Annotated in this window: 50 protein-coding genes, 1 tRNA gene and 2 pseudogenes; 24 read left to right on the forward strand and 29 right to left on the reverse strand. The window is 66.3% G+C overall.

Features of this window, described 5'->3' with window-relative positions:
* From JWP83_RS08865 to JWP83_RS08885, 5 genes and pseudogenes are all read right to left on the reverse strand, one after another.
* Window positions 1-89: pseudogene (locus JWP83_RS08865) on the reverse strand (oxidoreductase); the annotation flags it as partial.
* Window positions 90-123: 34 nt separating this feature from the next.
* Window positions 124-1,737: an ABC transporter ATP-binding protein gene (locus tag JWP83_RS08870; protein ID WP_297728812.1), complete on the reverse strand. Its 1,614-nt coding sequence runs from the start codon at window positions 1,735-1,737 to the stop codon at window positions 124-126.
* Window positions 1,734-2,609, reverse strand: coding sequence for an ABC transporter permease (locus JWP83_RS08875; RefSeq protein WP_297728817.1), 876 nt, complete (start codon window positions 2,607-2,609; stop codon window positions 1,734-1,736). Before JWP83_RS08875 ends, JWP83_RS08870 begins: the two co-directional genes overlap by 4 nt.
* The gene (locus JWP83_RS08880; protein ID WP_297728820.1) at window positions 2,602-3,528 is read right to left on the reverse strand and encodes an ABC transporter permease; all 927 of its coding nucleotides are present in this window, start codon (window positions 3,526-3,528) and stop codon (window positions 2,602-2,604) included. Before JWP83_RS08880 ends, JWP83_RS08875 begins: the two co-directional genes overlap by 8 nt.
* Before the next feature lies 1 nt (window position 3,529).
* Entirely contained in the window at window positions 3,530-5,134 is a 1,605-nt protein-coding gene (locus tag JWP83_RS08885) for an ABC transporter substrate-binding protein (protein WP_297728823.1), read from the reverse strand.
* A 302-nt stretch (window positions 5,135-5,436) separates the two neighbouring features.
* Between JWP83_RS08885 and JWP83_RS08890 the strand changes: the two genes are divergently transcribed.
* Complete coding sequence (locus JWP83_RS08890; RefSeq protein ID WP_297728827.1) at window positions 5,437-5,733, forward strand: hypothetical protein; 297 nt, start codon at window positions 5,437-5,439, stop codon at window positions 5,731-5,733.
* 11 nt (window positions 5,734-5,744) lie between these two features.
* On the opposite strand, the gene JWP83_RS08895 is transcribed toward JWP83_RS08890, so the two are convergent.
* Complete coding sequence (locus JWP83_RS08895) at window positions 5,745-6,308, reverse strand: DUF4232 domain-containing protein (protein WP_297728830.1); 564 nt, start codon at window positions 6,306-6,308, stop codon at window positions 5,745-5,747.
* Window positions 6,309-6,422: 114 nt separating this feature from the next.
* Here JWP83_RS08895 and acs point away from each other — a divergent pair, with 114 nt between their 5' ends.
* On the forward strand, window positions 6,423-8,381 hold the full coding sequence (acs, locus tag JWP83_RS08900) for an acetate--CoA ligase (RefSeq protein ID WP_297728833.1): 1,959 nt from the start codon (window positions 6,423-6,425) through the stop codon (window positions 8,379-8,381).
* Window positions 8,382-8,400: 19 nt separating this feature from the next.
* Here the strand turns inward: acs and JWP83_RS08905 are convergent, their stop codons facing one another.
* Window positions 8,401-9,096, reverse strand: a complete 696-nt coding sequence (locus tag JWP83_RS08905; protein ID WP_297728836.1) for a S1 family peptidase — start codon at window positions 9,094-9,096, stop codon at window positions 8,401-8,403.
* 314 nt (window positions 9,097-9,410) lie between these two features.
* On the opposite strand from JWP83_RS08905, the gene JWP83_RS08910 reads away from it, so the two are divergent.
* Both JWP83_RS08910 and JWP83_RS08915 read left to right on the forward strand, forming a co-directional pair.
* A complete protein-coding gene (locus tag JWP83_RS08910) occupies window positions 9,411-9,953 on the forward strand; it encodes a phage holin family protein (RefSeq protein WP_297728839.1) in 543 nt (180 codons plus the stop codon).
* Window positions 9,954-10,931, forward strand: a complete 978-nt coding sequence (locus JWP83_RS08915; protein ID WP_297728843.1) for an alpha/beta hydrolase — start codon at window positions 9,954-9,956, stop codon at window positions 10,929-10,931.
* On the opposite strand, the gene marP is transcribed toward JWP83_RS08915, so the two are convergent.
* Genes marP through nth form a run of 4 tightly spaced genes read right to left on the reverse strand, consistent with a single transcriptional unit; the run spans window position 10,924 to window position 14,291 of the window.
* Window positions 10,924-12,117: an acid resistance serine protease MarP gene (marP, locus tag JWP83_RS08920; protein WP_297728846.1), complete on the reverse strand. Its 1,194-nt coding sequence runs from the start codon at window positions 12,115-12,117 to the stop codon at window positions 10,924-10,926. The genes JWP83_RS08915 and marP overlap by 8 nt on opposite strands.
* Before the next feature lie 11 nt (window positions 12,118-12,128).
* Window positions 12,129-12,950 carry a CoA pyrophosphatase gene (locus JWP83_RS08925; protein ID WP_297728985.1) on the reverse strand — a complete coding sequence of 274 codons (822 nt, stop codon included), beginning with the start codon at window positions 12,948-12,950 and terminating at the stop codon, window positions 12,129-12,131.
* Between the two features lie 4 nt (window positions 12,951-12,954).
* Window positions 12,955-13,593 (reverse strand): TlpA disulfide reductase family protein, encoded by a 639-nt coding sequence (locus JWP83_RS08930; protein WP_297728849.1) that lies wholly within the window; start codon window positions 13,591-13,593, stop codon window positions 12,955-12,957.
* A gap of 17 nt (window positions 13,594-13,610) precedes the next feature.
* The gene (nth, locus tag JWP83_RS08935; protein ID WP_297728988.1) at window positions 13,611-14,291 is read right to left on the reverse strand and encodes an endonuclease III; all 681 of its coding nucleotides are present in this window, start codon (window positions 14,289-14,291) and stop codon (window positions 13,611-13,613) included.
* A gap of 161 nt (window positions 14,292-14,452) precedes the next feature.
* Here nth and JWP83_RS08940 point away from each other — a divergent pair, with 161 nt between their 5' ends.
* Both JWP83_RS08940 and crp read left to right on the forward strand, forming a co-directional pair.
* Window positions 14,453-14,845 (forward strand): hypothetical protein, encoded by a 393-nt coding sequence (locus tag JWP83_RS08940; protein ID WP_297728852.1) that lies wholly within the window; start codon window positions 14,453-14,455, stop codon window positions 14,843-14,845.
* A 99-nt stretch (window positions 14,846-14,944) separates the two neighbouring features.
* A complete protein-coding gene (gene crp / locus JWP83_RS08945; RefSeq protein ID WP_036465140.1) occupies window positions 14,945-15,619 on the forward strand; it encodes a cAMP-activated global transcriptional regulator CRP in 675 nt (224 codons plus the stop codon).
* Between the two features lie 52 nt (window positions 15,620-15,671).
* Here the strand turns inward: crp and JWP83_RS08950 are convergent, their stop codons facing one another.
* Genes JWP83_RS08950 through JWP83_RS08960 form a run of 3 tightly spaced genes read right to left on the reverse strand, consistent with a single transcriptional unit; the run spans window position 15,672 to window position 17,091 of the window.
* The gene (locus JWP83_RS08950) at window positions 15,672-16,466 is read right to left on the reverse strand and encodes an MBL fold metallo-hydrolase (RefSeq protein WP_297728890.1); all 795 of its coding nucleotides are present in this window, start codon (window positions 16,464-16,466) and stop codon (window positions 15,672-15,674) included.
* 5 nt (window positions 16,467-16,471) lie between these two features.
* Window positions 16,472-16,927, reverse strand: a complete 456-nt coding sequence (locus tag JWP83_RS08955; RefSeq protein ID WP_297728893.1) for a RidA family protein — start codon at window positions 16,925-16,927, stop codon at window positions 16,472-16,474.
* Window positions 16,928-16,929: 2 nt separating this feature from the next.
* A complete protein-coding gene (locus JWP83_RS08960; protein ID WP_007166633.1) occupies window positions 16,930-17,091 on the reverse strand; it encodes a DUF4177 domain-containing protein in 162 nt (53 codons plus the stop codon).
* A 77-nt stretch (window positions 17,092-17,168) separates the two neighbouring features.
* Here JWP83_RS08960 and JWP83_RS08965 point away from each other — a divergent pair, with 77 nt between their 5' ends.
* Together JWP83_RS08965 and JWP83_RS08970 are read left to right on the forward strand one after the other, a co-directional pair.
* On the forward strand, window positions 17,169-18,191 hold the full coding sequence (locus tag JWP83_RS08965) for an ArsA family ATPase (RefSeq protein ID WP_297728899.1): 1,023 nt from the start codon (window positions 17,169-17,171) through the stop codon (window positions 18,189-18,191).
* Entirely contained in the window at window positions 18,188-19,342 is a 1,155-nt protein-coding gene (locus JWP83_RS08970; protein ID WP_297728902.1) for an ArsA family ATPase, read from the forward strand. The genes JWP83_RS08965 and JWP83_RS08970 overlap by 4 nt, the downstream gene beginning before the upstream one ends.
* Before the next feature lie 358 nt (window positions 19,343-19,700).
* On the opposite strand, the gene JWP83_RS08975 is transcribed toward JWP83_RS08970, so the two are convergent.
* Window positions 19,701-20,051, reverse strand: coding sequence for a WhiB family transcriptional regulator (locus tag JWP83_RS08975; RefSeq protein WP_297728905.1), 351 nt, complete (start codon window positions 20,049-20,051; stop codon window positions 19,701-19,703).
* A 361-nt stretch (window positions 20,052-20,412) separates the two neighbouring features.
* Between JWP83_RS08975 and ponA2 the strand changes: the two genes are divergently transcribed.
* The 4 genes from ponA2 to JWP83_RS08995 all read left to right on the forward strand — a co-directional run bounded on the left by ponA2 (window position 20,413) and on the right by JWP83_RS08995 (window position 25,138).
* Window positions 20,413-22,839, forward strand: a complete 2,427-nt coding sequence (ponA2, locus tag JWP83_RS08980; protein WP_297728908.1) for a transglycosylase/D,D-transpeptidase PonA2 — start codon at window positions 20,413-20,415, stop codon at window positions 22,837-22,839.
* Window positions 22,840-22,933: 94 nt separating this feature from the next.
* Window positions 22,934-23,893: a metallophosphoesterase gene (locus tag JWP83_RS08985; protein WP_297728911.1), complete on the forward strand. Its 960-nt coding sequence runs from the start codon at window positions 22,934-22,936 to the stop codon at window positions 23,891-23,893.
* Window positions 23,890-25,011, forward strand: a complete 1,122-nt coding sequence (locus JWP83_RS08990) for a PLP-dependent cysteine synthase family protein (protein WP_297728914.1) — start codon at window positions 23,890-23,892, stop codon at window positions 25,009-25,011. Before JWP83_RS08985 ends, JWP83_RS08990 begins: the two co-directional genes overlap by 4 nt.
* Before the next feature lie 53 nt (window positions 25,012-25,064).
* Window positions 25,065-25,138: transfer RNA gene (locus JWP83_RS08995), tRNA-Pro, on the forward strand.
* Window positions 25,139-25,172: 34 nt separating this feature from the next.
* Here the strand turns inward: JWP83_RS08995 and JWP83_RS09000 are convergent.
* A complete protein-coding gene (locus JWP83_RS09000; RefSeq protein ID WP_297728918.1) occupies window positions 25,173-26,369 on the reverse strand; it encodes a site-specific integrase in 1,197 nt (398 codons plus the stop codon).
* Between the two features lie 2,294 nt (window positions 26,370-28,663).
* On the opposite strand from JWP83_RS09000, the gene JWP83_RS09005 reads away from it, so the two are divergent.
* The gene (locus tag JWP83_RS09005) at window positions 28,664-28,786 is read left to right on the forward strand and encodes a hypothetical protein (RefSeq protein WP_297728920.1); all 123 of its coding nucleotides are present in this window, start codon (window positions 28,664-28,666) and stop codon (window positions 28,784-28,786) included.
* Between the two features lie 791 nt (window positions 28,787-29,577).
* Here JWP83_RS09005 and JWP83_RS09010 read toward each other — a convergent pair.
* The gene (locus tag JWP83_RS09010) at window positions 29,578-32,754 is read right to left on the reverse strand and encodes an adenylate/guanylate cyclase domain-containing protein (protein WP_297728922.1); all 3,177 of its coding nucleotides are present in this window, start codon (window positions 32,752-32,754) and stop codon (window positions 29,578-29,580) included.
* Window positions 32,755-32,961: 207 nt separating this feature from the next.
* On the opposite strand from JWP83_RS09010, the gene JWP83_RS09015 reads away from it, so the two are divergent.
* Window positions 32,962-35,631 (forward strand): adenylate/guanylate cyclase domain-containing protein, encoded by a 2,670-nt coding sequence (locus JWP83_RS09015; RefSeq protein WP_297728924.1) that lies wholly within the window; start codon window positions 32,962-32,964, stop codon window positions 35,629-35,631.
* A 44-nt stretch (window positions 35,632-35,675) separates the two neighbouring features.
* Here JWP83_RS09015 and JWP83_RS09020 read toward each other — a convergent pair whose 3' ends face one another.
* From JWP83_RS09020 to JWP83_RS09040, 5 genes are all read right to left on the reverse strand, one after another.
* Window positions 35,676-36,281: a recombinase family protein gene (locus tag JWP83_RS09020; protein ID WP_297728927.1), complete on the reverse strand. Its 606-nt coding sequence runs from the start codon at window positions 36,279-36,281 to the stop codon at window positions 35,676-35,678.
* 518 nt (window positions 36,282-36,799) lie between these two features.
* A complete protein-coding gene (locus JWP83_RS09025) occupies window positions 36,800-37,420 on the reverse strand; it encodes a restriction endonuclease (RefSeq protein WP_297728930.1) in 621 nt (206 codons plus the stop codon).
* A 347-nt stretch (window positions 37,421-37,767) separates the two neighbouring features.
* Window positions 37,768-39,096 carry a cytochrome P450 gene (locus JWP83_RS09030; protein ID WP_297728991.1) on the reverse strand — a complete coding sequence of 443 codons (1,329 nt, stop codon included), beginning with the start codon at window positions 39,094-39,096 and terminating at the stop codon, window positions 37,768-37,770.
* Window positions 39,097-39,188: 92 nt separating this feature from the next.
* Window positions 39,189-39,485, reverse strand: coding sequence for a DUF4193 domain-containing protein (locus JWP83_RS09035; protein ID WP_297728933.1), 297 nt, complete (start codon window positions 39,483-39,485; stop codon window positions 39,189-39,191).
* A 155-nt stretch (window positions 39,486-39,640) separates the two neighbouring features.
* Window positions 39,641-39,916, reverse strand: coding sequence for a hypothetical protein (locus tag JWP83_RS09040; protein WP_297728936.1), 276 nt, complete (start codon window positions 39,914-39,916; stop codon window positions 39,641-39,643).
* 495 nt (window positions 39,917-40,411) lie between these two features.
* On the opposite strand from JWP83_RS09040, the gene JWP83_RS09045 reads away from it, so the two are divergent.
* Window positions 40,412-41,131, forward strand: coding sequence for an HAD family hydrolase (locus JWP83_RS09045; protein WP_297728993.1), 720 nt, complete (start codon window positions 40,412-40,414; stop codon window positions 41,129-41,131).
* Here JWP83_RS09045 and JWP83_RS09050 read toward each other — a convergent pair.
* Complete coding sequence (locus JWP83_RS09050) at window positions 41,099-41,605, reverse strand: DUF6328 family protein (RefSeq protein ID WP_297728939.1); 507 nt, start codon at window positions 41,603-41,605, stop codon at window positions 41,099-41,101. The genes JWP83_RS09045 and JWP83_RS09050 overlap by 33 nt on opposite strands.
* 116 nt (window positions 41,606-41,721) lie before the next feature.
* Between JWP83_RS09050 and JWP83_RS09055 the strand changes: the two genes are divergently transcribed.
* From JWP83_RS09055 to JWP83_RS09065, 3 genes are read left to right on the forward strand one after another with little or no spacing between them, the layout of a single operon-like run.
* On the forward strand, window positions 41,722-42,282 hold the full coding sequence (locus JWP83_RS09055; RefSeq protein WP_297728941.1) for a hypothetical protein: 561 nt from the start codon (window positions 41,722-41,724) through the stop codon (window positions 42,280-42,282).
* 29 nt (window positions 42,283-42,311) lie between these two features.
* A complete protein-coding gene (locus JWP83_RS09060; RefSeq protein ID WP_297728943.1) occupies window positions 42,312-43,628 on the forward strand; it encodes a peroxidase in 1,317 nt (438 codons plus the stop codon).
* Window positions 43,629-43,638: 10 nt separating this feature from the next.
* Window positions 43,639-44,655 carry a hypothetical protein gene (locus JWP83_RS09065; protein WP_297728946.1) on the forward strand — a complete coding sequence of 339 codons (1,017 nt, stop codon included), beginning with the start codon at window positions 43,639-43,641 and terminating at the stop codon, window positions 44,653-44,655.
* Between the two features lie 16 nt (window positions 44,656-44,671).
* Here JWP83_RS09065 and JWP83_RS09070 read toward each other — a convergent pair whose 3' ends face one another.
* Window positions 44,672-45,040 (reverse strand): STAS domain-containing protein, encoded by a 369-nt coding sequence (locus JWP83_RS09070; protein WP_297728949.1) that lies wholly within the window; start codon window positions 45,038-45,040, stop codon window positions 44,672-44,674.
* Between the two features lie 159 nt (window positions 45,041-45,199).
* On the opposite strand from JWP83_RS09070, the gene JWP83_RS09075 reads away from it, so the two are divergent.
* From JWP83_RS09075 to JWP83_RS09100, 6 genes are read left to right on the forward strand one after another with little or no spacing between them, the layout of a single operon-like run.
* Window positions 45,200-46,093 carry an STAS domain-containing protein gene (locus JWP83_RS09075; RefSeq protein WP_297728952.1) on the forward strand — a complete coding sequence of 298 codons (894 nt, stop codon included), beginning with the start codon at window positions 45,200-45,202 and terminating at the stop codon, window positions 46,091-46,093.
* 22 nt (window positions 46,094-46,115) lie between these two features.
* Window positions 46,116-46,505, forward strand: coding sequence for an STAS domain-containing protein (locus tag JWP83_RS09080; protein ID WP_297728955.1), 390 nt, complete (start codon window positions 46,116-46,118; stop codon window positions 46,503-46,505).
* Complete coding sequence (locus JWP83_RS09085; RefSeq protein WP_297728958.1) at window positions 46,495-46,905, forward strand: anti-sigma regulatory factor; 411 nt, start codon at window positions 46,495-46,497, stop codon at window positions 46,903-46,905. Before JWP83_RS09080 ends, JWP83_RS09085 begins: the two co-directional genes overlap by 11 nt.
* Complete coding sequence (locus tag JWP83_RS09090; RefSeq protein ID WP_297728961.1) at window positions 46,898-47,524, forward strand: SpoIIE family protein phosphatase; 627 nt, start codon at window positions 46,898-46,900, stop codon at window positions 47,522-47,524. The genes JWP83_RS09085 and JWP83_RS09090 overlap by 8 nt, the downstream gene beginning before the upstream one ends.
* On the forward strand, window positions 47,521-49,740 hold the full coding sequence (locus JWP83_RS09095; protein ID WP_297728965.1) for a SpoIIE family protein phosphatase: 2,220 nt from the start codon (window positions 47,521-47,523) through the stop codon (window positions 49,738-49,740). Before JWP83_RS09090 ends, JWP83_RS09095 begins: the two co-directional genes overlap by 4 nt.
* Before the next feature lie 44 nt (window positions 49,741-49,784).
* The gene (locus tag JWP83_RS09100) at window positions 49,785-50,804 is read left to right on the forward strand and encodes an iron-containing redox enzyme family protein (protein WP_297728968.1); all 1,020 of its coding nucleotides are present in this window, start codon (window positions 49,785-49,787) and stop codon (window positions 50,802-50,804) included.
* Here the strand turns inward: JWP83_RS09100 and JWP83_RS09105 are convergent.
* From JWP83_RS09105 to JWP83_RS31205, 5 genes and pseudogenes are all read right to left on the reverse strand, one after another.
* Window positions 50,801-51,007 (reverse strand): CDGSH iron-sulfur domain-containing protein, encoded by a 207-nt coding sequence (locus JWP83_RS09105; RefSeq protein WP_297728970.1) that lies wholly within the window; start codon window positions 51,005-51,007, stop codon window positions 50,801-50,803. The genes JWP83_RS09100 and JWP83_RS09105 overlap by 4 nt on opposite strands.
* Window positions 51,004-51,687 (reverse strand): HemK2/MTQ2 family protein methyltransferase, encoded by a 684-nt coding sequence (locus JWP83_RS09110; RefSeq protein ID WP_297728973.1) that lies wholly within the window; start codon window positions 51,685-51,687, stop codon window positions 51,004-51,006. Before JWP83_RS09110 ends, JWP83_RS09105 begins: the two co-directional genes overlap by 4 nt.
* A gap of 110 nt (window positions 51,688-51,797) precedes the next feature.
* The gene (locus JWP83_RS09115; RefSeq protein ID WP_297728976.1) at window positions 51,798-52,352 is read right to left on the reverse strand and encodes a type 1 glutamine amidotransferase domain-containing protein; all 555 of its coding nucleotides are present in this window, start codon (window positions 52,350-52,352) and stop codon (window positions 51,798-51,800) included.
* Window positions 52,342-52,686: an SRPBCC family protein gene (locus JWP83_RS31200; RefSeq protein WP_367185605.1), complete on the reverse strand. Its 345-nt coding sequence runs from the start codon at window positions 52,684-52,686 to the stop codon at window positions 52,342-52,344. Before JWP83_RS31200 ends, JWP83_RS09115 begins: the two co-directional genes overlap by 11 nt.
* 47 nt (window positions 52,687-52,733) lie before the next feature.
* A pseudogene (locus tag JWP83_RS31205) lies at window positions 52,734-52,796 on the reverse strand (hypothetical protein); the annotation flags it as partial.
* Window positions 52,797-52,896 lie beyond the last annotated feature (100 nt).

A 52,896-nucleotide genomic window follows, 5' to 3' on the forward strand; every position in this document is an offset into this window, starting at 1 on the left:
TGGGCGCGGCCCAGCGCGTCGCGGGCCCGGTCGCTGGCCTCGGCGACGCCGGGGAGTTCCAGCAGCGGGGCCAGCGGGTCAGCCGTCACAGCTTGCCAACCTATCGGGGAGGCGCGAATGGGCTCAAAATGGGCTGGGAATGGCCTCCAGCAACCGACGGGTGTACTCGTGGCGCGGCCGGGTGAACAGCTCCTCGGTGGGCGCCCGCTCGACCACCCGGCCGGCTCGCATCACCAGGACGTCGTCGGCGATCTGCCGGATCACCGCGAGGTCGTGGCTGATGAACAGGTAGGTCAGGCCCATTTCGGCCTGCAGCTCGGCCAGCAGGTCCAGTATCTGCGCCTGCACGAGCACGTCGAGCGCCGAGACCGCCTCGTCGCACACCAGTATGTCGGGCCGCAGCGCCAGCGCCCGGGCGATCGCCACCCGTTGCCGTTGACCGCCCGACAGCTCGCGGGGCAGTCGCCGCAACACCGACGACGGCAGCGCGACGTGGTCGACAAGCTCGCGCACCGACCGCTCGCGCTGCTTGCGGTCGCCGACGCGGTGGACCCGCAGCGGCTCCTCGATGGCGCGAAAGACCGAATACATGGGATCTAAACTGCTGTAAGGGTTCTGGAACACCGGCTGCATGCGCCGCCGAAACGCCAACGCCGCCTCCCGGTCCAACGCGTCGTCGATTCGGGTGCTGTCGAAAACGACGGTGCCCGAGGTGGGTTTCAGCAGACCCAGCACCATCCGCGCCAGCGTTGATTTTCCCGACCCCGACTCGCCCGCGATCGCCAGGGTGCTCCCCCGGCGCAGCCGAAACGACACGGCGTCGACGGCGCAAAACTCCTCGCGCCGCCACGGCGCCCCGCGCGCCTCCCGGTAGACCTTGGTCAGTTCGGAGGCGACGAGGACGTCCTCGGGGGGTTCGTCCGGGGGGCGCCTCCGGGTTCGGGACGGGCTCGATGTCAGCGACGGGGCCGCGGCCACCAGTCGTCGGGTGTATTCGTGTTGTGGGTCCTGCAGGATGGCTTGCGCGTCACCGGATTCCACCACCGCACCGCGATGGACGACGATCACGGACTCGGCCCGTTCGGCGGCCAACGCCAGGTCGTGAGTGATCAGGAGCAGCGCGGTCCCGAGTTCGGCCGTGAGGCCCTGCAGATGGTCGAGCACCTGCCGTTGCACGGTGACGTCGAGCGCGGAGGTCGGCTCGTCGGCGATGAGCAGCTTGGGCCGTCCCGCCAACCCGATGGCGATCAGCGCGCGTTGGCACATGCCGCCGGAAAGCTGATGCGGGTAGCGGCCGGCCTGTTTGACCGGATCCGGCATGCCCGCCTCGGCCAGCAACTCGACGGCGCGTCGCCGCGCCTCGCGAGTACCGGTGTTCGCCCGCAACGCTTCCCGGACCTGAAAGCCCACTTTCCACACTGGGTTGAGGTTGGTCATCGGATCCTGCGGCACGTAGCCGATGGCGCGTCCCCTGATCGATCGCAGCAGCCGGCGGTCGGCGCGGGTGATGTCGCGTCCGTCGAAAACGATGCGGCCGGCGGAGATTCGGCCGCCGGGCGGAAGCAACCCGAGGATGGCGGCGGCAGTCGTGGACTTCCCCGATCCCGATTCGCCGACCACCGCGACGGTCTGACCGCGCAGCACGGTCAGGTCCACGCCGCACACCGCGGGGGCGTGCGCGCCGAACCTGACTTCCAGGCCCTCGACCGACAGCAGCGGCGCGTCTTGCGTGCTCATGCGCGCCACGCCCGCGACGCCGGGTCCAGGGCGTCGCGCAGAGCGTCACCCATCATCATGAACGCGAGCACCGTAATCGCCAGTGCGCCAGCCGGATAGAACAGGATGGGCGAGCCCGACCGCAACCGGCTCTGCGCCAGGTTGATATCGCCGCCCCACGACACCACCGAAGCCGGCAGGCCGACGCCGAGGTACGACAACGATGCCTCGGTGACGATGAACACCCCGAAGGCGATGGTGGACACCGCGAAAACCGGGCCCAGCGCGTTGGGCAATACATGTCGTACCAGGATCTGAAATTCCCTCAGCCCCAGGGCCTTCGCCGCGAGGACATAGTCGCTGACTCGCACCTCGATCACCGCGCCGCGAGCGACCCTGGCCACCTGCGGCCAGCCGAACAAGGCCAGGATGGCGACCACCGTCCACACCCGGCGGTGGTGCATGACGCCCATGATCACGACGGCGGCCAGCAGCAGGGGCAACCCGAAGATCACGTCGGTGATGCGCGAGACCACGGCGTCGGTCCAGCCGCCGTAGAAGCCGGCCAGCGAGCCCAGCACCCCGCCGACGACGAACACGAGCAGGGTGGCCCCCAGACCCACGGTGACCGAGGCCCGCGCTCCGTAGACGGTCCGCGCGTAGATGTCGTGGCCCTGCAGATCGGTTCCGAACCAATGAGCGGCCGACGGGGGCAGCAGGCTCTGGCCGGGATCGGCGTAGGTGGGATCGATTCCGGTGAACAGCCCCGGAAACAACGCGACGACAACGATGAACGCGATCAGCGCGGCGGCGACGACGAACTTCGGACGCCGGCGCAGGTTGCGCCAGGTGTCGCGCCAAAAGCCGTGACGATCGGGAATGCGCTCAGCCATAACGGATCCGGGGGTCGAGGGCGGCGTAGAGCAAGTCCACCACCAGGTTGGCGACCAGATAGATCACCACCAGCACCGTCACTATCGAGACGACGGTCGGCGCCTCCTGCCGGGTGACGGCCTGATACAACACGCCGCCGACACCGTGAATGTTGAAGATGCCTTCGGTCACGATGGCTCCGCCCATCAGCGACCCGAGGTCGGCGCCGAGGAACGTCACCACCGGTATCAGCGAGTTGCGCAGGATGTGCACCGTCACGACTCGCCGTCGCGACAGCCCTTTGGCGGTCGCGGTGCGGACATAGTCGGCGTGCGCGTTGGCGGACACCGCGGATCGGGTCAGCCGCACCACGTAGGCGAACGACACCGAACCCAAAACGATTCCGGGCAGCAACAATCGCCCGAACGTCGCCCTCTCCCCCACCGTGACGGGCGCGATCCCCAGCCGGACGCCGAACACGAACTGCGCCAAAAAGCCCAGGACGAATATCGGGATCGCGATGATGACGAGGCTGGTGATCAGCACCGCGGAATCGAAGATTCCGCCCTGGCGCAGCCCGGTGATCACACCGATGCCGATTCCCAGCACCGTTTCCACCGCCACCGCGATCAGCGCCAGCCGCAGCGTGACCGGAAAGGCATGGGCCAGAACGGCACTGACCGGCAGCCCGGAATAGGAGCGCCCCAGGTCGCCGTGCAGGATGCCACCCAGGTAGCGCAGGTACTGCAGGATGAACGGATCGTCGAGGTGGTAACGGGCGCGCAGCGCTGCGGCCACCGCGGGGGTCAGGGGACGGTCGCCGGCCATCGCCGCGACCGGATCGCCCGGCAAGAGGAAGACCATACCGTCGATCAGCAGCGTGGCGCCGAAAAAGACCGGCACCATGATGGCGACCCGGCGGGCGATGTACCAACCCATCTCAGCGCTTCACGATGTTCTCGTAGTCGGGCAGGCCGTTCCAGGTGACCCGGACGTTCTTGACCTCCGTCGACCACCCCACCACCCCGATGTCGTCCCAGAGCGGGACAACGGGCATGTCGTGGAACAGGATTCGTTGCGACGCGTTGGCCAGGTCGTCCGACTGCCGAAGGGTGGGCGCGGCCTCGGCGGCCGCCAGCGCCGAGTCGAATTCGGGGTTGGCGTAGCCGACGTCGTTGGAACCGGCGCCGGTGGCGAAGAGCGGGGCGAGGAATTCGATCATTGACGGGTAGTCCCCCTGCCACGCGGCGCGGAACGCGGTCGCGATGGTGTGGTTGGTGATCTGGGTGCGAAATCCGGCGAAGGTCGGCTGCGGTGCCCCGACCGCGTCGATGCCCAGCACGTTCTTGATGCTGTTGGCCACCGCGTCCACCCATTCCTGGTTTCCGGCGTCGGCGTTGTAGGCGATGGCGTACTGGCCACTCCACGCCGAGATCGCGTTGGCCTGCGCCCAGAGTTGCCGCGCGCGATCCGGATCGAAGTTCAGCACGTCGTTGCCCGGTAGGTTCGGGTCGAATCCCGGCAACGACCGCGCGGTGAAGTCGCGCGACGGGGTGCGTGTTCCCATGAAGATCCGCTGACAGATCTGCTCGCGGTTCACTGCGGCCGACAGCGCAAGCCGGCGCAAGCGGCCTTCCTCGCCGCCGAAGTGCGGCAGCCGCAGCGGGGTGTCGAGGCTGTGCTTGACGGCCACCGGGCCGCTCGTGACGTTGCCTCCCAGGTCGCGCTTGTACACCGGCAGCGCGCTCGGCGGAATCGTGTCCAGGACATCGAGATTGCCCGACAACAGGTCGGCGTAGGCGGTGTCGAGATTGGCGTAGAACTCGAACCTCAGCCCCTTGTTGTGGGGCTTGCGGTTGCCGTGGTAGTCGGGGTTGGGCCGCAGATCGATCTTGACGTTGTGCTCCCAGGCGGGCCCGTCCGGGCTGTCGGAAAGCTCATACGGCCCGTTGCCAAAAGGGTTGCGGCCAAACGCCGCGACGTCCCGAAACGCGCCGGCCGGAAGCGGATAGAAGGCGCTGTGGCCCAGCCGGAGAACGAAGTCGATGGTCGGCGCCTTGAGCCGCACGGTGAACTCGAGATCACTGACCACATGCAACCCGGACATGGTGGTGCGCTTTGAATCAGCAGCGGAAACCTCGTCGAACCCGTCGATCGGGCTGAAAAAGCTTTGTTGCAGTTGGGCATTTGTGCTCAAGGCTCCATAGTTCCACGCGTCGACGAACGAGTGAGCCGTCACCGGCGAGCCGTCGGTGAACTTCCAACCGGGCTTGAGGACGATGCGGTAGTCGACGTTGTCGGGGGTCTCGATCGACTGGGCGACCTCGTTGGCTGGGTTTCCGGCGGCGTCGTAGGACACCAGGCCGGCGAAGAGCCGGTCGATGATCCGGCCGCCATTGCTGTCGTTGGTGCTGGTCGGCACCAGCGGGTAGGGCGGTTCCCCGCCGTTTACCAGCACCAGATCGGGGCTCAAGACGCCGCCGCCACAGCCGGCCGCCAGCATTCCGGCTGCAAGAACGGCCAGCGCGGCAAGCATCCGACGCATGTCAGCGACCCTAAGGCCTGCGGCGCCGCCCGCCGAACGGGGCGCGCGCCGCGACTAGGACGGCGACGTGACCTCGCACGAAGTCGGCGTTCAGGTTGGATATCGGGCGGCGATGTTCGGCATTCCGGCGATCGGCTGGGTCTGTCTGATAGCCGGGTTACGCGCCCGCAACCGAGCGCTCCCCGTCAGCACCGGTTCCGCGTACCGCCGGCGCCGCCGATGGCGTATCCACTGCAGCCGCGACCCGCAAAGTGGGCCACCACGCTCATCATCGTCGGTGAGCACTGCTGACCCTGGGCGCGTTGGGAATCGCCGGAAATCTCGCGCGCCCACGCAACGCGAGCCCGTTCGACACTGACAAGTCGATGCGGGTGGGCCAGCGCATCGAACAAAATGCCTTTCTCGCAAGGTCTTTCAAATCAAGGCCGGACAACGACTGCGCCAACCCGACGAATACCTATGAACTGGCCTTCAAAGTTGGTCCCTCGACGACCTGCCCGGACGGCGGCACGGACAAAACACGATGCCCGCCCGCCGACAGGACCATCGCTTACCCGACCCGGGAGCGCGTCTACTGCCTGGCACGAACCGATTCCTGATCAGAGCGCGATCAGCCCGCGGTGACGGGATGGACCTCCAGCCGGCAGGCGTCGATGGTGGCCGGCACGGTGAACACCTGCACGATGTCGGGAGGGCTGACGACCAGGTCGGTGTAGCCGGGGCAGGGGTTGCCGGCGGCGTCGACGGCCATGCCCTCCACCCCCTCCACAATGGCCTGCGCCTGCGTCGACAGCGACACCGTGACGGTCGGCGGAACTTCGACGCCGGAGGGCAGCCCACCCATGTACCCGCGCGGCGTCCGCTGGGCGTGAATGGGCGGCCCGCCGGTCCCCGAGTCGACGCCCGGATAACCGGTGAGCGTGCACGGGTCGGCGCCACCCGCGAGGGCGAACAGCAGCGTGACGCTGCGGTGGCCGACCGCGCCCTGAGTCGGGGAAGCGCTGACGGCGATCTGTTCCGACCAGCATGGCGTCGGCTGGTCGACGATGTCGGCCGGCTCCGCCCACGCCGAGGGGCCCTGCATCCCCAGGATCATCGTCGCCGCGTAAGTCGTTGCGGCCGCGGCGAAGTTGCGGGCTAATCGGCGCGCGCGCCGCCCATGCGGTCCCGGCACATCGGTGATTATCCGGCATGGGGCCGCGTTTGACCCCGGATTGGGCAGCGGCTTTTCACCTCGAAGGTCTAGGCTCACTGACGGTTGACGAGCCTCGACGCTAGGAGGAATCCAGTGACCGCCACCCACACCGAGGGCCCGACGTCGTATCCGCCGCCGGCGCAGTTCGCCGAGCAGGCCAACGCGGGTGAGGAGCTGTACCGCGAGGCCGAGCAGGACCGGCTGGCGTTTTGGGACAAGCAGGCCAAGCGCCTCTCTTGGTCGACGCCGTTCACCGAGATCCTGGACTGGTCGGAGGCACCCTTCGCCAAGTGGTTCGCCGACGGCAAGCTCAACGTCGCCTACAACTGCGTGGACCGCCACGTGCAGGCCGGCCTCGGGGATCGGGTCGCCATCCACTGGGAGGGCGAACCGGGCGACAGCCGCAGCCTGACCTATGCCGATCTACAGACCGAGGTGTGCAAGGCGGCCAACGCGCTGACCGACCTCGGTCTGGTCGCCGGCGACCGGGTCGCCATTTACATGCCGTTGATCCCCGAGGCCGTCATCGCGATGCTCGCCTGCGCGCGCCTGGGCATCATGCACAGCGTCGTGTTCGCCGGTTTCACCGCCAAGGCACTCCGCGCGCGGATCGCCGACGCCCAGGCCAAGCTGCTGATCACCACCGACGGGCAGTTCCGCCGCGGCAAGCCGGTGCCGCTGAAGGACGCGGCCGACGAGGCCATAGCGCCGGGCCCCGACGGCGCCAGCTCCGTCGAGCGCGTTCTGGTGGTGCGGCGCACGGGAATTGACGTGTCCTGGAACGATGATCGCGACCTGTGGTGGCACGAAGCGGTCGACTCGGCGTCGCCCGAACACACCCCGGAGCCTTTCGACGCCGAGCAGCCGCTGTTCCTGCTGTACACCTCGGGCACCACCGGCAAGCCCAAGGGCATCGTCCACACCAGCGGCGGCTATCTGACCCAGTGCTCCTACACGCACTACTACGTCTTCGACGTCAAGCCCGAAAGCGACGTCTTCTGGTGCACGGCCGACATCGGCTGGGTCACCGGGCACACCTATGGTGTCTACGGTCCGCTGTCCAACGGGGTGACCGAGGTTCTCTACGAGGGCACGCCCGACTCGCCCACCCAGCACCGGCATTTCGAGATCATCGAAAAGTACGGCGTGACAATCTATTACACCGCACCCACGCTCATCCGCACGTTCATGAAGTGGGGCCGCGAGATTCCCGACGCGCACGACCTGTCCAGCCTGCGACTGCTGGGGTCGGTCGGCGAACCGATCAATCCCGAGGCGTGGCGCTGGTACCGCAAGGTGATCGGCGCCGACAGCCTCCCGGTCGTCGACACCTGGTGGCAGACCGAAACGGGCGCCGCGATGATCACCCCGCTGCCGGGAGTCGCCGCGGCCAAACCGGGTTCGGCGATGAGGCCGTTGCCGGGCATCTCGGCCAAAATCGTCGACGACCACGGCGATCAGATCCCGCCGGGCAACGACAAGGGCGAGCACGTCAGCGGCTACTTGGTCCTGGACCGGCCGTGGCCGTCCATGCTGCGCGGCATCTGGGGCGATCCGGAACGCTATGTCGAGACCTACTGGTCCAGGTTCGGCGAGCAGGGCTGGTACTTCGCCGGCGACAGCGCCTATTACGACGCCGACGGCGCCATCTGGGTGGTGGGCCGCATCGACGACGTGATGAACGTTTCGGGGCACCGGCTTTCGACCGCCGAGGTGGAATCGGCGCTGGTCGGCCATATCGCGGTGGCCGAGGCGGCCGTGGTCGGCATGACGGACGAAACCACCGGCCAGGCCATCTGCGCGTTCGTCGTCTTGTGCGCCGACTTCGAGGTGCACGACGGGATCGTGGACGAGCTGCGCGTGGAGGTGGCCCGGGAGATTTCGCCCATCGCCAAGCCCCGCGAGGTCCATGTGGTGCCCGAGCTGCCCAAGACCCGCAGCGGCAAGATCATGCGCCGGCTGCTGCGCGACGTCGCCGAAAACCGCGAGCTGGGCGACACGTCGACGCTGCTGGACCCCGGCGTGTTCGACGCGATCAGGGGTGGGAAGTAGGTCACTGTAGTTCGGGCGCTCACGCCGGCAGCGGCACGAATCCCGCACCCGGCCGGTGCTTGGCGTTGATGTCGGCGAGGTCGGCGTTGATCGACATCACCACCGCCGGGGTGTGCAGCGGGATGTACTTGATGATGCACGTCGGCAGGTTGTCGCTGAACGCCCCGTGAATCATGCCGACCAGCAGGTTGTTGACGGTCACCGGCGCCCCGGAGTCACCCGGTTGGCCGCACACCTGCATGACGATGGTGCCCGGGTCCTGGCCCGGCCCCCAGGTGACACCGCACGAATTGCCGGTCGTGCGGCCCTGCTTGCAGGCAATCTGGCCGAAGGCCGGATCCGGACCGATGCCGCTGATCACAAAGCCGTTGTAGTCGGCCACCGGCGCCACCTTGGCCGGATCGAATTTGATCACCGCGTAGTCGAGGACGTCGTTGCCCGAGACCATGACGCCCAGCGGGCCCCTGTTCTGGGCGGCCTCGGCTGCGACCTGCGCGCCCGGACTGCCACAGTGCGCCGAGGTGAAGCCGATCATCTCGCCGGCGGCATCGGTGCCGATCGTCGTCAGGGTGCACATCGTGTCCCCGTTGATGACGATGCCGGCCCCGCCACCCATCGGGACCCTGTCGTCGGCGGTTGCGTTGGCGGGGACGCTCATAAGTGTCACCAGTACGGCCACCATCGCCGCTTTATAGCAACGACAGGCCGTCTGCAAAGCAACACCCCCATTGAGCGGTCCGACATCCCGAGCGGCTTGGTCAGTCTAGTCGGCTAGGGTGGCGGATTCGCTCAGGTCGGATAGGTCCGATAGCCCAGCCGCGGCCCCTGCGATATTCCTTTCCCGCTCAAGGGGATCCATCACCCGACATCCGCGGCGGCGGCGGCTTGGCCGTCCGGACGCCGAACTCCGCGGTCCCGCGTCGCCCCCGCCGAGACCGGCGCCGGGCTTCGACTGGCGTTCAGCTGGCCTCGTCTGGCACCGCACCGCATGGCAACATAAACCGCGACGAGAGAACGAGAGGACGGTCCGTGAGCAAAGACGATCGCAATAACGGTGTGCCCAGCACGCTGACCACGATTCCGTTGGCCGACCCGCACGCCAGGCCCGCTGAGCCGTCGATCGGTGAGCTGATCAAAGACGCCACAGCTCAGATGTCCACGCTGGTGCGCGCCGAGGTCGAACTGGCCCGCGCGGAGATCACCCGGGACGTCAAGAAGGGCCTCACCGGCAGCGTCTATTTCATCGCCGCCCTGGTGGTGCTGTTCTACTCCACGTTCTTCTTCTTTTTCTTCCTCGCCGAGCTGCTCGACAACTGGCTGTGGCGCTGGGTGGCGTTCCTGATCGTGTTCGGGATCATGGTGGTCGTCGGCGCCCTCCTCGGGTTACTGGGTTTCTTGAAGGTCCGCCGCATCCGGGGGCCACGGCAGACGATCGAATCGGTCAAGGAGACACGCACCGCGCTCACCCCCGGTCACGACAAGCCCGTCACCGGCGCGAAACAGCTCACCGAGCCCGGCGGCCGGCACACAAGGCCCGACGACGGCACCCCCACCGATCCCTCGGGCTGGTAGATGCCCGCACCAGATCCGTCGGTCACCCGCATCGACGGGCCGTGGCGGCACCTGGACGTGCACGCCAACGGCATCCGGTTCCACGTCGTCGAAGCCCTGCCCGACGGACAAGGTGGCGCCGTTCCGCCCGCAGAGCCCGCTACCGCGCGGCCGCTGGTGATGCTGCTGCACGGTTTTGGATCGTTCTGGTGGTCCTGGCGGCATCAGCTGCGCGGGCTGACCGGAGCGCGCCTGGTCGCGGTCGACCTGCGCGGCTACGGCGGCAGCGACAAGCCGCCCCGCGGCTACGACGGCTGGACGCTCGCCGGCGACACCGCCGGGCTCATCCGTGCGCTCGGGCACTCGTCGGCGACGCTGGTCGGCCACGCCGACGGCGGGCTGGCCTGCTGGGCCACCGCGCTGCTGCATTCACGGCTGGTGCGCGCCATCGCGCTGATCAGCTCGCCGCACCCGGCGGCGTTGCGGCGATCCACGTTGACGCGCCGCGATCAGGGTTACGCGCTGCTGCCGACGTTGCTGCAATACCAGCTGCCCATCTGGCCCGAGCGCCTGCTGACCCGGGACAACGCCGCGGAGATCGAGCGCCTCGTCCGCAGCCGAAGTTGCGCCAAATGGGTTGCGTCCGAGGACTTTTCGCAGACCATCGGTTACCTGCGGACGGCCATCCAGATACCGGCTGCCGCGCACTCCGCGCTGGAATACCAGCGCTGGGCGGTGCGCAGCCAGCTGCGCGGGGAAGGCCGGCGGTTCATGAGGTCGATATGCCAGCAGCTCGGCACGCCGTTACTACACCTGCGCGGTGACGCCGATCCCTACGTGCTTGCCGACCCGGTCGACCACACCCAGCGCTACGCCCCACAGGGCCGCTACATATCCATCACCGGCGCAGGGCATTTCAGCCACGAAGAGGCGCCGGAGGAAATCAACCGGCACCTGATGAAATTCTTCGAGCAGGTGCACGGGCCACGGATCAGCTGACGCAGGACCCGGTCGCGACCTGCTGGGTGGCACCGATCTTGGAGAGCTGACCGGCCACCTCGTCGGCGGTCAGCACGAAGCCGGTCTCGGGGTCGTCGACGGCAGCGCCGAACACGACACCGAGCACGTGACCGCTGAGGTCGATCAACGGACCACCCGAATTGCCTTGCTCCACACTGGCTCTGATGGTGTACACGTCGCGGGTGACCGGCGTCGGATCCCGATAGATGTCGGGACCGCTGAGCCTGATGGCCTCGCGAATCCTGGCAGGAGTCGCGGTGAAGTTGCCGCCGCCCGGATAACCCAGCACTACAACGCTTTCGCCGCTTTTCGCCTCGGCCTGGGCGAAGGCCAACGGCGGCGGCGGCAGGTTCGGGACGGCGAGGATCGCGATGTCGACCGACGGATCGTAGGACACCACCGTCGCATCAAAGGGGTTGCCGCTCGCGTAGACCTGGACGCTGTTGGACCCGGCGACCACGTGCGCATTGGTCATCACCCGATCGGGCGCGACCACAAATCCGCTGCCCTCCAACACCTTTTGGCAGCTCGGCGCCAGGCTGCGCACCTTGACGACGCTCGGCGCGGTGGCCGTCACCGCCGGGTTGTTGGCCAGGGCGGGGTCCGGGGACGCGACCGGAATCACCGGGGTGCGGCTGAACGGCTCCAGGACCTGAGGCAGGCCCGAGGTGTTCAACAGCGCCGACAATCGCTTGGGCACCGTCTTCAGCCAGGGCGGCGCGACCTCGTTGACTTGCGCGAGCACCCGCGAGCCCCGGACCGCGGCGGCGAGTTCGGGCTGGTCCTTGGACTGGGTCAGCGGTGTGGCCAGCAGCCACGCCGCGGTCAGCACCACCACCAGCTGGACGCCCACGCCGATGACTGAGTCGACGGATCGGATTGTGCGGCTGCGGATTGCGCCGCGAACGGCCCGTCCCAGCACCACGCCGGCGACCTCACCGACGACGACCAGCGCGAGGATCAGGAACAGCGCGGTGAAAAGTTTGGCGCGGGGCGCGGCGATGTGGCTGACAATGTGGGGGGCCAGCAGCACTCCGGCGATGGCCCCGAGCAGCACGCCGACAAACGACAACAGGGAACCCAGCGCCCCCGAACGCCAGCCGGAGATGGCCGCGATGAAGGCGACCGCCAGGACGGCGATGTCCAGCCACTGCGACGGGCTCATCGAGTTCATGTTCATCGGCGGGGCCCGCCCTCGTCGCCGACCAGCACCATCGCCTCGTCCAGCTCGCGCACGTCGTCGGTGTCCCAGGGCTGGGCCCAGCCGGCGACATCGAGCATGGCCGAGATCACCTGGCCGGTGAATCCCCAGACCAGCATTTCGTTCAGCAGAAACGCCGGGCCGGCCCAACGGCGCCCGAGGTTGCCCCGGTAGACCATCAGCCGGTTGTCCGGATTGATGAAGGCGCGTAACGGAACTCGCGCCACGATCGCCGTTTCGGCCTCGTTGACCACCGACACCGGGCCGGGGTCGGGCGAGTACGCCAACACGGGGACGACGTGGAACTGTGACGGCGCGATGAACGTCCGTTCCATCGTGGCCAGCGGATGCAGCCGGCCGATGTCGATTCCGGTTTCTTCGTGCGCCTCGCGCAGTGCGGTGGCCACCGGACCGTCGTCGGCGGGATCGGAGGCACCGCCGGGAAAGGCCGCCTGGCCGGCGTGGTGGCGCAAGGTCGAGGCGCGCACGGTGACCAGCAGGTCGGCATCGTCGGGGATGCCCCCGTCGGTCGGTGCGGATTCCGGACCCGAGAACAACACCAGAACGGCGGCTTCGCGGCCGTCACCGCGCAAGGACGCCAGCGATGACGCGGCCTTGGTGGTCACCATCGCGAGCAGGTCGGCCGGCAGCCGGAGCCGATACGCGTCGGGGATCTGCTCGACGTTGTCGACCAGCGGACGCAACCAGGGCGGTGACACGTCGGGTATCAGCGGAACGGTCCACCGCGAGCGGGAGGTGCCCCCAGAACTCACGGCGCCTCCCTCGGTCCAGTCAATCTGCCTATCCGGCGTCGTTTCCGACCGCAGCCGCGATCTCGTCGGCACTGGCGAAAGGCCGCGGCAGTATCTGCGCAACGCTACCGTCCGGCCGGAGGACGACCGTCGCAGGCATCACATTTACCACACGCAGCGCGGCCGCGACCCGACGACGGCCGTCCTGCAGGGTCGGCAGCCGAACACCCAACTCCGCCAACCGCAGTAACGCCGCCGCCTCGTTCTCGTCTTGGTGGACCGTCACCACCAACACGTCCGACCCGACCCGTCGCTGATACTCGGCCATCGCGGGAAGTTCGGCCGCGCACGGCGCGCACCAATACGCCCAGAGATTAAGGACTACCCGGTGTCCGGCCAGCGCGCGGGCGACGTCGACGGGCGAACCATCGGCAGCGCACTCCACCGTCACATCGCGCAGCGCCGCGGGGCCTGCGCCCCCGCCCCCGGCAGGGCAGGGTGGCAGGTCGGCGCGCTCGCGGGGACTCGCCAGCGCGGCCGGTGTGTCAGCGTCCCGGTGCTCCCGCGAGGCGGGAGTCTGGGTCGTCGCGGGCGGCGCGGAACTGTCGCGCAATTGGGCCACCAACGCCGCCACCAACGCCACCACCACCGCCAGGATCGCGATGGTCCACCGCGTCGTCCGGGTCAACGTCTCCCGCCCCGGTATTAGAGCCCCGCCAGGGCCAGCAGGTGCTCGGTTTCCGGGCCCTGGACGAGCGGCGCGGCGAGCATCGGTTCTGTCGGACCGAGTCCGAAGGACGGGCAGTCCTTGGCAAGGATGCAGGCGCCGCACGCCGGTTTGCGCGCGTGGCACACGCGGCGGCCGTGGAAGATGACCCGGTGGCTCAACATGGTCCACTCCCGGCGCTCGATCAGTTCGCCCACCGCGTGCTCGATCTTGACCGGGTCCTTCTCAGCGGTCCAACGCCACCGGTGCATCAACCGCGAGAAATGGGTGTCGACGGTGATTCCCGGGATGTCGAAGGCGTTGCCGAGTATGACGTTGGCGGTCTTGCGGCCCACCCCGGGCAGGGTGACCAGCTCGGCCATGGTCGACGGCACCTCGCCGTCGAACCGTTCGACGAGGGCCTGCCCCAGCCCGATGAGCGAGGCCGCCTTGTTGCGGAAGAAGCCAGTGGGACGGATGAGGTTTTCCAGTTCGGCCCGATCAGCTTGCGCAAAATCCAGCGCGGAGCGGTATCGCTTAAACAACGCCGGCGTCGTCAAGTTGACCCGCTTGTCGGTGCTCTGCGCCGAAAGGATGGTGGCCACCGTCAGCTCCAGCGGCGTCGTGAAATCCAATTCGCAATGGGCGTGTGGAAACGCTTGCGCCAGTGCACGATTCATCCGGCGAGCCCGTCGCACCAACCCGACTCGGGTCTCTTTGGACCAGCGATCGGTGACTACACCGTCGGGCACGGCCGGCGTTGACTTCGAGCGCCCGGATGCCTTTGCCGCAGTCACCTACGACAGAGTACTGATTTCGTGATCTCGCTGAGACCTAAGCCATGTTTACTCTCCTTGTGTCATGGTTGCTGGTGGCGTGCGTTCCCGGGCTGTTGATGCTCGCGACGCTCGGTCTGGGGCGGCTGGAAAAGGAGCTCGCCCACGACACCGTTTCGGCGACCGATGTCGACGACTTCCTCGAGCATGCGGAGGCCATCGATGTGCATACGCTGGCCCGTGAAGGCATGCCCGAGGCGCTGGATTACCTGCATCGGCGCCAAGCCCTGCGGCTGGCCGATTCGCCGCCGGCGCTCCCGCAAACCGGACGTCACGCCAAGCCGGTGTTTGCCACCGACTTTGGTGACCGCGACGAGGCCGGACTACCGACGCGCACGCGGGCCCATTCGCACGTCAATCCGCAATTTAGGGGGACTAGACACGTCGATCGTGTGTAGCGTGGCACGTTGGACACAATTGGCCAGCCTCTAGACTTACGTCACACGAGCAGGGTTGGCCTGCCCGCATCACATTATTGGAAAGCTGAAGAGGCAACGGTGGACGAGATCCTGGCAAGGGCAGGAATCTTCCAAGGGGTTGAGCCCGGCGCGGTCACCGCGCTGACCAAGCAATTGCAACCCGTCGACTTCCCGCGGGGACACACGGTTTTCGCCGAGGGGGAACCGGGCGATCGGCTGTACATCATCGTCTCGGGAAAGGTCAAAATCGGCCGGCGTTCGCCGGACGGCCGCGAGAATCTGCTGACGATCATGGGCCCGTCGGACATGTTCGGCGAATTGTCGATTTTCGACCCGGGCCCACGGACTTCCAGCGCGACCACCATCACCGAAGTTCGAGCGGTGTCCATGGACCGCGACGCGCTGCGGGCGTGGATCGCTGACCGTCCGGAAATCGCCGAACAGCTACTGCGGGTTCTTGCCCGACGGCTGCGGCGGACCAACAACAACCTGGCCGATCTCATCTTCACCGACGTGCCCGGCCGGGTGGCCAAGCAGCTGCTGCAGCTGGCCCAGCGTTTCGGCACCCAGGAAGGTGGCGCGATGCGGGTCACCCACGACCTGACCCAAGAGGAGATCGCCCAACTGGTGGGCGCTTCCCGGGAGACGGTCAACAAGGCGCTGGCCGATTTCGCCCACCGCGGCTGGATCCGTCTGGAGGGCAAAAGCGTGCTGATCTCGGACTCCGAGAGGCTCGCCCGCCGAGCTCGTTGAGCGCCGAGCCTGTAATTTTGCAGGCCCCTACTCGCACTTCTCCTGCAAGATTTCAGTCTCGGCGCAGGTAGTCCAGTTGCGCCTGAACCGACCATTCGGCCGCGTCCCAGAGCTTCTCGTTGACATCGACATAGACGTATTCGACTATCTGGCGGACGGTGGCGTCGTTGCCAAGGTCCCACAGCGCCGCGCGCACCTGCTCCAGACGTTCGTGCCGGTGGGTCAGGTAGCCCGAAGCGACGGTTTCCAGGTCGGCCAACTGCGGACCGTGTCCGGGCAGCACCGTGCGCCGGCCCAAACCGCGTAGCCGCCGCAGCGATTCCAGGTAGTCGGCCAGGCTGCCGTCCTCCTTGTCGATGACGGTGGTGCCGCGGCCCAGCACGGTGTCCGCGGTCAGCACGGCATCGTCGAGCAGGAACGACAGCGAGTCGGCAGTATGGCCGGGGGTCGCCATCACCTTGATCTTGAGGCCGGCCGCATCGATCACCTCGCCGTCGGTCAGCTCACCGCCGAGGCCGCGCAGAAACCCGCTGCCCGCGGACCGGACCGTCGCCCCGGTCAGGTCGACCAGCTTGTCGATGCCGTCGGTGTGGTCGCCGTGGCGGTGGCTGATCAGCACCAGCGCGACGCGGCCCAGCGCGGCAATCCGGGCGATGTGCTCGCCGTCGTCGGGGCCGGGATCCACCACGACCAGCTCGTCGCTGCGCGGGCCGCGCAGCACCCATGTGTTGGTGCCCTCCAGCGTCAGCAGCCCGGGGTTGTCGGCCAACAGCACCGACGCGGTGTCGGTGACCGCCCGCAACCGGCCGTATGCGGGATGGGTCAGCGACTCATCGGTCTCGGTCACGGCCGTCAGCCGACCTCCACGATCAGCTCCACTTCCACCGGCGCGTCCAGTGGCAGCTCGGATACGCCGACCGCCGAACGCGCGTGGGTGCCTGCGTCGCCGAACACCTCGGCGAGTAGGTCGGAGGCCCCGTTGATGACGCTTGGCTGGCCATTGAACCCCGGAGCGGATGCCACGAAGCCGACGACCTTGACCACCCGGGCGACGGCGTCGATGCCCACCAGCGAATGCACCGCCGCCAGCGCGTTGAGCGCGCAGATCCTCGCCATCACCTTGCCGTCCTCGGGGCTGACCTCGGCGCCGACCTTGCCGGTCCGCCGGAGCTGTCCGGCCTCCATCGGCAGCTGGCCCGAGGTGTAGACCAGGCTGCCGGTCCGCACCGCGGGGACGTAAGAGGCCAGCGGCGCAACCACCTCCGGAAGCGTGACGCCGAGCTGCCCGAGCCGGGCGGAAGCGCTCATTTCTACTTGGGGCGCTTCAAATACGCGACGTGCTGCTCCCCGGTGGGCCCGGGCAGTACGGAAACCAGCTCCCAGCCGTCGGCACCCCACTGGTCGAGGATCTGTTTGGTGGCGTGCGTCAGCAGCGGGACCGTGACGTATTCCCATGCGGTGGGTTGGCTCATGACGCGAGCTTATCGGTCGGCTTTCAACGGCTCTGGCCAGCCCAAGGGCCGTGCGGGCCGCGGGCTAGCATGCGAAGGTGGCATCAACTTCCAGCGGCAGTAGTTCCGTCGGTTGGCCCGCGCGCTTGTCAAAGGCCCGCTTGCATTTCGTGACCGGCAAAGGTGGGACGGGTAAGTCGACGGTCGCGGCCGCGCTGGCACTGACGCTGGCGGCGGGCGGCCGCAAGGTCCTCCTCATCGAAGTCGAAGGCCGCCAAGGGATTGCGCAACTTTTCGACGTCCCGCCGCTGCCCTATCAGGAGCTCAAGATCGCCACCGCCGAGCGCGGCGGGCAGGTCAACGCACTGGCGATCGACATTGAGGCCGCCTTCCTGGAATACCTGGACATGTTCTATAACCTCGGCATCGCGGGCCGGGCGATGCGCCGCATCGGTGCCATCGAGTTCGCGACGACCATCGCGCCCGGCCTGCGCGACGTGCTGCTCACCGGCAAGATCAAGGAGTCGGTGGTCCGCCAGAACAAGGGGGCCAAGGACCCGGTCTACGACGCGGTGGTCGTCGACGCGCCACCGACGGGTCGCATCGCGCGCTTCCTCGACGTCACCAAAGCGGTGTCCGACCTGGCCAAGGGCGGGCCGGTCCACTCGCAATCCGAGGGTGTGGTGAAGTTGCTGCACTCCGATCAGACCGCCATCCATTTGGTCACGCTGCTGGAGGCGCTGCCGGTGCAGGAAACACTGGAGGCCATCGAGGAGCTCGCGGAGATGGAACTGCCGATCGGCAGCGTGATCGTGAACCGCAACATCCCGTCGCTCCTGGAGCCGCGCGATCTGGCGAAGGCCGCCGAAGGGGATGTCGACGCGGACTCGGTGCGGGCCGGCTTGGAGATGGCCGGAATTCAGCTCAGCGACACCGACTTCGCGGGCCTGCTGACCGAAACCATTCAGCATGCGACCCGGATCACCGCCCGCGCCGAGACGGCGCAGCAGCTCGACGCGTTGAAGGTCCCGCGGCTGGAACTACCGGCGATTTCCGACGGTGTCGACCTCGGCAGTCTGTATGAGCTTTCGGAAACACTTGCGCAGCAGGGGGTTCGATGAGCGTCACGCCGAACACCCTTGATCTGGCCGCAATCCTGGCCGACAGATCCAACCGGGTGGTCGTGTGCTGCGGTGCCGGCGGGGTGGGCAAAACGACCACCGCGGCCGCGATGGCGATGCGTGCCGCCGAATACGGCCGCACCGTATGCGTTTTGACGATCGACCCGGCCAAGCGCCTGGCGCAGGCGCTTGGGGTCAACGACCTCGGCAACACGCCGCAGCGGGTGCCGTTGGCGCCCGAAGTCTCTGGCGAGCTGCACGCGATGATGCTCGATATGCGCCGGACGTTCGACGAAATGGTGGTCCAATACTCCGGACCCGGTCGGGCGCAGGCCATTTTGGACAACCAGTTCTATCAGACCGTCGCGACCTCGCTGGCCGGCACGCAAGAGTACATGGCGATGGAGAAGCTGGGTCAATTGCTCGCCCAGGACCGCTGGGACCTGGTGGTGGTGGACACTCCCCCGTCGCGCAACGCGCTGGACTTCCTGGATGCGCCGAAGCGACTGGGCAGCTTTATGGATAGCCGATTGTGGCGGCTGCTGCTCGCGCCCGGCCGGGGCATTGGCCGATTGGTCACCGGCGCAATGAGTTTGGCGATGAAGGCGCTGTCGACGGTGCTCGGTTCCCAGATGCTGGGCGACGCGGCGGCGTTCGTGCAGTCGCTGGACGCCACGTTCGGCGGTTTCCGCGAGAAGGCCGACCGCACCTACGCGCTGTTGAAGAGGCGCGGCACACAGTTCGTCGTGGTGTCGGCCGCCGAACCCGACGCGTTGCGCGAGGCGGCCTTCTTCGTCGACCGGCTGTCGCAGGAAGGGATGCCGCTCGCGGGGCTCCTGTTGAACCGCACTCACCCGACGCTGTGCTCCCTGCCGGTCGAGCGGGCGGTCGACGGCAGCAAGACGCTGGAGGCCTCCGATTCCGAGGCCGCGGCGCTGGCTGCCGCCGTGCTGAGAATCCATGCAGACCGGGCGCAAACCGCCAAGCGGGAAGTCAGACTGCTCTCCCGCTTCACCGGAGCCCACCCGCACGTGCCGGTCATCGGGGTTCCGTCGCTGCCGTTCGATGTTTCGGACCTGGATGCGCTTTGCGCGCTCGCCGATCAGATCACCGCCGTCGGCGACGAGGCGGCCCGCGCCGCGGGGCGCTGAGAAGCCGGCGAATCCGAATCCCGTCGGCGACGACGCGGCCCGCGCCGCGGGCCGCTGAGAAGCCGGCGGACGCCTCGCCGCCGAGCGACTCATAGTATTGAGCACACGCCAGTTAGGGCCGCCCAGAAGCTATTTGACGCGAGCCACTTCTGTCGGGCAGCGGCCGATTCGTTGCTGCCGAATTCCTATTGGGCACAAGCCAGCTCGTATTCGACATGAGTCAGTTACCTATCGAACACAGTATAATTAGACTGGGCCGTTAGGGGCGTAACGGAAACGTAATCATGAAAACGGATATTTTCAAGACCGTCAGAATGCTTGCCCGGCCGTAGCCGAACGGGTGCCTAATACCCCGGAGTCACCCGACGCTGCGGCCGCGGCGCTTTTCGAAATAGTCCGACCAGGAGACGACCTCGGGATGCTGCCTGAGCAGGGCCCTGCGCTGGCGCTCGGTCATGCCGCCCCACACCCCGAACTCGACCTTGTTGTCCAACGCGTCCGTCCCGCACTCCTGCATCACCGGGCAGTGACGGCAGATCACCGCCGCCTTACGTTGGGCGGCCCCCCGAACGAACAGTTCATCGGGGTCAGTGGTCCGACACAGTGCTTTCGAGACCCACGTGATCCGTTCTTCGGCGTCAACGCTGTGCAGTACCCCTTGTGCAGCCGCAATGTTTGTTCTACGCGCGGCCGGCCGTGAACCTGACACGAGCTGTTCCCTTCCTTCCGGCCGCTCGTCGCGACCGCCCTCCTCGGGTGCAGACCCCTGCTGCGATCTACGCCACACCATGCACATCGGTGTTATCTGAATCTCACCGTCTGTCTAAGTTAGGTGGTCAGGTAGCAATTGCGCAACAGTCTCATAACGCTTTTTTTGGGACGAGCGTGCAGTCTTGTCGAAAAGGATAAGCCCAACCGGCGCACCGCGCACTTCAACTTGATGGCTGACCAGTGACGGAGGCGATAATTTTCTGCCAACGTCGATCGTAAGTTCGCTGGTCACGGTATGGGAGCGGCTTGCTCAATCTCATGGCGTAGCGGGTGACCCGGGGGCGGCTACCCTAGTACGCATGTCAGACCGCCCCCCGGCCGTTCTCACGGTTCTCAAGCTCATGGGGTGCTGTATCTTGGCCAGCGTCGTCGCCACAGCCCTGATGTTTCCGCTCGCGGGCGGCATCGGGCTGGTGTCCAATCGGGCCTCTGAGGTCGTCGCCAACGGGTCCGCCCAGCTGACGCAGGGCGAGGTGCCGGCGGTCTCGACGATGGTCGACAAGAAGGGCAACGTCATCGCGTGGCTGTACTCGCAGCGCCGCTTCGAGGTGCCCACCGACAAGATCGCCAACACCATGAAGCTGGCGATCGTCTCGATTGAGGACAAGCGCTTCGCCGACCACAACGGAGTGGACTGGAAGGGCACCCTGACCGGGCTGGCCGGCTACGCGTCCGGCGACGTCGACACGCGCGGCGGCTCGACCATCGAACAGCAGTACATCAAGAACTATCAGCTGCTGGTGACCGCGAAGACCGATGCCGAGAAACGCGCGGCCGTGGAAACCACCCCGGCGCGCAAGCTTCGTGAGATCCGGATGGCGCTCACGCTGGACAAAACCTTCACCAAGCCCGAGATCTTGACCCGCTACCTGAACCTGGTCTCGTTCGGTAACAACTCGTTCGGGGTGCAGGACGCGGCGCAGACCTACTTCGGCATCAACGCGTCCGACCTGAACTGGCAGCAGGCGGCGCTGCTGGCGGGCATGGTGCAGTCGACCAGCGCCCTCAACCCGTACACCAACCCCGACGGCGCCCTGGCCCGGCGGAACTTGGTCCTCGACACCATGATCGAGAACCTGCCCCAGGAGGCCGAAGCCTTGCGCGCCGCCAAGGCCACGCCGCTGGGCGTACTGCCCCAGCCCAACGAGCTGCCCCGCGGCTGCATCGCGGCCGGCGACCGCGCCTTCTTCTGCGACTACGTGCAGGAGTACCTGTCGCGCGCGGGAATCAGTAAGGAACAGGTGGCCCAGGGCGGCTACCTGATCCGCACCACGCTGGACCCCGACGTGCAGATCCCGGTCAAGGCCGCCATCGACAAGTTCGCCAGCCCGACCCTGCCGGGCATTTCGAGCGTGATGAGCGTGATCGAGCCGGGCAAGACCTCCCACCATGTGATGGCGATGGCCAGCAACCGCACCTACGGCCTGAACCTCGACGCCGGCGAAACGATGCGACCGCAACCGTTCTCCCTGGTCGGCGACGGCGCGGGGTCCGTCTTCAAGATCTTCACCACGGCCGCCGCGCTAGACATGGGCATGGGCACCAACGCCACACTCGACGCGCCGCCCAGGTTCCAGGCCAAGGGCATGGGAAGCGGCGGGGCCAAGGGCTGCCCGAAGGACACCTGGTGCGTCGTCAACGCGGGTAACTACCGGGGCTCGATGAACGTGACCGACGCGCTGGCCACCTCGCCCAACACCGCGTTCGCCAAGCTGATCCAGCAGGTCGGTGTCACCCGCACCGTGGATATGGCGATCAAACTCGGGCTGCGGTCCTACGCCGATCCCGGCACCGCGCGCGACTATAACCGCGACAGCAACGAGAGCCTGGCCGACTTCGTCAAACGCCAGAACATCGGTTCGTTCACCCTCGGCCCGATCGAGGTGAACGCGCTGGAGTTGTCCAATGTCGCGGCCACCCTGGCCTCCGGCGGTGTGTGGTGTCCGCCGAACCCGATCGACAAGCTGATCGACCGCAACGGCAATGAGGTCTCCGTGACCACCGAGACCTGCGATCAGGTGGTCCCCGAGGGTTTGGCCAACACCATGGCCAACGCGATGAGCAAGGACGCGCTCGGCAGCGGCACGGCGGCCGGTTCGGCCGGCGCGGCCGGTTGGGACCTGCCGGTGTCGGGTAAGACCGGCACCACCGAAGCCCACCGCTCGTCCGGCTTCGTAGGTTTCACGAGCCACTACGCGGCCGCCAACTACATCTACGACGACTCGCCCAATCCGACCGATTTGTGCTCCGCCCCGCTGCGCCACTGCGGCGAGGGAGACCTGTACGGCGGTAACGAGCCGGCGCGCACCTGGTTCACCGCGATGAAACCGATCGCCACCAGCTTCGGACCGGTGCAACTGCCGCCGACCGACCCTCGCTACGTCGAAGGCTCCCCCGGTTCCCGGGTGCCGGCCGTCACCGGACTGGACGTCGACGCGGCCCGCCAGCGCATCAAAGAGGCGGGATTCCCGGTCGCCGACCAAACCAACTCCGTCAACAGCAGCGCAAAGCTGGGCGAGGTGGTCGGAACATCGCCCGCCGGCCAGACGATTCCGGGGTCGATCATCACGATCCAGGTCAGCAACGGCATCCCGCCGGCGCCGCCTCCGCCGCCCGACGGTGGACCACCAGTAGTTGGATCGCAGGTGGTCGAGATTCCCGGTCTGCCGCCGATCACGATTCCGCTCCTGGCGCCACCGCCACCGCCCGGAGCGCCGCCTCCATAGGCGGCGCGGCACACCGGATCTCTTCCGGATCTCTTTCCGGCACTGTGGCGCAAGCTATACGCGGCGAGACCGCAACCGGCAGTAGGCTGCCTGCATGGCTGATGTTTTGCCCGTGCTGATGCGCACCGGCGCCGTCGCGCTCGGCTCGACCCTGGCCGGCATCGGTTATGCCTCGCTCGTCGAGCGCAATGCGTTCGTCCTGCGCGAGATAACCATGCCCGTCCTGACACCGGGCTCCACGCCGCTGCGGGTGCTGCATATCAGCGATCTCCACATGCTGCCGACGCAGCGCCGCAAACAGGCCTGGCTGCGCGAGCTGGCCGCCTGGGAGCCGGACCTGGTCGTCAACACCGGCGACAACCTGGCGCACCCCAAGGCGGTGCCCGCGGTGGTGCAGACGCTGGGCGACCTGCTGTCGCGACCGGGTGTCTTCGTCTTCGGCAGCAACGACTACTTCGGGCCGCGGGTGAAGAACCCGCTGAACTACCTGACCAACCCGTCGCACCGGGTGCGCGGCGAGCCGCTGCCCTGGCAGGACCTGCGAGCTGCGTTCACCGAGCGCGGCTGGCTCGACCTCACCCACACCCGCCGCGAGTTCGAGGTGGCCGGCCTGCACATCGCCGCCGCGGGCGTGGACGACCCGCACATCGACCGGGACCGTTACGACGCGATCGCGGGCCCGGCCGGCCCGGCCGCGAACCTGAAGCTCGGTTTGACGCACTCCCCGGAGCCGCGCGTCCTGGATCGCTTCGCCGCCGACGGCTACCAGCTGGTGATGGCCGGGCACACCCACGGCGGGCAGCTGTGTCTGCCGTTCTACGGCGCCCTGGTCACCAACTGCGGCCTGGACCGCTCCCGGGCCAAGGGGCCGTCGCGTTGGGGAGCGAACACACAGTTGCATGTCTCCGCCGGAATAGGCACCTCACCCTTCGCGCCCGTGCGATTCTGCTGCCGGCCCGAGGCGACCCTGCTGACGCTGATCGCCGCCCCGATGGGCGACCGCGATTCCACCCACGACCTGAGCCGTTCGCAGCCAACCGCTTCGGTGCGGTGAGCGACCGGACCCGGATCGCGGTCCGCACCCTGTCGCGCAGCTGGACGGACAATGCGATCCGGCTGATCCAGGCCGACGCCCGGCGCAGCGCCGACACCCACCTGCTGCGGTACCCCCTGCCGTCGGCCTGGGGTGGGGACGGCCCAGGTGCCCAAGTCGCGCTGTACCTCAAGGACGAGAGCACGCATATCACCGGCAGCCTCAAGCACCGGCTCGCGCGCTCGTTGTTCCTGTACGCGCTGTGCAACGGGTGGATCGGCGAAGGCACCACGGTCGTCGAGGCATCGTCGGGTTCGACGGCGGTGTCGGAGGCCTACTTCGCGGAGCTGCTGGGGCTGCCGTTCGTCGCCGTGATGCCGGCGTCGACCAGCGCCGCCAAGGTCGCGCTGATCGAATCACAAGGCGGCCGTTGCCATTTCGTGACGGACTCGAGCCAGGTGTACGCCGAGGCCGAGCGCGTCGCCCAGGAGACCGGCGGGCATTACCTGGACCAGTTCACCAACGCCGAACGCGCCACCGACTGGCGCGGCAACAACAACATCGCCGAGTCGATCTACGAGCAGCTGCGCGACGAGAAGTTCCCCATCCCGGAGTGGATCGTGGTCGGCGCGGGCACCGGCGGGACCAGCGCGACGATCGGCCGTTACATCCGCTACCGACGGCACGCGACCCGGTTGTGCGTCGTCGACACGGAGAACTCCGCGTTCTTTCCCGCCTTCGCCGAGGACCGCTACGACGTCGTGATGTCCACCTCCTCACGGATCGAGGGCATCGGCCGGCCGCGGGTCGAGCCGTCGTTTCTGCCCGGCGTCGTCGACCGCATGGTCGCCGTCCCCGACGCCGCGTCGATCGCCGCCGCGCGCCACGTCAGCGCCGTCCTGGGACGCCGGGTGGGGCCGTCGACCGGCACCAACCTGTGGGGCGCGTTCGGCCTGCTCGCCGAGATAATTTCCGACGGCCGCGGCGGGTCGGTGGTCACCCTGCTCGCCGACAGCGGCGACCGCTACGCCGACACGTATTTCAGCGACGAGTGGGTCAGCGCGCAGGGGCTCGATCCGGCGGGTGCCGCCGAGTCCCTGGTCGAATTCGAACGCAGCTGCACGTGGTCCGGCCAATAGCCAGCGGTTTGGCGAGTCGACGGGCCGGTGCGATACGCTGTCGTGGCTTCAAGCGGGGTGTGGCGCAGCTTGGTAGCGCGCTTCGTTCGGGACGAAGAGGCCGTGGGTTCGAATCCCGCCACCCCGACTCAAAGAGCCTGGTAACAGGCTTACAGAAGGTGCTAGGCAGTTTGCTGCAGCGTACCGGGTACGTTTTCTCCGTCAGTTTCACTGTCGCTGTTGGCAGTTGATGGCTGCAGCGCCGCCGTGCGGTGCTGGTCCAGCACATCAGCCAACGCATCTAGGTCTGAGTCGAATAGGTCAGCGTACGTTCGCAACGTGAGACTTGGGTCTTCGTGGCCAAGCATCCTTGCAATCGCAAGGACATTGCCGCCCGCCGACACCGCCAAGCTCGCGGCCGTGTGTCTCAGGTCGTTCGGTGTCACCTTCGGGAAGTCTTTTAGAGAGTCCCGGGCCACGTTGAACACACGGGGTCGCCAGTGAGACACCCGGAGCGGGCCACCGCTTGACGCCGAGAAAACCAAGTCCTCGCGTCGCTTGCCAAGCATGCGCTGGCTCAACTCGTCCGCTAGAAACGCCGGGAAGGGGACCGAGCGGCGCTCGTGGTCTTTGGGTGACTTCCAGTCCAGGCGGCCATCAGCCTCGGCCACCGCTGACTTGATTTGAAGACGACGGCGAAGCATGTCAACAGACTCAACCGTGAGAGCCGCAAGTTCTCCCCAACGCAGGCCGGTGTAGGCCAGCAGGCGTACCACCAAGCCGTCGACTTCACCGGCGGCCATAGCTAGCTGCTCGACCTGGCGGTGAGTGAGGTACGGCCTTGCCCTGTGCTGCCGTCTGGGAGCGTTGATGCCGTCGCACGGGTTGCGGACTAACCGCCCGTCGTCCACTGCGTCCTTGAGAACCATCCGGAGAATGCCAAGGGCGTTCTCGATAGTCGGCACCCCAGTTCCCGCGTCGACCAGGTCGGCTACCCCCCACGCCTTGACATCCGGCGGGGCCACCTTCGTCACCTGCAGCTCACCCCACTTGTCGGAAACGTGCGCCCGCCACGTGTGTTGCCTTGTAGCTCTTGTGGTCTCGGCGATGTCCGCCTTTCGGACCCATTGCGAAAACTGCTGCGCCACAGTCCAGATACCCGTCACGGGGGGCGCAATGTCTGCTCCGCTACGGGTAATCTGGTCGAGCCACCCCTTGGCGTCGGCCTTGTACTTGAACCGCCGGGTGCGCTCTTTGCCGTTGCTGTCGACGTAGCATGCTCGCCACTGATTCCCCTTGCCATGCAGCTCGGTCCGCTTACCGGAGCGGCTGACCCACAGGTTCTCAACCCCTTGGCGCTGTCCTCGTTGTTGACCCATGGCTCGGATCATAAGGTGCGCGTGCGGACGTGGAACGGGAATTTTGGCATGTGCCGAAGGCCGGAGATTATTCTGAAGTGCGTGAAACGGGACGTGATTCACTTTGGGTGCAGGAGTTGAAAGCAGCTGACTCCCAACAGCTGTAGCGATATACGGAGGAACATGTCCCGCACAACAAGACCAGACGACGAACTTCTCAGCATCAAGGACGCCACCAAGCTCACTGGGCATAGCGTCGCCACCTACCGCTGGTACCGAGCCAACGGCATCGGACCAAAAAGCTGGAAATGCGGACGCTACGTCCGGTACTGGCGTTCAGACGTTCTTGCATGGATGGCCGTACAGGAGACGGCAACTGCCAAAGGCGGTGTGCTGTGCACGAACTCGCACACATCCCGGCACCATCCGAAGCGACATGGGTGGATGAGTGGAACTTCTTCCAAGGAAGCTGCTCTATTGAGTGGCACCAGCATGGGCGAGCGGTCATCCGACGCCACAGGCGGCTTGCTAAGAGTCATCGGGGACAGCGGTGTACTCGTACTCAAGGACTTCACCTCGATCCTCTCCCTGCCGCCTAGCGCACCCCCCTCGGTTCTCGCCGCGCTGCGGGAGATCTACGACGGCCATTGGACGCGCACACTGGGCGCTGACGGGGGTCGCAGTCTCGAGTGGTACGGAAGAATCGCGCTGATTGGCGCAGTGACAACGGCATGGGACAGCGCACATACCGCCGTCTCAGCGATGGGTGATCGCTTCGTTCTACTCCGGCTCGATTCGTCGCACAACAGAATCGCAGGAGGGCGGCAAGCTGTTGCAAACACGGGCAGCGAGATCGAGATGAGACGAGAGCTAGGCGCAGCCGTCAAGGTTGTCCTAGATGGCGTCGACACGAAGGCGATCTGCCTAGATCACCACGAGGGTGAGGCCCTGCTAGCTGCCGCCGATCTGGTCACACTCGTCCGTACTGCTGTCGAACGTGACCGGCAAGGCAACGTTACGTATGCCCACGTGCTGAGATGCCGACACGATTCGTCAAGCAACTCACACAGATCGTGCGCGGTGCTGTAGCAATCGGGATGGACCGGGCCGACGCAATGCGTCTCGCGATCCGCTGCGCCCGTGACTCGATGCCACCACTACGGCTAGAGATCCTAAAGGACTTGACGGCCCATCCGGATTCGACGCCGGGCGACGTGCGCAAGCGGCTCGACAAGCCGGACAACACGATTGACCGCGAGCTGCAAGCGTTGCACATCCTGAAGTTGGTCACTCTCAGCGAGAAGCCCTACAGCAACAGAAGCGGAGACGAGCGTACCCGCTGGCACTACTCACTTAGAGACGGAACTAAAGCCACGACAGTGTTTCCAGAAATGTATCTACCCCCCTCCCCCAAGAGGGGGCGCGGGGGTCTACATATATCTCTGGAAAGGGTGCCGCGTCGAGTGTGGCCCGATGAAGATCGGCGGCCCGATGAATCAGCTACGCCCACTACACCACTCAACACAGACAGTCGACACGCTTCGCTGCGGTGTCGCGGCGTGCGTCCCGCCGGGACGTAAACCAGAGTCCCCAACTAGGAGAAAGAAGTAGCTCATGACCACCAACACCAACACCGACTCGGCTACTCTCAACGAGCTGCTCGACGATCTCCTCTGGCTGTACTCCCGAAACCAGACCCATGCCGGCGGTCTGGAAACCGCTGTGCACGCAATGATCGCCGAGTACACCGCCAACCCTGATCACTACAGCGATGGTCGCCTATCGGTGCGGAGTACATCCCGGATTACGCGCCGAACGTCATCGTTTGGGGGCCGTTTCCTCCGCCGCATCGCCGCACCGCCGAGACGGATACATCGTCGAGGACAACAACGTTCGACAGGGACATCATGGTCGACGTTCTCGGCTTGTGCACAGCGTTGCACAAGGAAGCCACGGGCCGGTAGCCGTACCAGGGACGACGGCGCCAACTAAGCATCGATTCCCGGCGCTGTGCTGGCCGCCTGACAGACGAAACCCCCGACTCCGTATGGGGTTTGGCCATACTTCATGTCTGGATCTGTGGGAACCATGGCAGATTCGGTGCCCATTTCCTGCGAGCAGGTAGTGGAGGATTGCGGCTGGCCCCAATGCCTGCGCGTGGCGGGCAAGCCATCCTGGCGGTATTCCGGTGGTCCGCGAGCTGGCGTTTGCTCACACAATCACCCCAACCTTGGGCCACCGGAACAACCCTCTGGTGGCCCGTTTTCTGACGCCATCCTCGTCGCGACGGGCCACCGGAGAACCCAAGGAGAAGCATGCTCGACAAAATTATCGACCGGTGGTCCAGGTGGCGATACTTCCGGTGGGAAGTCCGCATCGCGGACGAGTGGGAGCGTCGCTTAGCGGCGCAAAAGCTGCGCGACGACACCCGATGCTGATACTAAGCGCCACCGTGATTTTCGGTCTGGCGGTCGCTCGCTACAAGCTGAAGGGCTTGCACAACGACGAGGGGCTGCGGGATAAGCCGGTAGCGGACGACCAGCCTGGCGATGATTAGCGTTAGGAGCTAAGTTGGAAGATCTTCAGGCGCTCCTGGCGCAGCTACGGCAGGCCCGAGAGTGTGGTGACTGGCTCTCGGCGGCTCTCATCGAACACGAATTGAACTGTCTGCTGGACTCAGGTAGCGACTAGCCGCGCTCCGTAAACCGTTGTGCAGTTGTGCCATCCCGCCGCCGTGGCACAACTGGTACAACTGGGGCTTGAAATTGCAAATGTAAGTCTCGACCGGATTTCCGCCGGGGAGAGAGGCGCTGATTTGCCTGGGGTGTCCGGCGCGTTCGGCGCGGAGGGTCCCCCCACCCAACCACGGCAGCGCGTTGACCTGCGGCGATGGCATCAACCTGGTAACAACCAGCCTGCGATAGCTGACCGGTCACTGTCGGAGAACGGCGACCGTCCGCCCTGGCTCGCGAGGCTTCTCTTGACGGACTACGCGTCGGCGCAGGTGAGCCACGTTCGCTAGACGGGGTCTACTGTGGCCCGTCGCCCCTGCGCTGTGCCAGTGCTGGCGCGTGGCACAACTGGCACAGCGGCACGCGCCGAGACTCGTTGCGGCCGAGGGCATATCGCGTCTCAGCGGTTCCGTGTCGTGTTGAGCATCATTGGGCACCACTGGAGCGGGCTTAGTGGCTCAGCGTGGCTCCCGGCGGCCCGCAATGGCCGACCGCCGTCATGGCATCGCCTCGGCCCAGGCGATATGCCCTTCGTAGCCAAGTGTTCTCGCCATGCCGCGGTAGCGATCCCGGTATTCGCGATAGCGGGCACCGTCACCGTGAGCCCGCGCCAGTAGAGCACGGAGTCGCAGCAGCCAGATGTCACGCATCACTAGACCCTCTTCGGCAGGCGCGGCCAGGAATCGCTCGACCGCGGCTTCCGCTTCAGCCACGTCACTCTCGGCCCCGCGTTCGAGCAGTGTCTCCACCAGAACACCCGTCGCAGGAACGCCCCAGACCAGCAGCCGTCCCTCGCGGAACAGATCGTCGACCGCAGCGCGCATGAGCGGTATGGCGTCATCGCGATCTCCACGCCGAGCCCGCTCACGCGCCACGTACACCTCGACGAGCGGCAAATCGCACAGCAGGTATCCGCGGCGCAGGAACACGTCGCCGACCTCGGCCAGGAGCGTCTGTCCGCGGTCACGCTCCGCATCCGTGTGGCGGTGCACCAACGCAACGCCCAGCGCCATCCGAGCCAAGGCCACCGCGACGTCATCACTGGATCGTTCCGCGATCTGTAACGCATCCTCGATCTCGCGCACCGCGGAATCGTCAGGACTCAGAACGCCAGAGGATACCCCTACGAAGTAGACGTAGCCGACGACCCCAGCGTAGGTCAGGGGGTCGGCGCTGCACGCCATCGCCAGGCCGTGCCGCTGGTCGTCGCGCCATCCCGGACGACCCAGGCAATAACCGGCAACAGCCCGCTGCATAAGGGCGACCGCTAACGGAGACCCGAAAATGAAGTTGCCCTTTGAGGGGTCACCGTCGGCCAGGTCGATGACCGCCTGTGACCAGCGCAGCACGTCGCACCATTCGGCGCTCTCAGCCTTGGCGTAGATCGGCGCGAAGGAGAGCCCCACCGTCAAGGTCGGATCGCCGACCGAGTCGATGAGGGCCATGGCCTCGGATGCCAGCTGCGACGCGTCGCGCATCCGAGCCTGATACAGGTGATCCATCACCAGCCCCGCCATGGCGATGGCCAGTGACGCCTTGTCCCCGGCGGCGGTGCACAACTTCCGCAATTCATCGAACTGGGCACCGGCAACGTTCATATGGACTCGCCAGGCGTTCGCGCACAACATGGTGCGCGGGGCGATGCGCATCGCTGTTCGGTTCGAGTCATCGGCGGGTACTGCGTCGGCGATCCGTATGGCACGCTCCCAGCTCAGTCGCGCCGCGGCGATGTCACGGTTGGTCGCCCAGGTTGCGGCCCGCATCTGCCAGCCGTAGGCGGCGCGCAGGTCACCGGCGGCCTCCAGATGCTCGGCGATCAAGGCGGCGTTCTCATCAGCCGCTGCCTGGTCTCGTGATTCGATGGCGGTCGCGACGCGCCGATGCAGCTCGGCGCGATCCGACTTGAGCTGGGATTCGTAGGCCACCGTGCGGATCAGCGGGTGGTGAAACACGTACTCCGGTTGCCGGGTGAAGCGGACCTGATCGATGAGCTGAGCGGCCAGCAGATCATCAACGACAGCTTCAACCCCCAGCGCGGTCAACAGGTCGAGGGTGAATCGCGCGCCGAGCACCGCCGCTGCGCTCAGCGTGCGCTTGGCTTTTGCGTCGAGTCGGTCGATGCGCGCAGCGATAGTCGCCTGCAAGGTGGCAGGCACGCTCACCTCGCCAACCTCCGCCGCCGACACGTAGCCGCCGCGCTCCCCGCGCAGCACACCGCGCCCAGCCAGTTCGCGCACCATCTCCTCGGCGAAGAACGGATTACCAGCCGCCCTCTCGGCGATCTTCTGGCCCAGCACACCAACCGAGGGGTCCGGACCGAGCAGCCCCGCGACCAGTGCCGCGGTTTCTGAATCGCTCAGGGGGGCAAGGGCAACGGTGTGGGCATCTACCACTCGGGTCAGCGCGCCCTGATATTCGGGTCGGTAGGTGACCAACACCAGCGAGGGCGTCTGCGGGATCACCGTGAGGAACCCCGCCAGCATCGACTCGCTGACCTCGTCAATCCAGTGCGCGTCCTCGATAACAAAGACCGCCGGTTCGGTGCGGGCCAGCGACGCGGCATTGACCAGCGCCGTCAACCGCCGCCGCCGCGCATCCGGGTCGACCTTCGGCAGCTCCACCTCGGGATCGGCGATGCCCAGCAGGTCATGGAGCAGCAGCAAGTCCTCGGGGTCTGCGTCAGCGATCCGGTCGCGCAATCCATCGCGGGCGACCCGCGTTTCGAGACCCTCAACTCCGAACGCCACCCGCAAGAGCCGAGCGATGGCGTGGAAGGGAATCCGGTTGGTGTGCGACTCGCAGAAGGTAGTGAACACCTCGACACCACGCGCAGATGCCATCGACGAAAGCTCGCGCACCAGACGGCTTTTCCCGATACCAGGCGGCCCGACGACGCCCACCACCGCGCCGTGGCCATCGATTGCGCGCTCCAGCAAGCCGTCAACGGCGGACATCTCCCACCGTCGACCCACCAGAGTCGACTCAGCACGCCTCGCGCGCCGGTGCTGTTCGTCCATGCCCAACAGCCGACGGGCGGGCACCGGCGCGTCGGCACCCTTGATCTCAACCAGCTCCGATTCGCCGAGACTCGCGGTGCCCTCAACAAGTCGCGCTGTCGACGCGCTGAGCATCACCCCACCAGCTGGAGCCACCGACTCCATCCGCTGCGCCATGCCGACCTGCTCACCAATCGCGGTGTAACCGAAAGACCCCGAACCGATTTCACCGGCGATGACCTGACCGGAGTTAACTCCCACCCGCAACTGGAGATCCACACCGTCGCGCTCTCGGACCTCGACGGCAAGCCGCTGCGCCTCCTCCTGAACGCCCAAGGCCGCCAGACATGCGCGAACGGCGTGGTCCTCCAACGCCACCGGCGCACCGAACACCGCCATGATCCCGTCGCCGGTGAACTTGTCAACCGTGCCGCCGTAACGCCCTACAACTGCGGCGCAGCGGTCGGCCAGGTCGGCCATGATCTCACGCAGCCGCTCCGTCCCGACGGTCGCGGCGATGTCCATCGAATGAACAACATCGGCGAACAGCACCGTCACTTGCTTGTACTCCGCCGATGTAGCGGCTGGCGTGATCGGCGCGCCGCACTTGTTGCAGAACCGTGAGTCCGGCGGCAGCTCCGTGCCACACGACCCGCACCGGAACCCGGTCGCGGTCATGCCGTCGCCGTCAATATGGCCCCAACGCCGTCATGAGCATCGCTCACGCCAACATCGTGTCACCTCTCGCCAGCCAACATGTGCCTTATCGCCGGTGCGATCCCTTGCGGGTAACGCGCTGCGCCGTGCCTCGGGGCGTTGGTGTCCGGGGGCCGGATTCCGCCGATCCGCGAGGTAGGAGCGTGTCTGTTGTGAGATTCTGCAGGGGTGTCCGCTCCTGCGGCGGCTGCTCCTTCGGGGGTGGTGACGTTCTTGCTCACCGATGTTGAGGGTTCGACGCGTCGGTGGGAGGCCGACGCCCATGAAATGCGGGTGGCGCTGGCCGCGCATGACGAGGTGTTGCGTGCGGCCATCGAGGCGCACGGCGGTTTCCTGTTCAAGCACACCGGGGACGGTGTGTGCGCCGCGTTCGCCTCGCCCAGGTCAGCGGTGGATGCGGCGGTGGCTGCCCAACGGGCGCTGGAGTTGCCGGTACGGATGGGCATCGCGACCGGGGAAGCTGAGCTACGGGAGGCCGACTACTTCGGTGTGGTATTGAATCGTGCGGCGCGGGTGATGGCTGCTGGGCACGGCGGTCAGATCCTTTTGGCCGAGTCGACCGCGAGTCTGCTCAGCGGGGTGGATCTGGTGGATCTGGGGCCGCGACGGTTGCGGGATCTGCCCACTCCGGTCGGGGTGTTTCAGGTCCGAGCGCCGGGCCTGCAGACAGAGTTTCCCGCGTTGCGGGCGCCGGATGCTAGTCCAGGGAACCTGCGGCCTCAGACCACGAGCTTCATCGGGCGCGAGTCGGAGGTCGCCGAGCTGCAAGCGGCGGTGAAGGCTCATCGGTTGGTGACGTTGACCGGGGTTGGTGGGGTCGGCAAGACCCGCCTGGCGGTCGAGGTCGCGGCGCGGCTGGTCGATGAATACCCCGACGGTGTTTGGTTTTTCGAGCTCGCTGCGGTCACCGATCCGGCGGCCGTGCCCGACGCGGTGGCGGCCGTGCTGGGCATCACTCAACAACCAGGGAAGAGCGTGAGCGAATCCGTGGCTGCTGCGTTAGAGGGCCGGGTCCGGCTGTTGGTGATCGACAACTGCGAGCACGTTCTCGACGCAGCCGCCGACCTGATCGAAGCCATACTCGCGCACTCGGCGACTGTACTAATCCTCGCCACCAGCCGCGAAGGACTCGGAGTCCCCGAAGAGCAGGTGTGGCCGGTGCGCTCTCTGGACGCGGCAGCGGGAATCGACTGTGCGGCGGTGAGCCTGTTCGTCGAACGCGCTCAAGGCATTGCGCCGAGCTTCGCAATGGGCGACGGCGACGAAGCCGCCGCAGTCACCGAGATTTGTCAGCGCCTCGACGGGATCCCCTTGGCCATCGAACTGGCCGCCTCGCGGATGGCGTCGATGACCGCCAGTGAGGTGCGTGATCGTCTCGATCAGCGGTTCCGGTTGCTGGTCGGGTCGCGGCGCGGATTGGAACGCCACCAAACACTGCGCCACGCGGTGGCGTGGTCCTATGACCACCTCGATGACGCGGAGAAGGCGCTGCTGGAGCGGTGTTCGGTGTTCGCCGGTGGGTTCGACCTCGAAAGCGCCTGCGCCGTGATGGGTTCTGATGATGACTTCGCCACCCTGGATCTGCTCGATGCCCTGGTGCGCAAGTCGCTGCTGGTGGCCGACCGGTCTTCGGGGCGGACCCGGTTTTCGATGCTGGAGACGATCCGCCAGTTCGCCGAGGAACAACTGGTCGCCCGTGGTGAAGCATCCGAGATTCGGGCCGCCCACTCGCGCTACTTCGCCAGACGCGAAGCCGACATCCTGGCCTTGTGGGACAGCCCCCGCCAGCGGGAGGCCTACGACTGGTTCACTCTCGAGCTGGCCAATCTGCGCACCACGTTTCGGTGGGCCGCCGACCACGGTGATCTGGATGTCGCCGCCCCCATCGCCACCTATGTGGGGTGGCTCGGCGCGTGTGTCCAAACCTTTGAGCCGATCGCCTGGGCCGAAGAACTCATCGAGTCCGCCCGCGCGGTCGATCATCCCCGGCTGGCGTTCCTGTATGTGATTGCGTCGTTGTGCTACTTGACCGGACGGATCGAGGCGGCGGTCGGCTACAGCGACGCCGGCCAGATTGTTCTCGGCCGGAGCCGCGAGGCGCCGCCGTACGGTATTGAAGCCGTGCTTGGAGCTGTCTACCTAGCCATCGGGCAGCCCGAGCGGTGGGCCGAGTTGTGCCGCGCCCAGCTCGCACGCCGCCGCGACACCCCCGTCCACATCCGGGCATTTCTGGTTATCGCCCTTGCAGTGGCCGGTTCCGGTGGGGAGGCGATGGATTCCGCGGATGGCCTAATCGAGGCTGCAGAGGCAACAGGCAACCCGCACTTGCTCGCGACGGCGCTCTGGGCCTACGGTGTCGCTTTCCGTGACGCGGATCCCGTCGGGGCGCTTAACGCCCTCGGCCGGGGTCTGGTGATCGCTCAAGACAGCGGCAACCGCTCCCGCGCGTCAGCCCTGGCGAACACTCTGGCCCTACTCGAAGCCGAACAGGGCGGCACCGTGTCCGCATTCGATCACCTCACGCTGGCAATCCGCAACTACCACAATTCGGGCAACACCACGACGATCCGCTTCCCGCTGGCCGTCCTCGCCGTTCTTTTCGACCGCCTCGGACGCTACGAACCGGCGGCCACCATCGCCGGCTTGGCGCACAGTCCCCTCGCCGCAACGGGGGTCCCCGAAATCACCACCGCGATCACCCACTTGCGCGATGTCCTCGGCGAGGCGACCTACGAATCGCTCGCCCGCAAGGGCGAGACGATGACCACCGCCGCCATGGTGACCTACGCCTACGACCAAATCGACCAGGCCCGAACAGAACTCGAACACCCTAGTTGAGTTGGCGAGTCGCGTGCCCAACGCGACTGCGGCGCAGCATGTTCTCAATCGCCTTCAGCAGTCTGTTCGGCCAAGACTCGGTATACCGTTGCCCGACTTACTCCGAGCGTCGCCGCAATCGTGCTTGCCGACTCACCGCTGGCGTGCATCCGCAGCGCCAGAGCAGATTTCGACTTGTCCAGCGCCTTGGGCCGTCCGATGTGCTGCCCCCGCGCCCGACGCGCCGCCCGCGCCGCTGCTCTGCGCTCGCGACCAAGTTCAAGTTCTAGTTCGGCCAGGCTGGCGAGCACCCCGGCAACCATGCGCCCCGTGGCGTTGGACGTGTCGATGCCTTCCCTCAAGGACCTTAGGACGATGTCCCGCTCACCCAGCTCCCGAATCGTGGTCATGACCTCAGCGGCGTTGCGCCCCAACCGGTCAATTCCGGCCACCACGATGGCGTCACCGGGACGGGCATAGTCCAGGAGCGCCGCAAGGCCGATCCGCTGTTCCCGCGTGGACGCTCCCGATAGCTTGTCGCTATAGACGCGGTTCGGCTCGACACCCGCTGCGGTGAGCGCGTCGAGCTGTTGGTCCAGAGACTGATGGCCGGTGCTGACACGGGCGTATCCGAGCTGTGCACCTGTGGTGGGGATAGCGGTTGCGGGCATGGCATGAGTCTGTCTCAAAAGTCTCAGACGCGCAAGAATTGCGACAAAGCTTTTGGGGCGACTTTTGCGACGAACCGACGTGGGCTTCCGTCTGCCCGTTGACCACTCGTCCGCCCTGTCGCATTACCAAAGTTCTGCGACGACGTACATGAGTCATTTCGGCCTGCGCGGACGCTGACGCCGAGACCTGTTGCAGGTGTGATCGCGTGCCGCGAGACCCACAAAGGAAATCTCGTGAGTACAGCAGCACCGCAGTGCGCTCCAACGAACTGCTCAGCGGCACGGATGCGTCTTATATATTCCGCACGGTGGACCCGGTTGGCCTCCTTGCACCGATCGCACCGGCAGTATCGGTTGGCGTAACCGTTGAGTGTGCTGTGGCGCGGACCGGGTTGCGCGTCCACTTTCCCATCATCTTCACCACTAGCCCACGTGAACCATCTTCACTGGTCGCTGTCGTTCGGGACGAAGAGGCCGTGGGTTCGAATCCCGCCACCCCGACTCACTGGCTGGGCCGCCTAGGCTTCGAGCTCCGGTAGCAGCCGCCGGCGCTGCGTCTGGGGCCTCGCCGGGGCCGGTGCGGCGCCTGTCCAGATTTGCAGTTGTTCCCGGCCGACGAGACGGCAACGATGGGTGACGGCCAACTGGCGAGCCGCCTTGGTGAACGATTGATTCGTCACCACGACCGTCCGGCTGCAACCGTGGTGCAGCGCTCCCGAGACCACCTGTTGTACCGCGGCCACACCGACATCCTTGGCCAACCTCTTGCATTGCACCGCCATCGAGCTGCCGCCTTTCCTAGCGACCAGGTCGACTCCGTAATCACCCGTGCTCGCGGTGTGGGTGACGCTCCAACCCGCCATTCGAAGCTGTGCCGCAACGAATTCTTCGAACTCGCTACCCGACATCTGATCGATCGCGGCCATACCGGACGACGCACACTTGAGATCACGTCGTCGCTGCAGAAAGACGCGCCAGCGGTCGCGTCGCACGGAAAGCCACCACAGAATGAGCACCGCCAGGACGAGGCCGCCCAGCCCGGCCCAAAATCCGGCTAGCACGCTGCCCGTGGCTTGTTGAGTGAAATACCAAGGGAGAGCGAACCCGAACACCAGGAGGGACCCGAATAGCTTTTCCATGACTCCTCAAGTGCCGACGCGGACTCGTCGATGAACCTAGTGGATGGCTGTGACAATCGAGGAGCATGCCGCCGACGCGGTTGCCTGCCGGCCCGGCCGTCAGCTTGCGACTTGGTACTTCGTCGGGTCGACGGCATCGCATATCCGTTGCTCGAGATCTTCCAGCCTGACGCTCAACGGCCTGAACTCATCCATCCCGAGTTCGGCCCTGACCGCGTTCACGAATCGATTCATTACGGCGTTTAGATCGATCGTCCGTATCCGATTCGCCGTCGGAAGGGCCGCATAGAGTTGTTGAGTGAAACCAACCGAGGCGGCTAATCCGCCCCCTCCATCGCGAGCCAAGTCTATGGGTCTCGGGAGTCCGGCGGTGGCGCCGACGCGCCATCGGGCTCAAGGGGACGGAACCGCACCCGGGTGCCGCAGCGGGGCGCGAGCATGATGGAGCGACGCACGATCCTCTCCAGCGTCACATCGACGGCGCTGAACTCCCCCTCACGCAGCAGCGTGTGCAACACGGTGATCAGCTCGCGCATCGAGAAGGCCGCGCCCAGACAGCGTTTGACGCCGCCCCCGAACGGTACCCACGCGTAGGTTTCGGGTCGGGCGCCGAGGAATCTCTCCGGGCGGAACTCGTTGGGATCCTCGTAGGTCCCAGGGTTGCGGTTGATCGCGATGATATGGACGACGATGCGGGTGCCGGATTCGACGCGGTATCCGCCGATCGGAAACGGTTGCGCCGCAACGCGGGCCGTAAATGGCGCCGGTGGCCGTATCCGCAGCGTCTCGTGGATCACCGCGGTCGTGAAAGCTTCCTCCCCGCTCAGGGCTTCGGCTTGCACACGTCGGAGCGCATCGGGGTGGTGCAGCAGCAGGTCGAAGACCCACGCCAGCGTGGTCGCGGTGGTTTCGTGACCCGCCAGAATCAGGGTGATAAGGTCGTCGCGAATCTCGCTGTCGGACAGCTGTTCTGCGTCATCGCCGCGGGCACACATCAGCAATGCCAGGATGTCGAGTTGCTGGCTCAGTTCCGGGTCGTTTCGCCGTCGCGCGATGAGCGGCATCACGACGTCGTCGATCTCCCTGTTGGCTCGCGCCCGCTGGGGCCACACGAGCAATGCGCCCACGTGACGCAGCGCGTACCGAACCGTCAATTGCTCTGACACACCGAGATTCAGTAGGCGCTCAAATGGCCGGCCCACGCGCCGGACCTCGTCGGGATCGTCGACTCCGAAGATGACCCGGACAATCACGTCCAGCGTCAGCGCCCGCGCCGCCTTCAGCATTTCGAACGGACGGTCAACCGGCCAGCTGTGCATCGCCGCGCGGGCGGAGTTCTCCATGATCGGTACGTAACTGCTCAGCGCGGCACCGTGTAGCGGGGGCGTCAGGAGTTTGCGCCGCCGAAGATGCTCCGGCTCCTCCTGCACGAACATCGATCCGGACCCGTAAATGGCCGCCGCCGGGCCCACACCCTCGCCGCCGAGCAGCACGTCGGGCGGCGCGGTGAAGACCTGCTTGACCAATTCCGGGTCGGACACGATCGCCACGTTGCCCAGACTGAGAACGGGCATTGTCATGATCGGTCCGTAGCGACGGATCAGCCGCAGCATCCGCCGCTCGCCGCCCACGAGATAGGCGATCGCATACGCCGCGGCGAACACCGACCGAAGCATGCGCGGAGCCGGCAGGCCGGGCGGACCGCTCAAGGGCACGCTGATGACAGAAACACGACGGGTCTAGTTGGTCAAGGCCGACCGACCCCGCGTTACACGCAGTCGGCGCAGACCGGAAGCCCGGAACTCAACTTGCGCAACCGGCTGCGGTGCTGCACTAAAAAGCAGCTCGAACAAACGAACTCGTCGGCCCGCTGAGGGATCACAGTCACCGACAGCTCTTCGCCGGAAAGGTCCGCGCCGGGCAGCTCGAAGAAGGCCACATCGTTGGGGTCCTCGTCGACAACCGCGGTGGGTGAGCCGGTGGGTGCAAATTCGCGGAGAGCGGACGCGTCCTGCGTCTCGACGTCCGGCGTGGGGCGTGCGTCGTAATCGCTTGCGGTCGCCATGGCGGTTCCTTCCTGCTAAACGACGGGTTGACGCACCTGCCTGTAGTCACCCGTGGCTCAGTCGATACCCCCTTCGGGTGCTGATCACACCTAATCGGCCCAAGAAACTTGCGTGGACAACGATTTGAGCCCTCCACATGTCCAGGAAGGCCGACTCAGCAGGGGATTGACGCGTTGGCGACGCGCGTCGCGGACCCGTCGGCTCTCGTCCCGTGCAGGAATAATGCGACGTGGAGGGCGCGGCGCTGGCCATGCGATACCCAAGCCAGCCCGAACCATGGCGCCACGACGGCGAGGATCAGCGCCACGACAGCCGCCCCAGCGTGCCCGGCCAGCAGCGCAAGCACCCCGACCACCAGGCCGACCGCCCAGACCGCGGCCGCCACGAGCCACGGCGTGCCGGGACGCAACGGGCCAGACGTGTTGAGCATGGCCCGACTTTTACCCGGTCAGGCGGCAAAATAAACATTTCAGTCTCGGCGCGGTTCGGCACGCGGTCGGCCGGTAGGCGACCGTGCGGCCTCGGAATTCATTGCTTCCCAGCGCACTTCGGCGGTGCGGACTTGCGGTGAGTTTGGAAGAGCAAAGCAGTGCCCGGTCGTGAAGGCGAACACGCCGACAAACAGCGCGGGCCGGCCCGGGGGCATGGCGCTGTGCGTGAAGGCTTCACCGGCGTGCCGACGGGAAGTACGTTCATGGTCAACCGGATCGCTTTCCGGGGTTTTCAACTTCACCCCCCCGTGAAAAAGCTTTTGTACCAAGGTTGTGTATGGCAGATCCCGCTGGCGCCTCGTCGACGTCTACTCATCGCCCCCACCGACCAAGAGACGCCGTTGTGTCAGCCGGCCCCAGCGCGGGTATGCCGCGCACATGACGTTTCGACCTCGGCCACCACGCCGGCCCGGCGCCCACGAACGGGGCGTCCGCTGACACCCGCGCAATCCGCGAAACCCGCCCGCGGCACGCCCGCCGTCCTGTTCGACGTGGACGGTACCCTCGTCGATTCCAACTATTTGCACGTCTACGCGTGGCAGCGCGCCTTTTACGCCGAACGGCTGCCCGTCGCGGCGTGGCAGATCCACCGGTGCATCGGCATGGACGGCAACAAGTTGGTGCGCAAACTGTCCAACGACGCGCCCGACGACGTGCAAGACCGGCTCAGCGACGGGCACAGCCGCCATTACCGCGACGTCACACCGCTGCTGACACCTTTGCCCGGAGCCCGCGCGCTGCTGCGCCGCGTCGCCGACCTCGGACTGCAAGTGGTGTTGGCCAGTTCGGCACCCGACGACGAACTCGACGCCCTGCTCAAGGCGCTCGATTGCGACGACGTCATCGCCGAAACGACGTCGTCACGCGACGTCGACACCGCCAAACCCGATCCCGGCATCGTGGAGGTGGCGCTGGACCGGGCCGGTGTGGACGTCGACCACGCGGTGTTCGTCGGCGACGCCGTGTGGGACGCCTACGCGGCGGCGGCCGCGGGATTGCCGTGCATCGGAGTGTTGAGCGGCGGCATCTCCCGGGCCGAATTGGAGTCGGCCGGCGCCTCACCGATTTTCACGGATCCGCAGGACCTCCTCGAGCATCTGGAAGCCACCCGCATCGCGGCGCTACATACCGCGAGTGCGCAGCAACATCGGTAAAACCCACCAAAAGAACGCAAACGACCCCACCGCACAAGCTCCCGCTATGAGCCCGGCGGTGCGTCCGCCGACCGAGTCGAAAACGATGCTCGTCACCCCGGTCAAGGCCGTGCCGAGCAGCACCAACCCGGCGCAGGCACAGCGGTGCGCGGCCGACACCAGCACCTGGAGGCGATGCCGCCGGAACAGCAGCCGGTGGATGCCGACCGGGGCGACCAGCAGCACCGTCGCGCCCACCGAACATGCGACCGTCGCCATGTACACGATTCGCATCGGTTCGCTGAGGACGTTGAAGCGCTGCTGGAACGGCAGCGTCAGCAGGAACCCGGTCAGGAGCTGGACGCCGGTCTGCACCACGCGCAGCTCCTGCAGCAGGGTGTTCCAATTGCGGTCGAGCCGTTCGATTTCGGTCTCGCCGCGCTGATTGCGATCCCACCGCTGGTCATCCTCCGGATGATCGACCTCGCCATCCATAGCAGTGATCATCGCATCGGCTCGCGGACGCGTTGATTTGAGGGCCAATTACTTACCGAAGGGCAGCCCTGCGGTCAGAATCAACGAGTAAGGTCCGACCGAGCGGGAGAAACACGATGCCGACGATCGATTACGAATGGAGCAAACCCGCCGCGATGGCCATTCCCGCGGAGGGCTACTTCGAATTGCAGCGCGGCAGGTACGGCCCGGTCTTTCCCCGGACGCCCGCCTGTTACGGCTTCTCCATCATCGCCAAGGTCAAGCCCGGGCGCGAAGACGTGATCCGTGAGTACGGTAGGACGATCCAGGCGGCGATAGAGGCTCAGCCCGACCTGTTGGCCCCGCTGCGCCTGCACTATCTGAGGTGGGTCCTGTTCGACGTCGGCTTCGGCCTGCACTTCCAGTACCAAGGGATTTTCGACACCGATTTTGACAAATACACCGAGGACGCGATAACGCTGTTTTCGCAGTCCGGTGTCACCACGGTGTTCACGAACCTGGAGGGCTTTCCCGAAGATTGGCAAACCAACCCGGACGCCTTCGTCAAGTTCGTGCGTGAGCACCAGTTCCCCAGTTTCCTCGAGTACGGGGAGTACCCCTACGTCACCGCGGACGAGATCAAAAAGGCGCTGCGGCTCAAGGCCGCCTTCTCCGGCATGCTCGACCAGATGCAGTAATGCCTCGAATTTTGGGCCAGGGTGCATCGATGCTTGACCTTGACAACATCCAGCACATCCTGGTGACTCGCACACCGGCGATGACGGGGCGCTACGAATTTTTGTCTTTCGACAACCCGGCGGGCGGCCGAGCGTGGCTGAGCGAACTCGTCGGCCGGGTCCAATCGGCGGCCGACGCCCGGAAGACGATGGACGGTCAAGATCGATGGATCACCCTCGCGTTCACCTGGAATGGCCTACGGGCGCTTGGTGTTTCAGAGGACTCACTGGCCACCTTTCCCGACGAATTTCGGGAGGGCATGGCCGCACGCGCCGACATCCTGGGTGACACCGGATCAAATCATCCCCGCAACTGGGTGGGCGGATTGGCCGGCGACGACCTCCACGCGATCGCGATCTTGTTCGCGCGCAACGAGGCTGAGCACGATCGCTGTGCCGCAGTCCACGCCGACCTGGTCGCCCGATGCCCGGGCGTGCGAGTGCTGTCGTTCCTGGACCTGAATGCGACACCACCGTTCGATTACGCCCACGATCACTTCGGGTTCCGGGACCGATTGTCGCAACCGGTGATCGAGGGGTCCGGCGAAGAATCCACGCCGGGCGCCGGGGCACCGCTGCGGCCCGGCGAGTTCATCCTCGGCTACCCCGACGAGGACCTCGTCATCCCGAAACTGCCTCAGCCCGAGGAACTGTCGCGCAACGGCAGCTACATGGCGTACCGGCGGCTGCGGGAGCATGTCGGGCTGTTCCGCGGCTACCTCAAGGAGCAGGCGGGGACGGTGGAGGGGCAAGACCTTCTCGCCGCGAAGCTCATGGGCCGCTGGCGAAGCGGCGCACCGCTGGTCCTGGCGCCCGAACGCGATGACCCCGAACTGGGCGCGGATCCCCTGCGTAACAACGACTTCAACTATAAGGAGATGGACCCTTTCGGCTATGCCGTGCCGCTGGGTTCCCACATCCGCCGGCTGAATCCGCGCGACACGACGGTCAACATGAACCGGCGCCGAATGATTCGGCGCGGCGCCACCTACGGCGAGGCACTTCCCGAGGGCGCCGACGACAACGGCGTGGATCGGGGCATCGCCGCGTTCATCATCTGCGCCAGCCTCGTCCGTCAGTTCGAATTCGCGCAAAACGTGTGGATCAACGACCGCAACTTCCACGAGCTGGGCAACGAGCGCGATCCGATCTGCGGCGGGCAAGACGGCACACTGGAATACAAGATCCCCAAGCGTCCAATCCGTACGGTTCTCAAGGGGTTACCCGCCTTCACCACGCTCGCCGGCGGGGCCTACTTCTTCCTGCCGGGCCTCAATGGCCTCAGATACCTGGCCGCGCTCTCCTGATGGGAACGCCATGAGCACATCGCCGCCCGCGCGCACATACAACCAGGCGCACATTCCCCGCGGATATACGCCGGGCCGTCGCCGCATCAGCATCTATTGGACCTGGAGCTATCCGTGGGAAGCCCAACGCGATCCCGCCGCGCTGGACAACCGGTTCTCCACGATGACCGAGGTCCGCAGGGTGGCCTGGCCGAGTTACGAGACTCCGGAGTGGGACGAGACGCACTTCCTGCAGGGCATCGCAGGAACCCTGGAGTTGTTCCACCGCTCGACGTTGCACTTCCAGGAGCTGGCCGGCGACGTAACCGGTCACCCGGTCGCGGTTTTCCAGCGCATCGACCAAGCCGGCTACCAGCTGCCGATCGACGAACGGGTCCTGGCCGACACCGACACCCTCATGGTCTTCGGGCTCGACCACGTCCTCGGGCAAGAAGAGGCACAGCCCGAGGAACTCGCCGCGATTCAGGCCTGGCTGCAGCGGGAAGGGACGTGCTTGCTGCTGGCCCCCCACCACGACGTCGGCTTCACCGACGACAACAAGCAGCGCCAGATGGAGTTCCTGCACCACGGCGACCCGCTGGTCCCCCGCCAACAGCGCTTCAGCCAATACACGCGCTCCCTGATGAAGGCCCTCGACGTGCCCGTCTACAACAAGTGGGGCCTGCGGCCCGCGGTAATCGACGGTGGCAATCAGATCGCTCCCCTGAGCGGCTTCCCGGACCTGGACGCGCCTCGGCTCCTCGACAACGTCACCACCTTCAACTTCCACCCTCACCTGCCGCACTACGAATTGACGGCGCCGGAAAGCGCCTCCCTGCGCGTGCTGGGGCGTCAGCGAATCGATCCGACGCGCCCGCATCCCTTCACGGAGGCGGGAAACACCGAATTCAATGCGCTGATCTGGATGCCGCCCGCCGAAAACCGGGCCGGCGACATCGTGTTGGTCGACTCCACGAACTTCACGACGCTCTTTGGCGGCACCGAGAGCCTGGCGAACTTCTGGCGAAACTTCTCGCTGATGGGATAGCGCCCGGGGAGGCGCGTCAGCGGTTGATGTTGCCGTCCCGGACGGCGGTCAACGCGTCGTCCAGCGTCGGGTACAGCGGGAAGGTTTTGTCCAGGCCGGTTAGGTGAATCGGTCTCCTGGTCGCCGGTCCCCGCGCTACCACACCGAACTCGGTGGAATTGCCAAGTTTTTCGTACGTCGCGGCGAGGATCTTCAAGCCGACCGAGCCCAAAAACTCAACCGCGGAAAGGTCGATGACCAGTGCCGTCGGGTCGTCCGCGGTCACCGAGCTGATGGCCTGCTCCAGCGCCGGGGCGGTGACCAGATCGATTTCGCCGCTGACGCTGACCACGGACACACCATCGTGGTCGGTAACCAACGTGGTAATCGAATCAGGAGCTGACAATGGCTATCCTTTGTCCCGGGCCTTGAGTGTGGTGCAAGCCTAGCCTGCCATGCGAACTGCGAGAAGAATATGCCCTCGATACCTGAGGCGCGATAGCCCAGGCTAGTCTCCCATTGGCACTGCGAACTGCGGAGCACGACGCGGCACATGGGAGGCCAGATGTCAGATTCGACGTCGGATTTCGGAAGCACCAGCACCGCCGCGCAGACGGTCAGCGAGGGCCTGCTGCCCCAGCTGGTCCAGCACCTGCGGCAGAACCGCACCGTGTTGCGCGAGGAGTGGGCCCGCAGAATCACCGAGGCCGAGCTGCTCACCGCGATGACCCCGGAGGAGCTCTTCTCGGAAGCAACCGCCGTCTACGACAACTATGTCGAGGTGCTCGAGACCGGTAGCGTCGAGGCGCTGCAGGCCTACGCGCGCGACCTTTCGGAACGCATCATCCCGCGGGGGGTGGAGACCGACGAGGTGCTCGGCATCGTGCTGCTGCTGCGCGACGTGCTGGCGCGCTCGCTGTTCGAGAAGTACCAGACCGAGTTCGAGATGCTGAACCGGGTCCTGGACGCGTATGAGCCGGCGGCCAACCGCATCGCCAATACCGTGGGTGTCAGCTTCGTGCAGGAACGTGAGCGCATCATCCGCCAGCAGCAGGAGGCGATCCGCGAGCTGTCGACGCCGGTGCTGCAGGTGCGCGAGCAGTTGCTGATTCTCCCGATCATCGGTGTGCTGGACAGCCAGCGGGCCCGCCAGGTCACCGAGCAGCTGCTGCGGGCTATCCGCGCCAACCGCGCGAAAGTCGTGGTCATCGACATCACCGGTGTGCCCACCATCGACTCCACCGTGGCGAACCACCTCGTGCAGACGGTCGACGCGTCGGGCCTGATGGGCGCGAGCGTGATCATCACCGGCCTGTCCTCGGAGATCGCCCTGACGCTCGTGACCATCGGTCTGGATCTATCGAAGATGAACGCCGTCGGCGACCTTCAGGGCGGTATCGAAGAAGCCGAACGCCTGCTCGGCTACGAAGTCTCGCGCACCGGCGAGCAGACCGGATAACGACAATTAGCACGAGCACCCCATGCCAGTACCGATTCTGAAACAGGGCTCGATCCTTATCGCCTCGGTGCAGGCCGCCCTCACTGACTCGGACGCGGAACGCCTTCGCTTCGACCTCATGGAACGGGTCAGCAAGTTCCGCGCACAGGGCATCATCGTCGACGTCACCGCCATCGATGTGATGGATTCGTTCGCCGCCCGATCGCTGCGGACCATCGCCCACATGACCCGGCTGCGAGGCGCGGACACCGTGATCGTGGGCCTGCAGCCAGAGGTGGCCTTTGCGATGGTCCAGCTGGGCCTGGCGTTCGATGACATGAACACCGCGCTGGATCTCGAAGAGGGCCTCGCGCTGCTGAATCGCCAAGGTGGAGTGGGGAAGTCGACGATCGGGCGCGACGGTGGCGGGTGACATCGTCGTCGATATCCAGAAGCCCGACGACATCGTCGCCGCCCGCAAGGCCGGACATCAGCTCGCACTCAATCTCGGATTCTCGCTGACCGACGTCACCATGATCGCCACGGCGATCTCCGAAATAGCCCGAAACATCACCAGCTACGCGGGGCGCGGAACCGTCCGGATCGCAGTGGCCGACCGGGACGGGCGCAAGGCGCTGGTCGTACGCGCTGAGGACGACGGCCCCGGCATCGCCGACATCGAGCGCGCCATGGAGGACGGGTACTCGACCGGCCGCGGGTTGGGGATGGGCCTGCCCGGCGCCCGCCGCCTGATGGATCGGCTGGTCGTGGAATCTGCACTCGGCCGCGGCACGGTCGTCGAGATGTGGAAATGGGTTCCCTCCCGTGCATGAGAATGGCCGCTTCGGTCCGATCGAGTGGGCAAGGGCGGGTCGCCCTCTGCCTGGCGAGTACACGTCCGGCGACCAAGGTATCGCGATCGGCATCGGCGATGACGCCGCGCTGTTCGGCCTGGTGGACGGACTTGGCCACGGTCCGGACGCCGCATCTGCCGCGCTGAGCGCCGTCGACGCGGTCAAGCGCGCGAGTTCCGAGCGCCTAGAAGTTCTGCTCCAGCTCTGCCACCGCGTGCTGGACGGCACCAGGGGAGTCGCAATGACCTTGGCGCGCATCGATTTTGCGGCCAGCACGCTGACGTGGACGGGGGTCGGCAACGTCACCGCCGAGCTGGTGGCCAAGGCCCCGACCGGAATTCACCTCCGGTCCACTGCGCGCCTGACCGGCGGCATCGTCGGCTACCGAATACCGGAAATCAGGCCCGCCCAAGTGCTTTCGATCCGTCCGGGTGACCTGCTCGTGATGAGCACCGACGGAATTGCCGAGGATTACTTGGAGCACATCGACTTCGCGGCCTCCGCCGTGGTCATCACCGAAAGACTCCTGGCTAAGCACGCCAAGGAAACCGACGATGCCATGGTGCTGGCAGCGCGTCACCGGGGAGTATCGACATGACCGGCAACCACGACTTTCACACCCAGTACGCCGCCGCCTTGCACAGCTACTTGGGCGCGCGCGACGAGGACGCCCTGGCCGTCGGCCAAGAGCTCGGACGCCGCGCCTTGGAGGAAGACATCAGCGTGCTCGAAATCATCGAGCACCATTTCCGATTGGTTCAGGAGCTCGCCGAGAACTCTTCGGTCGCCAGGCCGGCCGCGCTCGAGTTCCTGTTGCAGACGCTGGCCCCGCTGGACGTCGCGACTCGTGGCTTCCTCGACGGCACCAGGCGTTTCGCGCAAGAACGGGCCCGTGCCGAGGGCCTGGCGGACCGTGACAAATTCCGCACCGCCCTGGTGAATTCGTTGCAGGAGGGCTTTTTCGTCGCCGATCACGAGGGCTCGGTGGTCGAAATGAACAACGCCTTGATCGAGATCCTCGGCTATTCCGCCGACGGGCTGCCATACCGCTGGCCCCACCCGTGGCTGGTCGACAAGAAGACCGCGCGTGAGCAGCAGGCCCAGGTCCGCAGCAACGGCGGCGCCGAGTACGAAACCCCGATTCGGCACCGAGACGGCCATCTCGCGTGGGTGATGGTCAGTATCAACGCGGTCAAGGAGGCCGGCAGCGATCGAGACGTCTACGTCGGCACGATCCGGGACATCACGGCGGAGCGGGCCTTCGCCGCGCGCGAGAGCGCCGTCCTGCGCCTGGCGACGGCCGTGGCCGTGGCCAAGAGCGTCGCCGAGCTGCTGGCGATCACTCTCGACGAGTGCCGAACGGCGATCGACGTACAGCGGGTGATCGCCGTCTCGTGGCCCAGTGGCGGGGGCGAACCGAGCGTACAGGTGGCGGGCGATCCTTCCGAATCTTCCTGGCGCGGACTGGAACCCTGGTTGCGGAACACGTTCCAGGATGCGCGCCATCAGCTGCCGCTGACGGCCAAGACCGTCGACAGGCCCGAAAATCCCGGCAAGGCAAAGGGATTGGTGGCGGTGCTGTCGAACACCGGGGACCTCGCGTTGTGGCTGGAGTTGCGGACCCCTCGCTGGATCAGCGCCGAGGATCGGCTCCTGGTCACGGTGCTCATCGGACACCTCAGTCTGGCCATGCAGCACGTGCGGCAGTTCGAGAGCGCCCGCGAGACGTCGCTGACTTTGCAGCGCGCCATGCTGCCCACGGTGGAGCCGCCGTCCGGGTTCGCCGTGTGCTACGAACCCGCGGTTCCGCCGTTGGAAATCGGGGGCGACTGGTACGACGTGCTGCCTATCGGTGACAACCGCATCGGCATCGTCGTCGGCGACTGCGTCGGCCGTGGCCTGCCGGCGGCCGCGATCATGGGCCAGCTACGCAGCTCGGCGCGCGCGCTGTTGATCAACGGTGCCCAACCGGCCCTGCTACTCGAGCAACTCGACATGGCGGCGTCGCTCATCCCGAATGCGTACTGCACCACGGTTTTTCTTGCGATCCTGGACACCGAGTCCGGTGTTCTGGAATATAGCAACGCCGGCCACATGCCCGCGATGGTCGCGGGCCCCCAGCCGGCGAACACGACCATATTGACCGACGCCGCGTCGGTGCCGCTCGCGGTTCGCCGGCACGAACCGCGGCCGCAGGCCTCGCGGGTGCTGCCGCCGGGCTCGATGCTGATGCTGTACACGGATGGCCTGGTCGAGCGCAAATACGAGTCGATCGACATCGGAATCGCCCGCGCCGCGGACGTTTTGCTCGGGGCGACGAAGCTGCCCCTGGACACCATTCCGGAGACGGTGGTCCGCGCGCTGGCGCCCGCGGCGGGGTATGACGACGACGTCGCGATGGTGATATACCGGCACCGGCCAACGCAGCTGCGAATCGAAAGCGACGCGGTCGCAGAGCAATTGGTCAACGTCAGGCATCGGCTGGCCGAGTGGCTACGCAGCGCCGCCGAGGTCCCGGAGGGGCTGGCCGCCGACATCGTCCTGGTGGTCAACGAGGCGTGCACCAACTGCGTCGAGCATGCCTACGGCGGACGCCGCGGCGGGGCGATGCTGCTCGAAGCGGAAGTCGTTGACGGCCAAGTCCGAACCCGGGTCACCGATGCCGGTTCGTGGAAGACACCGGCCACCGATCCTGGCAACAGCGGGCGCGGGCTGGTGTTGATGCGCGCGCTCAGCGACGCGGTGGAACTGCACAGTACCCCAACGGGGACCACCGTCGACATCACCTTCCGGCTATCGGCGCAAACGACCTGACCGCACCACCGTTTGCCTGGCCCGATTCTCGGGTAGTCATCGGCGTGACCCGCACATCAATCACGGTCGAACCCGCCCTGCCTGCGGCACATGGACCGCTGTCTACGGCCGTCCGTCGTGCGCTGGATGGACCGCCCACATACGACAACCTTGCGCGCATCGGCGCCTCCGTGCGGGACTCCGACCCCTACGGCCTGGATCTCCAGCTCGCGTTGTGCATGTGCTACGAGCTGCACTACCGGGGTTTCGCGGGCGTCGATCCGCTCTGGGAGTGGAATCCCGCGCTGCTGCAGCTGCGCGCCGAACTGGAACGCGTTTTCCTGGCGGGTGTGCGGCGCGACGTCGGGCCCATCGAACTCGGCCACACGGCGGAATCCGAACTGGAGGCGATTTCCATCGAGCCCGCCGACGGCGACGGGCCGTCGTATTACCTGCGCGACACGGGAAGCTGGCAGCAGATGCGCGAGTACTTCGTGCACCGGTCGCTGTATCACCTCAAAGAGGGCGATCCGCACGCGTGGGCGATTCCGCGGCTGATGGGCACCGCCAAGGCGGCATTCGTGGCGGTCGAGTTCGACGAGTACGGCGCCGGCCAGGGACCGCGCCTGCATCAGCAGCTCTTCGCCGACCTGTTGACGGCGGCCGGGCTGGATGCGACATATCTCGGTTATCTCGACGCCGTCCCCGCCGAGGCGTTGACCGTCGTGAATCTCATGTCACTGTTCGGGCTGCACCGGCGGATGCGTGGCGCCGCGATCGGGCATTTCGCGTCGACGGAGATCACCTCGCCCCCGGGATCCCGGCGGATGGTGCAGGCCCTGCGGCGGATGGCGGCGCCGCCGGCCTGCGTCGGCTTCTACAGCGAGCACGTCGAAGCCGACGCGGTACACGAACAGGTGGTGCGCATTGACGTCGTCGGCGACCTCATCGCCCGGGAACCGCACCTCGACCCGGACGTCGTTTTCGGCATTCGCGCGCACGCGGCGGTGGAAAACCGCTTGGCGGACAAGCTCATCGAGTCGTGGAAGCGGGGCCAGACGTCGTTGCGCAGCCCCGTGGATTAACCGGCATTGGCTTGCTTCTTGATGCTCCGGCAGCGGCGATGGCTGGTGTCGCACAACGGATAATCGTTGCTGCGCCGACAGGTGCAGATCGCCACCATGAACCGATCGGACTCGACGACGTCGCCGCCGGGCGTCTCGATGCGCACCGGCCCGGACACCAGCACGGGGCCTCCTGCCACCACACGTACCCGCGTCGTGGTCATGGCTTGTCCGCCCGGATCACAACGAGTTCCTCTTCCCGGCGTCCGCGTGGGATCCGCCCGGTTTCCTCCAGCCACTTCGCCCGCGACGACATGACGGGGCCGAACGGAATCCATTTGGACGCTATGACTTCGGCCTCCAGGCCGGCCCATTTCAAGCGGTCCAGGGTTTGCTGGACGCCGGCGATCACCGACTGCACGAGCAGCAGGGATCCGCCGTCGCACAGCAACTTTGGCGCCGATTCGCACAGCGGATCCAGGACCAGGCGCCCGTCGGGGCCGGCATTCCAGGCCCACGATGGCCCAGCGGTGATTAGCTCGGCGTTGTTGCCGGGCGGGGTTGGGACGTAAGGCGGATTGGCCGTCACCACGTCGAACGGCGCCCAGTCGACGGCTTCTGCCCACGATCCCTTGCGGATGTCCACCTGCACGCCGGCCAGGGCCGCGTTGCCGCGAGAGCAACGCACCGCGTGCGGGCAGATGTCGCAGGCGGTGACGCTGGCACAACCCATCTCCGCCGCGGCGATCGCGGCGAATCCGCTACCCGTGCAAAGGTCGAGGACCCGTCGCCCCGGAATGAGCGCGCTATGGTGCATTGCGTCGACCAGCAGTCGGGAATCTTCTTGCGGCTGATAAACATTGTGCGCAACCGAGATCACGGGTTCTGGATAGATCGTTGTCAACGTGGGCCTTTCGGTCAGCCTTGGAGGGATCGCCGTGGCGATCACGGCTTGGCCTGTGTTATGCCCGCAAACTTGCGGGCATAAACGGTGCGACGACGGATCAGCTGCGGCTATCCCGTAGTGGCGTGGGCGAATTGCTTGATGATGGTCTCGCAAAACGCCGGCAGGTCCGCCGGCGAGCGGCTGGTGATCAGATTGCCGTCGACCACGACCTCTTCGTCCACCACGTGCGCGCCCGCGTTGCGCAGGTCGGTGCGAATGCTGGGATACGAGGTCACCGTCCGCCCCACGGCCACGCCGGCCTCCACCAGCGTCCAGGGCCCGTGACAGATTGCGGCGACCGGCTTTCCGGAGACGACGAAGTCGCGGACGAACGAGACCGCGGCACCGTCGAGACGCAGCTTGTCCGGGTTCACCGTGCCGCCGGGAAGTATCAGGCCGTCGAATTCGTCCACCGACGCGTCCGAGACCGCGCGGTCGACTGCGAAAGTGCCGGCGGGCTCGAGATCGTGGTTGCGAGCCTGGATTTCGCCGGTCTTCAGCGACAGCACCTCGACCTGGGCGCCGGCCCGCTGGAGCGCGGCGCGTGGCTTCTCGAGTTCGACTTTCTCCACGCCGTCGGCGGCCAGGATCGCAACCTTCGTCCCTTGCAACTCATTTGACATCGCGGGTACCCCCTTCACTGGGTCGTGGGCGGAGGACGACTTTCGTCTCCAGGATCTGCTTGAAACGCTGAAGGTCTTCGTTGACCTGTTGGTCGGGAGACTGGCCGAAAAGGGTCGCGGCGGCTTTGCCGACGACGCCGCGCGGCAGCTGGTAGCCGATCTGGACCCGGACCTCGGTCCCATCGCCGTCGCCGGCGGGTTCGAATTCCACGCTGCCCCCGTTTTGAATCGCCGAACCCGGCAGGGACTGCCAGGCGATCCGCCTGTTCGGCTCGTCCTCGGTGATCTGCGCGTCCCACTGGACCGCCTGGCCAGCCGGCGCGTTGGCGACCAGTGCGAGCGACCGTCGGCGCCCGCGATGACCGACTGCAGGTGGTCCATGAAGCTGGGCAGGTTCTCCAGGTCGCGCCAGAAGCCGTATACCTCCTCGGGCGGGCGCCGCACGGTGACCGTGGCAAGCAGGGCGCTGTGGCGCGCGACGTTGGCATGGCGGGCGCCGCCATCGCGGGTGGCGCGCGGCGCGGCATAGAGGTCTGCCGCGCCG

It is taken from the genome of Mycobacterium sp., assembly GCF_025965855.1.
Taxonomy (GTDB): Bacteria; Actinomycetota; Actinomycetes; order Mycobacteriales; family Mycobacteriaceae; genus Mycobacterium.

Excerpts from the sequence above, each read along its gene's own strand:
- JWP83_RS08870 (WP_297728812.1), bottom strand. The coding sequence starts at position 1,737 with ATGAGCACGCAAGACGCGCCGCTGCTGTCGGTCGAGGGCCTGGAAGTC.
- JWP83_RS08875 (WP_297728817.1), bottom strand. The coding sequence starts at position 2,609 with ATGGCTGAGCGCATTCCCGATCGTCACGGCTTTTGGCGCGACACCTGG.
- JWP83_RS08880 (WP_297728820.1), bottom strand. The coding sequence starts at position 3,528 with ATGGGTTGGTACATCGCCCGCCGGGTCGCCATCATGGTGCCGGTCTTT.
- JWP83_RS08885 (WP_297728823.1), bottom strand. The coding sequence starts at position 5,134 with ATGCGTCGGATGCTTGCCGCGCTGGCCGTTCTTGCAGCCGGAATGCTG.
- JWP83_RS08915 (WP_297728843.1), top strand. The coding sequence starts at position 9,954 with ATGCCCGCACCAGATCCGTCGGTCACCCGCATCGACGGGCCGTGGCGG.
- marP (WP_297728846.1), bottom strand. The coding sequence starts at position 12,117 with ATGAGCCCGTCGCAGTGGCTGGACATCGCCGTCCTGGCGGTCGCCTTC.
- nth (WP_297728988.1), bottom strand. The coding sequence starts at position 14,291 with ATGAATCGTGCACTGGCGCAAGCGTTTCCACACGCCCATTGCGAATTG.
- JWP83_RS08940 (WP_297728852.1), top strand. The coding sequence starts at position 14,453 with ATGTTTACTCTCCTTGTGTCATGGTTGCTGGTGGCGTGCGTTCCCGGG.
- JWP83_RS08955 (WP_297728893.1), bottom strand. The coding sequence starts at position 16,927 with ATGAGCGCTTCCGCCCGGCTCGGGCAGCTCGGCGTCACGCTTCCGGAG.
- JWP83_RS08960 (WP_007166633.1), bottom strand. The coding sequence starts at position 17,091 with ATGAGCCAACCCACCGCATGGGAATACGTCACGGTCCCGCTGCTGACG.
- JWP83_RS08970 (WP_297728902.1), top strand. The coding sequence starts at position 18,188 with ATGAGCGTCACGCCGAACACCCTTGATCTGGCCGCAATCCTGGCCGAC.
- ponA2 (WP_297728908.1), top strand. The coding sequence starts at position 20,413 with ATGTCAGACCGCCCCCCGGCCGTTCTCACGGTTCTCAAGCTCATGGGG.
- JWP83_RS08985 (WP_297728911.1), top strand. The coding sequence starts at position 22,934 with ATGGCTGATGTTTTGCCCGTGCTGATGCGCACCGGCGCCGTCGCGCTC.
- JWP83_RS09000 (WP_297728918.1), bottom strand. The coding sequence starts at position 26,369 with ATGGGTCAACAACGAGGACAGCGCCAAGGGGTTGAGAACCTGTGGGTC.
- JWP83_RS09005 (WP_297728920.1), top strand. The coding sequence starts at position 28,664 with ATGCTCGACAAAATTATCGACCGGTGGTCCAGGTGGCGATACTTCCGG.
- JWP83_RS09010 (WP_297728922.1), bottom strand. The coding sequence starts at position 32,754 with ATGACCGCGACCGGGTTCCGGTGCGGGTCGTGTGGCACGGAGCTGCCG.
- JWP83_RS09020 (WP_297728927.1), bottom strand. The coding sequence starts at position 36,281 with ATGCCCGCAACCGCTATCCCCACCACAGGTGCACAGCTCGGATACGCC.
- JWP83_RS09025 (WP_297728930.1), bottom strand. The coding sequence starts at position 37,420 with ATGGAAAAGCTATTCGGGTCCCTCCTGGTGTTCGGGTTCGCTCTCCCT.
- JWP83_RS09030 (WP_297728991.1), bottom strand. The coding sequence starts at position 39,096 with ATGCTTCGGTCGGTGTTCGCCGCGGCGTATGCGATCGCCTATCTCGTG.
- JWP83_RS09035 (WP_297728933.1), bottom strand. The coding sequence starts at position 39,485 with ATGGCGACCGCAAGCGATTACGACGCACGCCCCACGCCGGACGTCGAG.
- JWP83_RS09040 (WP_297728936.1), bottom strand. The coding sequence starts at position 39,916 with ATGCTCAACACGTCTGGCCCGTTGCGTCCCGGCACGCCGTGGCTCGTG.
- JWP83_RS09050 (WP_297728939.1), bottom strand. The coding sequence starts at position 41,605 with ATGGATGGCGAGGTCGATCATCCGGAGGATGACCAGCGGTGGGATCGC.
- JWP83_RS09055 (WP_297728941.1), top strand. The coding sequence starts at position 41,722 with ATGCCGACGATCGATTACGAATGGAGCAAACCCGCCGCGATGGCCATT.
- JWP83_RS09060 (WP_297728943.1), top strand. The coding sequence starts at position 42,312 with ATGCTTGACCTTGACAACATCCAGCACATCCTGGTGACTCGCACACCG.
- JWP83_RS09065 (WP_297728946.1), top strand. The coding sequence starts at position 43,639 with ATGAGCACATCGCCGCCCGCGCGCACATACAACCAGGCGCACATTCCC.
- JWP83_RS09075 (WP_297728952.1), top strand. The coding sequence starts at position 45,200 with ATGTCAGATTCGACGTCGGATTTCGGAAGCACCAGCACCGCCGCGCAG.
- JWP83_RS09080 (WP_297728955.1), top strand. The coding sequence starts at position 46,116 with ATGCCAGTACCGATTCTGAAACAGGGCTCGATCCTTATCGCCTCGGTG.
- JWP83_RS09095 (WP_297728965.1), top strand. The coding sequence starts at position 47,521 with ATGACCGGCAACCACGACTTTCACACCCAGTACGCCGCCGCCTTGCAC.
- JWP83_RS09105 (WP_297728970.1), bottom strand. The coding sequence starts at position 51,007 with ATGACCACGACGCGGGTACGTGTGGTGGCAGGAGGCCCCGTGCTGGTG.
- JWP83_RS09115 (WP_297728976.1), bottom strand. The coding sequence starts at position 52,352 with ATGTCAAATGAGTTGCAAGGGACGAAGGTTGCGATCCTGGCCGCCGAC.